The sequence below is a fragment of the Massilia sp. Root335 genome, from assembly GCF_001425685.1.
GTDB classification, from domain to species: Bacteria; Pseudomonadota; Gammaproteobacteria; order Burkholderiales; family Burkholderiaceae_D; genus Telluria; species Telluria luteola.
The window spans coordinates 541-57732 of the sequence record NZ_LMCY01000004.1 but is presented as its reverse complement, the minus strand read 5'-3'; the positions used below and the strand labels follow the sequence as shown (position 1 = coordinate 57732).

Here is a 57192-nt window from a genome sequence, read left to right as displayed (position 1 = left end):
CACGCCGGCCGCGGCATCGACCACGCCCGGCGCGACGGCCGCCAGCAGGCGGCCCGCGACCGGTACGCCGGCCACGACCGCGGCGGCATCGGTCGCCAGGTGGTGCAGCGGTGCGAACGCGTGGCCGATGATGCCGCCGCCGACCATGAACATGGCCACCGTGCCGATCACGGACAGCGCCTTCATCAGGCGCGGCGCCGCCGCCAGCAGCAGGTTGCCGATCGCGCGCGCGGCCGCGCTGGCGCGGCGGCTCAGGTACAGGCCGAGGTCGTCGATCTTGACGATGCCGGCCACGATGCCGTAGACGCCGATCGTCATGGCGACCGCCACCGCGACGAGCGCCGCCACCTGCGTGCCGAACGAGGCGCCCTGTTCGTTGACGACGCCCAGCGCGATCACGATGATCTCCGCCGACAGGATGAAATCGGTGCGGATCGCGCCCTTGATCTTGTCTTTCTCGACCGTGAGCATGTCGGCGTCGGTCGCCAGTGCCGTCGCCAGTTCTTCTTCGTGCGCGGCATCCTCGGCGGCGCTGTGCAGGAGTTTATGGGCGACCTTTTCGAAACCCTCGAAGCATAGATAGGCGCCGCCCAGCATCAGCATGGGCGTGATCGCCTGCGGCACGAAGGCGGAAATGGCGAGCGCGGCCGGCACGAGGATCGCCTTGTTGCGCAGCGAGCCCAGCGCCACCGCCCACACGACGGGCAGCTCGCGGTCGGCATGCACGCCCGTTACCTGCTGGGCATTGAGGGCGAGGTCGTCGCCCAGCACGCCGGCCGTCTTCTTGGCCGCTACCTTGCTCATCAGGGCCACGTCGTCGAGCACGCTGGCGATGTCGTCGATGAGTGCCAATAAACTTCCTGCAGCCATGTACCGCTCCTCAGTATCAATGTCGCCACATCTTAACCGAGCGGGCCATCTGTTCAGGATCGCGGTTCAGGCGCGTTTTCTGCATTTCAAACCCGAAAATCTGCATCTCGTCGCTTTCCCATACAGACGGCACCGGACGATACGTATAGTGACAACATTGGCTGCGGTGCAGCAGCCTTTCCGACCTGAAGGAGATGCCCATGAATCCGAATCTCGATCTGCCGACCGTTCCGCGCCGCCGTGCCCGCCCTCCCAAGCGCAAGACCCGCATCACCATCTATCTCGACGACGAAGTCCTGGACGAATTCCGCTTGCGCGCGGAGCGCACCGGCACCGGTTACCAGACGCTGATCAACGCCGCGCTGCGCCTGCGCCTGGCCAGCGGCGACGCCAATCCGGCGGCGGCTTGAGCGATTAAATCGCATAAACCCCGCCAATACAGGGTGTATGGCGTGTAAGAAGATTACACAGAGCAATTAATTATGCTAATCTTCCGGCTCTTTCAACCCGGAGGATTTATGAAAAAAGGCGAACTGATCGCTGAATTTGCGAAGCGTACCGAGATGTCGGGCGCCGCTGCGAACGATGCAGTGAACACCATCATCGACATCATCACCGAGCGTCTGAAAAAAGGCGACACGGTCGGCATCACCGGCTTCGGCACGTTCTCGGTCACCAAGCGCGCAGCCCGCAAGGGTCGCAACCCGGCAACCGGCGAAGTCATCAAGATCGCCGCATCGAAGACCCCGCGCTTCGCTGCCGGTGCGACCCTGAAGGCCGCCGTCAACCCGAAGAAGAAGTAAGCAGTACCCCGCGGCTGGCCGCGGCCGTCCGGCAATCGCCGGCGCCGTGTGCCATGCCCGCGTCCTTTCCCATTCCCTTCCGCTTTTCCCCATGAGCTTCGCCACCTGGATCGCCTTCGTCGTCGCGGGCACCCTGATCGCCATCTCTCCCGGCTCCGGTGCCATCCTGTCGATGTCGCATGGCCTTGCGTACGGCCTCAAAAAGGCCAGCGCCACCGTGCTGGGCCTGCAGCTGGGCCTCGTGCTCGTGCTGGCGATCGCCGGCGCCGGCGTCGGTTCGCTCTTGATCGCGTCGGAGATCGCGTTCACCGTCGTCAAGGTCGTCGGCGCGCTGTACCTGATCTGGCTCGGCATCGGCCAGTGGCGTTCGAAAGCCGTGGCGAGCGGCGTGCCGACGGCGGGCCTGGCCGCGCATCCGACGTTCGGCCGCCGCGTGCTGACCGGTTTCCTGACCAATGCGACCAACCCGAAAGGGATCATCTTCATGGTCGCCGTGCTGCCGCAATTCATCTCGCAGAATGCGCCGGTGCTGCCGCAGCTGGCGATCCTCGGCGCGACGATGGTCACCATCGACACCACCGTGATGCACGGCTATGCCCTGCTGGCGTCGACCATGCAGCGCTGGTTCCGCGATCCGCGCGCCGTCAGGATGCAGAACCGTTTCTTCGGCGGCGTGCTGGTCGCCGTCGGTGCCCTGCTGTTCTTCGTCAAGCCCGGCCACGGCTGACGTTCGTATCCGGCCGATACATTTCGCAACCATTTGTAATTCGTGTCGCCGTGTACGATGTCCGTGCGTTGTAATGCAGTAGACGCAGTGCGCCTGCGCCCATAACAAAAAATACCTTATCCCCCTGGAGACATCATGCCGAACCGCGTCGTGAAAACAGCCGTCCTCCTCGCATTCTCTACCCTGACGGCGCTGGCCGCGGCGGCCGATCCGCCCGCGCGCGTGGGGCGCGTCGCACTGGCCCAGGGCCAGGTCACCATCGGCAGCGACATCGGCGCCGAGATGATGGCGGCGCAGGTCAACTGGCCCGTCACCTCCGGCAACACGATCACGACGGCGGACGGCGCGCGCACGGAACTGCGCATCGGCTCGACGTCGATCCGCCTGGACGGCGATTCCTCGCTGGAAGTGCTGCAGCTGGACGACGACGCGCTGCACCTGCGCCTGCACTACGGCAGCGCCAGCGTGCGCGTGCTCAACGCCGATGTGCTGGCCGGCTTCGAGCTCGAGACCCCGCAGGCGCGCATCCGCCTGCAGCAGCCGGGCCGTGTGCGCATCGACGCCGAGCGCGTGCGCGACACCAGTGCCGTCACCGTGTTCGACGGCGTGGCGCTCGTCGAGGACAGCGATTCGCAGCTGACCCTGCGCGCCGGCCGGCGCGCCGAGGTGGGCGACGACGACGTGCGCACGTCGGCCGCCGTGCGCGACGCCTTCGACGAGTGGGCCCTCGTGCGCGACCGCTACGACGACAACGCCGCCTCGAGCCGCTACGTGACGAGCGAGATGACGGGCTACGAAGACCTCGACCGCTACGGCAGCTGGCGCGAGGACGCCGACTACGGCCCGCTGTGGACCCCGACCGTGGCGTCCACCTGGGTGCCGTACCGCGACGGCAGCTGGACGTGGCTCGACCCGTGGGGCTGGACCTGGGTCGACAACGCGCCGTGGGGCTATGCGCCGTTCCACTACGGCCGCTGGGTGCACGTGCACAACCGCTGGGCCTGGGCGCCCGGCCGCCGCCACGAGCACCTGGTCTGGGCGCCGGCGCTCGTCGGCTGGGTCGGCGGGGACGGCTGGAACCTCACCTTCCGCGACCGCCATCATCCGCTGCCCGCCACCGGCTGGTATCCGTTGACGCCGCACGACCGCTACGTCCCGACCTGGCACGCGCCGGACAATCACCTGCGCTGGCTGAACGAGCACGTGCGCGACAACCCGCACCGGCCGCGCGACTACCGTCCGCAGGGTCTCACGGTCGTGCCGCAGGACCGTTTCGGCCGGCCGGGCCGGATCAATGTGCCGCGCACGCCGATCGCGACGGTGCCGCCTGCGCTCGTGCGCAACGTCCCGACGGGCGCGCCGCCCGCCGCGCCGGCGCGGCCGAACTGGCCGAACCGCGACCATGATCGCGACCACGACCGCGACCACGACCGCGACCACGACCACGACCACGACCACGACCACGACCGCGACCGCGACCGCGACGCCAACCGTGGCCCGGTCGGCATCGCCCGCATGGACGGCCGCCACGTGGACCCGGGCCGCGAACGCCGCATCGAGACCGGGCGCAGCGAGCGCGACGGCTTCGTGCGCCAGCGCGCGCCGGGACAGGTGCTGACGGTGCCGCAGGCGGCGCCGGCGCAGGGGTTGCCGGTCACGAGTCCGACGCCGCACCTGCCGTCGCAGCCCTTGAGCACCGTGACGAGCCCGACGCCGCATCAAGCGCCGCAGCCGCTGTCGCCGGTCGGCCCGACGATCCAGCAACCGCAGGCAATGCCGCCCGCGGGCGTGCCCGGCGGCTGGCGCCGCGAACGCGACGAGCGTCGCGAACAGCTGGAAGAGATGCGCCGCAACCGGCAGCCGGTGCAATCGGCGCAGCCGCAGCCGCAGCCGCAACCGCAGCCGCAGCCGCAGCCGCAGCCGGTGATGGCACCGGTCGCACCGGCCCCGCAGCCGCGCTTCGAACGCCCGCAGCCGCGCTTCGAACGGCCGGAGCCGAGGATCGAACGCCCGCAGCCGCGCTTCGAACGGCAGGAGCCGAGGATCGAACGCACGGAGGCACGCGTCGAGCGGCCGGCACCGCCCGTCGAGCGCCCGGCGCCGCCGCCCATGCCGATGGCCCCGCGGCCGGCACCCGCCGCGGCACCGGCACCGGCACCCGCGCCCGCCCCGGCGCCGGCAAAGGCCGAGGCGCACCACCAGCACGTCGACGAGCGCGGGCGGAACCAGAGGGAGCGCTGATCGGGCGAAGTCGGACCGGTTTGGCTACAATGCTGTTTTAGAATAGGAGTGGCCATGGACCCGAAAGATTCCCTCATCGAATACCCGAGCGATTTCCCGATCAAGGTCATGGGCCCGACGCACGACGATTTCGCCACCGCCATCGTCGAAGTGGTCACCATCCACGATCCGACTTTCCATGCCGGCAAGATGGAAGTGCGGCCGTCGGCCAAGGGCGCCTATACGGGCCTGACCGTGATCGTGCGCGCCACCAGCCGCGAGATGCTCGACAACCTGTACCGCGAGCTCTCGTCGCACCCGATGGTGAAAATCGTCCTGTAAAACCTGTTGCGTCCAGCCCCGCGTCCCGGGCGGGGTTTGCAGCGCCCGCCATCAGGCTGGCTTATAATGACGGGGTATCCCTTCAAAGATCCTATCCATGCAAGCGAACCGTCCGGTCGTTCGCGACCCGGTCATCCGTGAGCTTGGCCGCGCCGACTACGAACCCGTATTTGCCGCGATGCGCGCCTTCACGGATGCGCGCACGTCCGACACGCCCGACGAGTTGTGGATCGTCGAGCATCCGCCCGTGTTCACGCTCGGGCTGGGCGCCGACCGCGGCCACCTCCTGAGCACCCTGGAGCACGACGTCCCCGTGGTGCAGACGGACCGCGGCGGCGAAGTCACGTACCACGGCCCCGGCCAGGTCGTGATCTACCTGCTGATGGACCTGCGCCGCAACAAGCCGGGCGGCAAGCTGTATGCGCGCCAGTTCGTCAACAAGATCGAGCAGGCGGTCATCGATGTGCTGGCGGCGTATAATCTGGCGGGAGAACGCGTCGAAGGCGCGCCCGGCATCTATATCGCCGACGGTCCGCGCCGCGGCGCCAAGATCGCCGCGCTGGGCCTGAAGGTGCGCGGCAACGGCTGCACCTACCACGGCGTGTCGCTGAACGTGGCGATGGACCTGGCGCCGTTCACCTGGATCAATCCGTGCGGCTATTCCGGCCTGGCCACGGTGGACATGAAGACGATGGGCATCGACGCGCCGCTGGCCGACGTGCAGCAGGCCCTCGCCAGCGCCCTCGTGCAGCATCTGTCCACGGCACCCTCTTCAACCGCAGCGGTCGCGCAGGCCGCCACGATCAACTGAAAGCCCGACCAGGGCATTTACGCACATGACTTCCGAAATCGACAACGGCACCGCAGCAGCAGCTTCCTACAACGCCAGCGAAAAGCAGAAAGGCGCGAGCAAGACGTCGCGCATCCCGATCAAGATCGTGCCGCTCGAACAACATGAGCGCCTGAAAAAGCCGGACTGGATCCGCGTGAAGGCGGCCAGCCCGTCGACGCGCTTCTACGAGATCAAGGACATCCTGCGCGCCAACAACCTCGTCACCGTGTGCGAGGAAGCCAGCTGCCCGAACATCGGCGAATGCTTCGGCAAGGGCACCGCGACCTTCATGATCATGGGCGACAAGTGCACGCGCCGCTGCCCGTTCTGCGACGTCGGCCACGGCCGCCCGGACCCGCTCGACGTCAACGAGCCGGGTAACCTCGCCAAGACCATCGCCGACCTGCGCCTGTCGTACGTCGTGATCACCTCCGTCGACCGCGACGACCTGCGCGACGGCGGCGCCGGCCACTTCGTCGAATGCATCCAGAAGACGCGCGCGCTGTCGCCGAACACCAAGATCGAAGTCCTCGTGCCGGACTTCCGCGGCCGCCTGGAAAAAGCGCTGAACATCTTCGCCGACGGCCTGCCGGACGTGATGAACCACAACCTGGAAACCGTGCCGCGCCTGTACAAGGAAGCGCGTCCGGGCGCCGACTACCAGCACTCGCTGGTGCTGCTGCGCGACTTCAAGGCCAAGTACCCGAGCGCCGTGACGAAATCCGGCCTGATGGTGGGCCTGGGCGAGACCGACGAGGAAATCCTGGAAGTGATGCGCGACATGCGCGCGCACGATATCGACATGCTGACCATCGGCCAGTACCTGGCCCCGTCGAACTCGCACCTGCCGGTGCGCCGCTACGTGCATCCGGACACCTTCAAAATGTTCGAAGAGAAGGCGTACGAGATGGGCTTCGTGCACGCGGCCGTGGGCGCGATGGTGCGCTCGTCGTATCACGCGGATCAGCAGGCGCATGAGGCGGGCGTGGCGGCTTAAGCCAAAGTCCGCGTCGTTTCATCGCCGTCCACGCACAGCGGTCCTGACCCGTCGTCCACGTACGGACGGAGGTCCTGACCCGTCGTCCCCATACGGACGGCGGTGCTGACCCGTCGTCCCCGCCTGCGCGGGGACGACGTTTTATGCTACCGATTTTTTCATTGCACGTGGCTTGCCGAACGGTGTCCCCGCGTCACCGACGTTATATTGATCCCATCGATCAGCCCGTGCATCCAGGAACATGAGCGAACACCACTCCCGTTTTCCCCCCGCCGCCGACGACACCCAGGACGACGACGCCTTCCTCGAACGTGAACTGAACCTGTCCGCGCGCGGCGTGGAACTGGTCAAGATGGAAGGCCGCGTCTTCCTGCGCTTTGCCGGCGCCGTGCGCGTGGAGGGGCTGCACGTCGACTACCGCCTCGTGCCGGCGCGCGGCGTGCTGGCCAAGCCGAGCAAGTGGCGCAAGATGGAGGTGACGGCGCGGCGTGCGCTCGTCGAGGAACGCGCCACGCGCGACGCCGTCGACGACCTGAACCAGGAGGTCGAGGAATTCGTGCGCGAGATCGCCGACCAGGCCGACGAATTCGGCGTCGACCCGATGCTGTTCCTGCACGTGCTGGCAGAGCTGGAGACGTCCGAGCCGGCCGAATTCGTGTTCGACCGCATCCGCCAGCGCCTGCTGCACGCCATCGAGCGCGAGCAGGAAGAACGCCACGCCGCGCGCACCAAGGAAAGCATCAACCTGGCCGAATACCCGGCGTCGTTCGACGTGGCCCGCAAGATGGCGCGCCGTTTCGTCGCGCTGCTGGGGCCGACCAATTCCGGCAAGACGCACCGCGCGATGGAACACCTGGCGCAGGCCGACAGCGGCGTCTACCTGGCCCCGCTGCGCCTGCTGGCGCTGGAAAACTACGAGCGCCTGCAAAACGCGGTGCGCGCCGACGGCGGCAAGGTCAAGGTCAGCCTGATCACGGGCGAGGAACGCCGCCTGGCCGAAGGCGCGACGCACGTGGCCAGCACCGTCGAGATGCTGGACACGAAGACGCCCGTGCAAGTGGCGGTGATCGACGAGATCCAGATGCTGGCCGACCGCGACCGCGGCGCCGCGTGGACGGCGGCCGTGTGCGGCGCGCCGGCGTCGACCGTGTATCTCGTCGGGGCGCCGGAAGCGCGCCGCGCGATCGAGGCGCTGGCCGAGCGCCTGGAATGCCCGCTCGAAGTGCACGTGTTAAAACGCAAGGCGCCGCTGTCGATGGAACCGGGCGCCGTGCGCAAGCTGCGGAATCTGAAGCGCGGCGACGCCGTCATCGCGTTCTCGCGGCGCGAGGTGCTGATGTGGCGCGACATGATCACGGAAATGGGTTTGTCGGTCGCCACCGTCTACGGCAATCTGTCTCCGGAAGTGCGGCGCGCCCAGGCCGAGCGGTTCCGCGAGGGCCAGGCCGACATCGTCGTCGGCACGGACGCCCTCGCGATGGGCCTGAACATGCCGATCCAGCGCATCGTCATGACGACGGCCGTCAAGTACAACGGTGTCGAGGAAGAAGAAATCTCGGCCGCGCTCGCCAAGCAGATCGCCGGCCGCGCCGGGCGCTACGGCGTGCACGAGGAAGGTTTCGTCGCCGGCTACGACGACGACACGCACGACGTCATGCGTTCCTTGATGAAGGAAAAGATCCCGCCCGTACCGGCCAGCGGTTTTGCCGTGGCGCCGTCGCTGGAGCAATTGCACCGCATCTCGTCGGTGACGGGCGAGACGTCGCTGGTAAAACTCTTGAAACGGTTCGTGCACAACATCGACGTGCCGGACGGCTTTTTTTATCCGCGCATCACGGAAGAACAGAACGGGCGCGCCGAATGGCTCGATACGCTCGACCTGAGCGTTGCGGAAAAATTCACGATGTCGCTCGTGCCGATTTCGACCAAGGTGCCGACGCTGGAAAGCGCGTGGACGCACTGGGCGCAGTCGCTGGCGAAACGAAAGGTGTGCAAGCTCCAACCCCATCCGCAAGAATTGTTCTGGCAAAACCTGCAGGAAGTCGAGGACACGTGCCGCATGTACTCGGCCTATGCCTGGCTCGGCTACCGCATGCCGGAATTCTTCCCCAGCATCGAGGAAGCGCAGACCCTGGCGCGCGAAGCGTCCGAGCGCGTCGATGCGCTGTTGCAGCAGCAGAACGCGGCGACGCGCAAGCGCCAGTCGAAGAGGGAAAGAGGGCGCTGGTAACGCCGGCGCGGCCGTTTCAGTCGGGCTTGTGCGTGCGCGCCTTCTCGACGGCTTCCATCCACTCGTCCCACAGGGCCGGATCGCTCGTCCGGCCGGCGCCATCGAGCCGGTAGCCGGCCAGCAGGTCGGCCAGGTCGCTGCATTCCGTCAACTCGACTTCGCGCGCGAGGAAGGCCAGCATGGCACGGTAGGCCTGCTCGACCGTCAATGTTTCGGTGGTGGTGTTCATGATCGCCTCCGTGTCGATGGCGTCAGCTTACGCCACTGCGCGCGGCGTCAGCGCATGCGCCGGTCGGGGCGGATCTTCGCGTCGACCTTTAATACGCCCGGGATCGCGCGCAGGCGGTCGAGCAGTGCGGTGAATTCCGATTCGGACATGCGCGAAAAGGCGATGATCACGTCGTCCGTCGGCGTCCCTTCTTCGTTTTGCTGGACGATGAATGTGCCGATGCGATTGGTCACCGGGCCCAGTTCCTTTTCCAGCACGTGCAGCGTGAGCCGGCCGTGTTCGGCCGACAGCACCAGCTCGCGTCGTTGCCGGGACGAGAAATAGCGTTGTTCCAGCGGCTTCATGGCGGCCAGGATGAACAGCATGATGGCCGTGCCCGCCGCGGCCGCCACATACATCCCGCCGCCCACTGCCAGGCCGACGGCCGCCACCGACCACAGGCTGGCCGCCGTCGTGAGGCCGCGCACGACGTCGCCGCGCAGCAGGATCGACCCCGCGCCAAGGAAGCCGATGCCGGACACGACCTGGGCCGCCACGCGCGACGGGTCGAGCGAAACGTGGTCGTGGGCCAGCACGTCGTTGAAGCCATAGGCCGAGACGATCATGATCAGGCAGGCACTGACGCAGACGAGCATGTGGGTTCGCAGCCCGGCCGCCCAGGACAGGCGTTCGCGTTCGAACCCGATCGCCCCGCCCAGCAGGGCCGCCAGGCACAGGCGCGCGACAACTTCGGCATCTGGCAGCATGGTGATTGTCTTGATGAGCCCAAAGGGCCATGTTAGCACCGGGCCCGGCGGGGCGGCGCACCGTCACGGCCGGCAGTGCGCGGCGACGCCTGATCCATGCGGGCCGGCGGAGGTGACGTCGGCGGGCGAATAATCGTTGCCCAGCGCCAGCGTCTGGCCGCCTTCGTAGCGCAAGCTCAATTGGTCGCCGGAATAGTCGGGCAGCGCGCGCGGGATGTAGATGGCGAAGCGGTAATCCAGGTGCCCGTAATAGCCGTGCCGGAAGACCTGGCTGGAGGGACCGCGCTGGATCTCGGCCGCGATCGCATCGGCGAGGGCCGGCGTGTCGAAGCGGCTGTTGATGTCGGCCGTATCGTCCAGCCGCAGCGTGTACGGCCGCAGCGGTCCGTAGCGGCGGTCGCCGTACTGGACGCGCATACGGTCGACGTCGAAATAAAAGCTCGGGATGCTGGCGCCCGTGACGTCCAGGGCGCACAGCACGAACACGGCCCAGAAGCCGTGCGAATCCAGCGGCAGCAAGGCCTCCACGGGCGCGCGGTTCGGCAGCGCGACGGGGTTCGTAAAATCGATCCGGTGGACGTTGGCAACATGCTGGTAATGCAACACCACGGTGTTGCGCAGACCGGTATCGACAGTGCTGCAGCCTGCCGCCGCCAGCAGGCCCGGGATGAGGGCGTACGTGATCAGCTTGCGCATCCTTGCCTCCTTTGCCGGCGTCAAGCTTGGGCCGAACAGCGGATCAAGGTTTGCGGGAGGTCAGCGGTGCGCGCGAACCAAAAGCGGTAGGGTGGGCACCCCGTGCCCACGCGTATGTATGCAGTACGCGAACGTAGGCGGAGGGCCGCCCACCCTACGATTTCAACGATTTCTGCAGCAACGCGTGCAGCGATGCAAAATCCGGCTCGCCCAGATACCGCTTGAGAATCTTGCCATCCTTGCCGATGACAAAGGTGGTGGGCGTCATGTTGACGTCGCCGAACTGCTTGGCCAGGTCGCCGCCGGAATCGAGGGCCACCTTGAACGGCAGCTTGCGCGTCTCGGTGTAGTTCAGGACATAGTTCGGCGGATCGTAGCTCATCGCCACGGCGACGAATTCCAGGCCGTCCTTCTTGAACTTGTTGTACGTCTCGACCATCTGCGGCATTTCCTTCACGCACGTGGCGCAGGACGTGGCCCAGAAATTGACCATCACGACCTTGCCGCGCAGATCGTGTGAGCTGATCTTCTGGCCGTCGATGGAAATGAACGTGACGTCCGGCGCCTGCTGCTGCTGGCTGAACGTGGCGAAGCCGATGCCGGCGATCGCCAGCACGGCCGCGCCGATGGCGGCCGGCTTGATCCAGGCGCGTTTCGTGGCGCCGGTCCCGGCGTCGGCGATCGTGGAAGAGGAAGCGGTCATGGTTAGCTCATCCTGCAATGCCCATCAGGCGACGTCACGATTATAAGCCTGCGCCTTACGACGTGCCGCGGGGCTCGGGTTGTTGCTGTTGCGGCGGTTGCATCGAGCGCAGGTCTTCTTCGCTGATGTATTCGAACATTTTCACCACGCGCATGACGCCGGACACGCCCTGGGCCACGTCGGCGGCGATATTGCCTTCGCGCTGGGTCACGAGGCCCATCAGGTAGACGGTGCCGCTCTCGGTCACGACCTGGAACGAGGTGGCCGAGACGGTCTTCTTGTCCGCCAGGCTGAGCTTGACCTTGCTGGTGATGAGGGCGTCGCTGGCGCGCGACGTATAGCTCGACGGGCCGGCGATCTGCAGTTCGTTGATCACGGAGTCGACATTGGTGATGCCGCGGACCTCGTTCTCGACCGCGCGCTTCATCGCCTCGTCGCGCACTTCGCCGGTCAGCAGCACCTTGCGGTTGTAGCTGTTGACGTTGACGTGGCCGGCGTCGCCGACGATGTCGCCCATATGGGTCGCGGCTTTCAGTTCGATGCCCTTGTCCTCGGTCTGCGCGCCCAGCGTGCGGCGGTCGGCCGTCGCGACGGCGCCGCTGACGGCGGCACCGGCCACGAGCGCGACGCAGCCTTGCAGGGACGACAGCAGGGCCACGCACAGCACGGCCTTCGACATGGGACGCAGCAGGGCGCCGGCATTAATTTGCATCTTCTTCTCCGAACAGGGCGACGTCGAGGCCGTCGCAGATACTGTGGATCGCGACCAGATGCACTTCCTGGATGCGGGCGGTGCGCGCGTGCGGCACGTTGATGTGGACGTCGGCGTCGGTCAGCATCTTCCCCAGCTGGCCGCCATCCTTGCCGGTCATGGCGACGACGCGCATTTCGCGTTCCAGCGCGGCTTCGACGGCGGCCAGCACGTTGGCCGAATTGCCGGACGTGGAAATCGCCAGCAGGATGTCGCCGGCCTGGCCGAACGCCTGCACCTGCTTGCTGAAGATTTCCTTGAAACTGTAGTCGTTGCCGACGGCCGTGATGATCGACGTGTCGGTGGTCAGCGCGATGCCCGGCAGCGGGAAGCGCTCGCGCTCGAAGCGGCCGACCAGTTCGGCGGCGAAGTGCTGGGCATCGCCGGCCGAGCCGCCGTTGCCGCAGGCGAGAACCTTGTTGCCGTTGGAAAGCGCATTGAACATCAGCTCAATCGCTTGGGAAATCGGTTGTGCGAGGAGGGCCGCCGACTTCATCTTGAGTTCGGCGCTTTCCTGGAAGTGGGCGAGGATGCGTTGAGTATTCATGGTCGAAGATTATAGTGCAGTGGCAATGCCCGGCGATCAAGGCCAGCAAAAAATGCTTACACTTCAATGGCGTTCCTTATCCATTCGATACGTTCTCCATCGATGGCGACGACATCGATGCGGCAAGGCGGCAAGCGGTCGAAACGCTGTAAATAGACCTGGGCGGCGCGGATGATGCGGCGGATCTTCGCCGGGCCGATGCTGGCCGCCGCGCTGACCTGGGCGTCGGCCGCGCGCTGGCGTACTTCGACGAACACGAGCGTGGTGCCGTCGCGCAGGATCAGGTCGATTTCTCCCGGCTTGCAGCGGAAATTCGCTTCCACCAGGACGAGACCGTGGCGCCCAAGATACGCCAGCGCCACATCTTCCCATTGCCGCCCCTGTTCCTGCGTGCGCGACAGGCGGGTCGGCCACATGTCAGCGCTCCCTGTCCACGGGCGCGAACGCGCCGTCGCGGACGACCACGGCCGCCTCGACCCGGCGCAACTGGAGCTGGCCGCCGGGGCCAGGCATGACGTCGAGCCGGCCGGTGACGCCGTCGATGCCGAACGGCGCGCCGCCGCGCAGCGCCAGCTCGCGCGCCACGCGGAAGGCGTCGATGCCGAGCGCGTACAGACGGTCCATGTCGGGCGCCTGTTCCGTATGCAGCGGGCGCGGATAGACCATCACGACCGGGTGGTCCGGCAGCACGATCCACGGCAGGTCGAGGATACGCACGCCGTCGAGGCCGGACAGGCCGGACGAGCCGGACAGGTCGTCTTGCGCCGGCCGCCCCGGATTGGCCGCGCCGCCGCCGTAGCAGGGGATCGCGGCGCCGGCCAGGGCGCGTACGGGACGCAGTCCGGCGCCGTCGAGCGCGGCGAACAGCAGGTCGGGCGGGTCGATCTCCAGTTTCTGCCTGAGTTCGTCGAGGGCGGCCTTGCCGCCTTCCCCGGACGGCACGGCGAAGCGCTGGTTCGTGTGCCCCAGCCGGGTCCAGCGCGCCTCGAACGCGCCGGCCGCCCGCTGCGCCCAGGCCGCGCCGCCCGTCAGGACCAGGGCGCGGCCATGCGGATGCTCGCGCGCGGCCCATTCCGCCACCTGGCGCGCCTCGTCCTCGACCGACAGGCCGGCCACGAGCATCAGCCGCGGCACCGCCGGCCGTCCTTCCGGCACGCTCAGCACGACGGTCGGCCGCGTGACGGCATCGCTGTCGGCCAGCGCGGCGACGGCGGCGCGCGCCAGCGGCCCGACGATGACGTCGCTGGCCACCGCCGCGCGCGCGTAGGCGTCGAGCACGTCGCGCGGCGCGTCGCCCGTCGGGACGACCTCGGCCTTGAATCCGGTGCCGTCGCGTTCCATGCCGGCCATGAAGCCGGCGCGCACGGCCTCCGCGGCCGGTGCGAGGGTACTGGACCGCAGCGGCAGCAGCAGCGCGATGCGGATGGGTGTGTCGGATGGCGGGGGCGGCGGGGACGGCTCGTTCGTCTGCGGCTTAAGCGGCCGCGGCTGGATGGCGGGATCGTCCAGCATGGCGAGCAAGGGGGCGTGCGCCCTTGTGTTTGTGTCCACGGACGCGCACAATCGCTGCGGCCCGGCGCACGGCGCGCCGGCCTGGGCATGGCCGCCCACGCTCATCAACACGAGCAGCCAGGCCAGCCGGGCGACCAGCGCCTCGAGAATGTTCATCCGCATCCGATTCCCCAACATGACAGAAACCCAGTCCAGTCAGATCGCCCAACTGCCCGTCATGGGCGAGGCCGCCCAGCAGTCCTATCCTAGCGCAACGCTTTACGTGGTGGCCACACCCATCGGCAACGTCACCGACATCACGCTGCGCGCGCTGCACGTGCTGCTGCTGGCCGACGTCGTCGCCTGCGAGGACACGCGCAAGACGGGCGCCCTGCTGACGCGTTTCGGCCTGAACAAACAGATGATCGCCGCGCACCAGCACAACGAACGCGAGGTCGCCGAAAAACTCGTCACGCGCCTGCGCGCGGGCGAGCGCGTGGCGCTCGTGTCGGATGCCGGCACGCCGGCCGTGTCCGACCCGGGCGCGCGCATCGTCGACGCCGTGCGCGCCGCCGGCCTGAACGTCGTGCCGGTGCCCGGTTCGTCGGCCGCCGTCGCGGCGCTGTCCGCGAGCGGCCTGGTGAACGACCGTTTCTATTTTGTCGGCTTCCTGCCCGCGAAGGCGAAGCAGCGCGAAGCGGAACTGGCCGCGCTCAAGGCCGTGCCGGCGACGCTCGTGTTGTATGAGGCGCCGCATCGCATCACGGACTGTGTGGAATCCCTGGTTGCTGCCTTCGAGCCGGCGCGCCAGGTGGTCTTTGCCCGCGAACTCACGAAATTGTTCGAGGAAATCCACCGCTGCCCGCTGAGCGATGCGCTGGCGTGGGTCAAGGCCGACGCCAACCGCGAGCGCGGCGAATTCGTCGTGCTGGTCGAAGGCGCGCGGACGGACGACGACGAGGGCGACGTGGAGACCGAGCGCGTGCTGCGCATCCTGCTGGAAGAATGTTCGGTGAAGCAGGCGGCGGCGCTGGCGGCGCAGATCACGGGGAAGAAAAAGAACGCCTTGTATGAAAGGGCGTTGCAGATCAAGGGCGAGGAATAACTCGCAACGGAAAACACCGTCGTTACCGCGAAGGCGGGAACCTAATTTACGCCAGCGTACCGCAAACTACTTGGATTCCCGCCTGCGCGGGAACGACGTGGTTGGATGTTCGGGTGCGCTTGCCATATTGACGCTGGCCGCTACCACTTGCACCCGCTGTCCTTCTTGTCCAGCGCCAGGAAGATCGGCGCCAGCAGGCCGCCGGGCACGCCATCCTTGCAATCCGCCCGCTTGGCGCCCTTGATCGCCCGTTCGAACTTGTTTTCCGTTTGCAGCGCCGGCTTGGGCAGGCGTTCGAGCGCCGTGCCCACCTTGTCCGGATCGGGTTCGTTGGCCAGCTTCGTCGCCATGCCGCGCGCCATGCTGCGGGCGGCGTCGAGGTCGAAGTGCCGCGCCGTCGTCGCGGGCGCGGCCGGCGGCGCGGGCGTAGCCGGCGCGGGCTCGACGGCATAGGTTTCCCCGGTCGACTGGCGCTGTTCCGGCGCCACGGCGATCACGGGACGGGTTTTCCTGGCGCGACGCGGCGCACGCGGCACCGGCGGCGCCTCGACCGGCTTCACGTCGGCGGGCGGCGGCGCGGCCTGCAGGCGGATCGTCAGGCGTTCCGGCGGCGATGCAGGCAGCGTCGTCGCGGGCTGGCGGTAGACCGCGAGCAGCAGCGCGTGGGCGGCCAGCGACAGCGCGATGCCGGCCGCGATGCGGGTCGATTGCCTGCGGTCGGGAAGGGCGGGACGGAAGCCGCCGTGGTCGAAAGAGTCGAGTGCAAACGTCACGTCTTCACCTGCTGGCCTGTGAGAAAACCACGGACACCCGCGCTTTCCTTGACCGGAAGGGCACCGGGACGGTATGATGGCTGTCTTCGGAGTGTAGCGCAGCCCGGTAGCGCATCTGGTTTGGGACCAGAGGGTCCAAGGTTCGAATCCTTGTACTCCGACCAGTATATCAAGAAGGCCGACGAGAAATCGTCGGCCTTTTTCATTTCCGCCCACCAAGCGCATGCGGTGCGCAAACGTCGTGGTGGGCACGTTTCATTTGAGGCCCCCGGCCTCAAATGCCCACCCACGCGTCAATGTGCCCGTTTCGCCAGCAACGCGTTGCCGGCCCGGCTCGCGCCCTTGCGTCCCAGCTGCTGCGAGATGAACTGCCCCGCATCCACGACCAGATCCAGGTCGATACCCGTCTCGATTCCCAGGCCGTTCAGCATGTAGACCACGTCCTCGGTCGCCACATTGCCCGTCGCGCCCTTCGCGTACGGACAGCCGCCCAGGCCCGACACGGACGAGTGGAAGATCGCGACGCCCACTTCCAGGCTGGCGTAGATGTTGGCGAGCGCCTGTCCGTAGGTGTCGTGGAAGTGGCCGGAGATGCGCTCCAGCGCGAAGGCGCGCGCCGCCGTTTCCATCACGGCCTGCGTCTTGTGCGGGGTCGATACGCCGATCGTGTCGGCGATGTCGATCTCGTCGCAACCCAGGTCGCGCATGCGGCCCACGACGTCGGCGACGGCGTCCAGCGGCACGTCGCCCTGGTACGGGCAGCCGAACGCGCAACTGATGCTGCCGCGCAGGCGCAGGCCGTGCGCCTTGGCCGCCTGCGCGACGGACTCGAAGCGCGCGATGGATTCCGCGATCGAGCAGTTGATGTTCCGCTGCGAGAACGCTTCCGATGCGGAGCCGAAGATCACGACTTCGTCGGCCTTGGCCGCCAGCGCGGCCTCGAAGCCCTGCATGTTCGGCGTCAGCGCGGAATACAGAGTGCCGGGGCGGCGTGCGATGCCGGCCATGACCTCGCGGCTGGTCGCCATCTGCGGCACCCATTTCGGCGACACGAACGACGCCGCCTCGATGTTGCGGAAGCCTGCGCGCGACAGGCGGTCGACCAGTTCGATCTTGACCGCGGAGGACACCGCTTCCTTTTCATTTTGCAGCCCGTCGCGCGGGCCGACTTCGACGATCTTGACTTGTTGCGGTAGTTGGCTTTGCATGATGGATTCCTAGTAGCCGAGGGTGCGGTCGACGATGTCGTCGATGGTCTCGCCCCGTTCCAGCTTCCCGATCTTGGCGGCGATCTGGTGCACCGCTTCCGCGCGCAGGGTGAGGGCCGAGATGTGCGGCGTGATGGTAATGCGCGGCTCGTTCCAGAACGGATGCGGGGCCGGCAGCGGTTCGTTGCGGAACACGTCCAGCGTGGCGCCCGCGATGTGGCCCGAGCGGATCAGCGCCATCAGGTCCGGCTCGGCCACCTGGGCGCCGCGCGCCACGTTGATCAGGTAAGCGCCTTGCGGCAGCTGCGACAGGCGTGCGCGGTCGAGCAGGTTCGTCGTCTCGGGCGTGAGCGGCAGCATGCAGACGAGGACCTGCGTGCCGGACAGGAAGTCGTCGAGCGACGCCATGCCCGCGTAGCACGCGACGCCGGGCAGGTCGCGCTCCGAGCGGCTCCAGCCGCGCACGGGAAACCCGAGCTGGCGCATCGTGCGCAGCACGGGCATCCCGAGCCTGCCGAGACCCAGCACGCCAACCGTGAAATCGGCCTTGCGGCGGCGTGTTTCGAGCGGGTTCCAGATGCCCTGGCGCGCCTGCTGCTCGTAGTCGTCGAAGCGGCGGAAGTAGCGCAAGGTCGCATACGCCACGTACTCCGCCATCTGCTCGGCCATGCCCGCATCGCCCAGGCGGACGATCGGGACCGGCGGCAGCGCGTCGCCGAATTTCAGCAGCGCGTCGACGCCGGCGCCCATCAGGAGGATGGCCTTCACGTGGGCAAGCTGGTCGAGCAGGCGCGGCGTCGGCGCCCACACCACGGCGTAATCGCAAGGCGACTGCGACGCCAGCGACATGTTCTCGTGCCACACGACGATGTCGGCGTGCGGCAGTGCATCGGAAAAATCACGGACCCACGGCTCGATGACGCCGTCGCCCCGGTACAGCAGTATCCGCATAGTCGTCTCCTGATATTTTTTATGGATTGCGTTTGCTGTCTCGTTGGTTGTTTGATGCGGCGGGTTCGGTCACGTGTGGTGGGCGGAGGCCGCCCACCCTACGGCATCACGCCGGGCCCACGAATGCCACAACACCACGTAGGGTGGGCACCCCGTGCCCACGCGTGCCCGCCATTACGCCGCGGCCTTGAACGCCAGCAGCGGCGCCCCATCCGCGACCTGATCGCCGACCTGGTACAAGACTTCCTCGACCAGGCCGTCGCTCGGCGCGGCAATCGTGTGTTCCATCTTCATCGCTTCCATGATCACGAGCGGCTCGCCCTTCCTGACGTGCTGTCCGCTCGCTGCGATCACCGCCACCACCTTGCCCGGCATCGGCGCCGTCAGGCGGCCGTCCGCCGTTTCGTGCTCGCCCGCATGCGCGAGCGGGTCGTTCCAGGCAAGCACGTGGTGCAGGCCGCCCGTGAAGACGTGCAGCGCCTCGCCGTCGCGCCGCACCGTGCCCTGGATCGCCTGGCCGTCCAGGCGGATGGCGTAGTGGCCGTCGTGCCGCGCCACGAGCGCCAGCGGGTGCGGCTTGCCGTCCGCGTCGAGCGTCCAACCGTGCGGATGATAGGTCATGTCGATTGCATAGACCTTGGCCTGGGTCGTGGCCGCGTACTCGTCGCCGAACGCCAGGCGGCGGCGATACGTGCCGTTCATGCGCCAGCCGTGCGTGCCGGTCCACGGGTCGGCCGGGTTGGCGCTCGCCGGCGTTTCCGCGGAGACGAGGGCGACGGCCGCCAGCGCCAGCGCGGCCAGCGGCGCCGGGCCCGCCGGCGGGAACAGGGTCGCGGTGTTCCGCTCGATCAGGCCCGTGTCCAGGTCCGCGTGCGCAAAGGCATCGCCCTCGACGAGGCGTTTCAGGAACGCGATATTGGTCGCGAGGCCGACGATGTGGAATTCGGACAGCGCCTGCGCCATGCGCGCCAGCGCCTGCGCGCGGTCCGCGCCCCACACGATCAGCTTGGCGATCATCGGATCGTAGAACGGCGAAATCGCATCGCCCGCGCGCACGCCGGAATCGATGCGCACGCCGGCAGGAATGCCACCAATGCCACCAATGCCGCCCAGTTCGAACGCGACGTGGCTCGGGGTGTCCATGCAGCGCAGGGTGCCGATCGACGGCAGGAAACCCTTCTCCGGATTCTCCGCATAGACGCGCGCTTCGATGGCGTGGCCGTGGATCGCGAGTTCGTGCTGCTGCTTCGGCAGCGGCTGGCCGGCCGCCACGCGCAGCTGCCACTCGACGAGGTCCGTGCCCGTGATCATCTCGGTGACCGGGTGTTCCACCTGCAGCCGGGTATTCATCTCCATGAAGTAGAACGTGCCGTCCTGGTTGGCGATGAATTCGACCGTGCCCGCGCCGACATAGCCGACGGCGCGCGCGGCCGCCACGGCCGCCTCGCCCATCGCGGCGCGGCGATCGGGCGGCATGCCCGGCGCCGGTGCTTCTTCCAGCACCTTTTGATGGCGGCGCTGCACGGAGCAGTCGCGCTCGTGCAGGTAGACGCAGTTGCCGAGCGAATCCGCGAACACCTGGATCTCGATGTGGCGCGGCCGCGTGAGGTATTTTTCGACGAGCACCTTGTCGTCACCGAACGACGACATGGCTTCGCGCTTGCACGACGCGAGCGCGGCCTGGAAATCCTCGGAGCGCTCGACGACGCGCATGCCCTTGCCGCCGCCGCCGGCGCTGGCCTTCAACAGCACCGGATAGCCGATGCGGTTCGCTTCCGCCTGCAGCAGCTCGGGGTCCTGCGCATCGCCGTGGTAGCCCGGCACGAGCGGCACGCCGGCGCCTTCCATCAGCTGCTTGGCGGCGGATTTCGATCCCATCGCGCGCATCGACGATCCCGGCGGGCCGATGAACACGAGACCCGCGGCCGCGCAGGCCTCCGCGAATTCCGCGTTCTCGGACAGGAAGCCGTAGCCCGGGTGGATCGCCTGCGCGCCGGTGGCTTTCGCCGCGGCGATGATCTTGTCGCCGCGCAGATAGCTGTCCTTGGCGGCGGCGGGGCCGAGCAGGATCGCTTCATCGCAGACCGCCACGTGCCTGGCGCCGGCGTCGGCTTCCGAATAGACGGCAACGGTCTTGACGCCCAGGCGGCGCGCGGTGGTGGCGACCCGGCAGGCGATTTCGCCACGGTTGGCGATGAGGATCTTGGTGAACATGGGTGTCTCGTCTGTTTTAGGTTTTGTGAACGTTAGCTTCAATCCGTCGTCCCCGCGGAGGCGGGGATCCAATTTTGCTGGCTGGTCGGCTGCTCTTTACTTGGGCCCCCGCCTTCGCGGGGGCGACGTTGTTGTGCGGTGACGATGTTGGTTGAGCGGCGTAGGGTGGGCATTTGAGGCCGGGGGCCTCAAATGAAACGTGCCCACGCGTGACGTATGCGGTCCGTTTATCTCAGCAGCCGCAGCTTTCCTTCTGCACCGACTCCAGCATGGCCGAGCGGGTTTTCAGACCCAGCTTTTCCAGCAGCTTGCGGTCGTCGTCCGCTTCCGGGTTGTCGGTGGTGAGCAGCTTGTCGCCGTAGAAGATCGAGTTGGCGCCGGCCATGAAGCACATCGCCTGCACGGCCTCGCCCAGCTCGCGGCGGCCGGCCGACAGGCGCACGCGTGCCTTAGGCATCGTGATGCGGGCGACGGCGATCGTGCGCACGAATTCGATCGGGTCCAGCGGCGGCAGGCCGTGCATCGGCGTGCCCTCGACCTGCACGAGATGGTTGATGGGCACCGATTCCGGATACGGATTCATGTTCGCCAGCTGGGCGATCAGGCCCGCGCGCTGCGCCCGCGTCTCGCCCATGCCGACGATGCCGCCGCAGCAGATTTTCAGGCCGGCCGTGCGCACGCGGCCCAGCGTGTCCAGGCGGTCGCGGTATTCGCGCGTGGAGATCACGTCGCCGTAGAAATCGGGCGAGGTGTCGATGTTGTGGTTGTAGTAGTCCAGGCCCGCCTGCTTCAGTTGCTCGGCCTGGCCTTCTTCCAGCATGCCGAGGGTGGCGCACGTTTCCATGCCCAGCGCCTTCACGCCGCGCACCATGGCTTCCACTTTTTCCATGTCGCGCTCTTTCGGGCTGCGCCAGGCGGCGCCCATGCAGAAGCGCGTCGCGCCCTTGGCCTTCGCTTCGCGCGCGGCGTCCAGCACCGTGTCGAGGTCGAGGATTTTCTTGGCCTCGACGCCCGTGTCGTAGCGCGCCGCCTGCGGGCAGTAGCCGCAGTCTTCCTCGCAGCCGCCGGTCTTGATCGACAGGAGGGTCGCGAGTTCGACGTCGCCGTCGGGGAAGTTGGCGCGCTGCGCCTGCTGTGCGCGGAACATCAGTTCCGGCAGCGGCAGCTCGAACAGCGCCAGCACGTCGGCCAGCGGCCACGTGGCGTCTTGCGGCAGGGAGGCCGGCGTGACCGGCGGGTGAAGGGTGACGACTTGGGTCATTTCGGATTCCTTGTTTTGGTGAGGCGTGTTTTCGCTTTAATTCTTCACGGCCGGCCATCCCGGCAGGCCAGCGAGGTCGATGTGGGCGGCGGCAACGGCGGCCGACGGTTCGGCCAGACGGGGCACGCGGCCGAGCAGCGGCGCGGGCAGGCGGCGTTCGAGCTCCGCGACGTTTTCGTCGGCGAAGCGCATGTCCGGGTCGACCTGGTTGGCGACCCAGCCCGCCAGCACGAGGCCGCGCGCGACGACGGCCTCCGCAGTGAGCAGTGCGTGATTGATGCAGCCCAGGCGCATGCCGACGACGAGGACGACGGGCAGGCCGAATTGTACGGCGAGATCGGCGCTGTCGAAATCGTCGGAGAACGGTACGCAGAAACCGCCCACGCCTTCGACGACGGTCGCGTCGGAGGCGCCGAGGATCTCGGCATACGCCGTCAGGATCGGCACCGGTTCGATGGTCACGCCTTCCAGCGCGGCCGCGATGTGCGGAGCGCACGGTTCGCGCAGCATGTACGGCGTCGTGATCCGCTGTGGCAGCTGCACGTTGCCGGCCGCGCGCAGCATCGCCGCGTCGTCGTTGTGCAGCTCGCCGTCGCGTTCCTCGGCGCCGGCCGCGATGGGCTTCATGCCGCAGGCGCGCACGCCCTGCCGCACGAGTTTATGGAGGATGGCGCTGGAGATCAGTGTCTTGCCGATCTCGGTGTCCGTGCCCGTCACGAAGCAGGCGAAGCGGGTCGGTACGCCTTCCGCGGCGAGCGGTGCGGGGACGGCGACGGGAGCAGCATGCACGGCCGGTGCGGGTATCGCCGTGCCGATGGATGCGTCGCCGGGTTGTTCGGGATCGTTCAGGCTCATGCCCACGTCCTTTCGAGCTGGTTGAGCGCAGCCGTCAGCTGCGCGACGTCTTGTTCGGTATGCGCGGCGGACAAGGTCACGCGCAGGCGCGCCGTGCCCACCGCCACGGTCGGCGGCCGGATCGCCGGCACCCACAGGCCCTGCCCGTGCAGGCGCGCCGCCGCCGCCATCGCCTCGTCGTTGGCGCCGATGATGATGGGCTGGATCGCCGTCGTCGACGCCGGGCGCTGCCAGCGCTCCAGGCGCAGGCCGTCGTCCAGTTGCGCGATCAGCGCGCGCAGATGGGCGCGGCGCTGCTCGCCCTCGTCGCTTTCGATGATGTCCACGCTCGCCAGCAGCGCATGCGCGAGCGCGGGCGCGGCGGCCGTCGTGTAGATGTAGGGCCGCGCGCGCTGGATCATCAGTTCGATCACGTCCTCGTGCGCGGCGATGAATGCGCCGCCCACGCCGGCCGCCTTGCCCAGCGTGCCGATGTAGACCAGGTTCGGTGAGCGCAGACCGAAATGTTCGAGCGCGCCGCGTCCCCGTTGTCCCAGCACGCCGAAGCCGTGCGCATCGTCGACCACGAGCCAGGCGCCATGCCGTTCGCACAGCGCGAGCAGGGCGGGCAGCGGGGCGAGGTCGCCGTCCATGCTGAACACGCTGTCCGTGGCGACGATTTTTACCGGCGCGGCGCTCGCGGCCAGCTGCGCGTCCAGCGCGGCCACGTCCCCGTGCGGGTACACGGTCACGCCCGCGCGCGCGAGGCGGGCGCCGTCGATCAGGGATGCGTGGTTCAGCGCTTCCGAAAAGATCATCGCATCCGGTGCGCTGCCCAGCCCCGTCAGCACGGCGAGGTTCGCCATGTAGCCGGTGCAGAAATACAGCGCGCGGGCGGATTCGAGATGCGGCGCTTCGAACGCGGCGAGTCTCTCTTCCAGCTGCGCGTGGGCGCGGCTGTGGCCCGACACGAGGTGCGACGCGCCGCTGCCGGCGCCATACAACGCGGCGCCTTCCCGCAGCGCTTCCACGACGCGCGGATGCGCCGCCAGGCCCAGGTAGTCGTTGCTGCAGAACGCGAGCAGGTCGCGGCCGTCGACGACCTGGCGCGGCGCGCAGGGCGTGTCCGCCGTGCGCCGCTGCCGGGTCAGGCTGCGGCTTTCCAGTTCGTCCAGCTGGGCGCGGACCTTGTCGATCAAATCCATGTTCACTCCGCGATCACCGTCTCGAACACCTTGCGCGTGCGTGCGGCCAGGCCCACGAGTTCTTCCTCGTCCAGCACGTACGGCGGCATCAGGTACACCGTGCGGCCGATGGGGCGCAGCAGCAGTTCGTTTTCCACCGCGCTGGTAAAGAAGCGCCGTGCGAACGTCGACGCGCGCGCAGCATCCGGTTCGACCGCGTCGAACGCGAGGATCATGCCGCGCTGGCGGAAGTTCGTCACGCGCCGGTGGTCCAGCAGCGGGGCCAGTTCCGTCATCAGGCGCGTGGCGGTCTCGCGATTCTTGTTCAGCACATCGTCTTCCCGGAAGATCTGCAAGGTGGCGAGCGCCGCGCGGCAGGCCAGCGCATTGCCCGTGTACGAGTGCGAGTGCAGGAAGCCGCGCGTGATGTCTTCGCTGTAGAACGCCTCGTAGACCTTGTCGGTGGTGAGCACCAGCGACAGCGGCAGGTAGCCGCCGCTGATGCCCTTCGACAGGCACATGAAGTCGGGCCAGATGGCAGCCTGCTCGCAGGCGAAGAACGTCCCGGTGCGCCCGCACCCGACCGCGATCTCGTCGGCGATCAGGTGCACGTGGTACTTGTCGCACAGCTCGCGCAGGCGCTGCAGGTACAGCGGGTCGTGCATCGCCATGCCCGTCGCGCACTGCACCAGCGGCTCGACGATGATGGCGGCGATCTTGTCGCCCCGTTCCGCGAACAGCGTCTCGACATCTTGCGCGGCGCGCAGCGCGACGTCCTGCGCGGACTCGCCGTCGACGGCGTTGCGCGCATCCGGCGACGTGACGGTGCGCGCGGCGCGCAGCAGCGGGCCGTAGGCATCCTTGAACAGCGCGACGTCGGTGACGCCCAGGGCGCCGACGGTCTCGCCGTGGTAGGAACCCTGCAGGCAGACGAATTCCTGCTTGTCCGCGAAGCCGGCGTTGCGCCAGTAATGGAAACTCATTTTCAGCGCGATCTCGACGGCCGATGCGCCGTCGGATGCATAGAACGCATGGCCCAGCTGCTGGCCTGTCAGGGCGGCGAGCTGCTCGGACAACTCGATCACCGGTTCATGCGTAAAACCGGCGAGCATCGCGTGTTCGAGCTTGTCCAGCTGGTCCTTCAATGCCGCGTTGATGCGCGGGTTGGCGTGGCCGAACAGATTCACCCACCACGAACTGATGCCGTCCAGGTAGCGCCGGCCTTCATGGTCGTACAACCACGGCCCCTTGGCGTGGCTGACGGCGATCAGCGGCACCTCTTCGTGGTGCTGCATTTGCGTGCATGGATGCCAGACGCTGCGCAGGCTGCGCGCGATCCAGTCGTTGGAGGTGGTCTGCTTCAATGTCGATTCCTATCGGGTCGTGCTATTCCAGCCACGAAGGCCGGCGTTTTTCGAGGAAGGACGCGACCCCTTCGCGTCCTTCGAGCGATGCGCGGATGCCGGCGATGCGATTCGCCGTGTCTTCCAGCAGCGCTTCGGTCACGCTCTGGCCGACGATCTCGCGCACGAGTTGTTTTGCTTCGCGCACCGCGTTCGGGCTGTTGTTGGCCAGCGCCTGCACGATGGCCGCGACCTGCGTGTCCAGTTCTTCCGCCGGCACGGTCTCGTGCACGAAGCCGATGCGCCGGGCTTCGTTCGCATCGAAGCGTTCGGCGGTAATGAAGTAGCGGCGCGCGGCCTGTTCTCCCATCGCCTTGATCACATACGGCGAGATCGTCGCGGGGATCAGGCCCAGCTTCACTTCGGACAGGCAGAAGTTCGCCGTGTCGACGGCCACGACGACGTCGCACGCGGCCACGAGGCCCATGCCGCCGGCGTAGCAATCGCCCTGCACCTTCGCCACGACGGGCTTCGGGCAGACATAAATCGTGCGCAGCATGTCGGCGAGGCGCATGGCGTCGGCGCGGTTTTCGCTGTCCGAATAACCCGCCATCTTTTTCATCCAGTTCAGGTCCGCGCCGGCGCAGAACGCGGGGCCGTTCGCGGCCAGCACGATGGCGCGTACGAGTTCGTTGCGTCCCAGCTCGTCGAAGGCGAGGGCCAGTTCGGCGATGCTTTGTTCGTTGAACGCGTTGCGCACGTCCGGGCGGTCGAGCGTGACCTGGCCGATGCGGTCCGTGATCGTGACGGTGAGAGTCTGATAGTCCATATTCATTCTCCTCACATGCGGAACACGCCGAACTTCGTGTCCTCGATCGGCGCGTTCAGCGCGGCCGAGAGTCCCAGGCCCAGCACCATGCGCGTGTCGGCCGGATCGATGACGCCGTCGTCCCACAGGCGCGCGGTGGCGTAGTACGGGTGGCCCTGGTGTTCGTACTGGTCCTTGATCGGCTGTTTAAAGGCGGCTTCTTCGTCCGCGCTCCACTGGCCGCCGCGGGCTTCGATGCCGTCGCGCTTGACGGTCGCCAGCACCGATGCCGCCTGGTCGCCGCCCATCACGGAGATGCGCGCATTTGGCCACATCCACAGGAAGCGCGGGGAAAACGCGCGGCCGCACATGCCGTAGTTGCCGGCGCCGAAGCTGCCGCCGATGATCACCGTGAATTTCGGGACCGCTGCCGTCGCGACGGCGGTGACCATCTTGGCGCCGTTGCGGGCGATGCCCTCGTTCTCGTACTTGCGGCCGACCATGAAGCCGGTGATGTTCTGCAGGAAGACGAGCGGGATCTTGCGTTGGCAGCACAGCTCGATGAAGTGCGTGCCCTTCAGTGCCGATTCCGAGAACAGGATGCCGTTGTTGGCGATGATCCCGACCTTCATGCCGTAGATGTGGGCGAAGCCGCAGACGAGCGTCGTGCCGTACCTGGCCTTGAATTCGTCGAAGACGCTGCCGTCGACGATGCGGGCGATGACTTCGCGCACGTCGAACGGCTTGCGGGTATCGACCGGGATGACGCCGTACAGCTCTTCGGCTGCATATTTCGGTTCTTGCGATTCGCGCAACGCGCCCTGTTGCGGCTTGGTGCGGTTCAGGTTCGACACGATCGTGCGCGCCAGCGCCAGCGCGTGCGTGTCGTCCTGCGCGAGGTGGTCCGCGACGCCGGACAATCGCGTGTGCACGTCGCCGCCGCCCAGATCTTCCGCCGTGACGACTTCGCCCGTCGCCGCCTTCACGAGCGGCGGGCCGCCCAGGAAGATCGTGCCCTGTTCCTTGACGATGATGGATTCGTCGCTCATCGCCGGCACGTACGCGCCGCCCGCGGTGCAGGAGCCCATCACGACGGCGATCTGCGGGATGCCCTTGCTCGACAAATTCGCCTGGTTATAAAAGATGCGTCCAAAATGGTCGCGGTCGGGGAACACGTCGTCCTGGTTCGGCAGATTGGCGCCACCCGAGTCGACGAGGTAGAGGCAAGGGAGGTTGTTCTGCTCGGCGATCTCCTGCGCGCGCAGGTGTTTTTTCACCGTGATCGGGTAATACGTGCCGCCTTTGACGGTGGCGTCGTTACAGACGATCACGCACTCCTGGCCCGCCACGCGGCCGATGCCCGTGATGATGCCGGCGGCCGGCGCCGCGTCGTCATACATCGCGTACGCGGCCATCTGGGAAAACTCGAGGAATGGGGTGCCCGGATCGAGCAGCATCTGCACGCGCTCGCGCGGCAGCAGTTTTCCGCGCGCGACGTGCTTCGCGCACGCGGCCTCGCCACCACCTTTGGCGACCTGCGCCACCTTGGCGCGCAGGTCGTCGACGAGGGTTTGCATGGCGGCGGCGTTGGCTTTGAAGTCTTCGCTGCGCGGGTTGAGTTTCGTGTCGATCTGGGGCATCGGATCCTGTCTCCTGCTGGTCGCGGCTTGTGGCGCGGTTTTATTCAGGGAAGCTGCCGTCCACATAGAACCATCGCATCTTGCCGCCCACGGCCGGGTCCGGCTCGCGCACGAAGCGGCTGACTTCATGCAACCGGTGGGCGCGGCCGTGGACGCGGAAGCGGGCGACGAATTCGACGGTGTCCTCGTTGGGATTGTCCGGCAGGTCTGCTTTACGTTGACGTAAACGTAAAGCAGATTTTATCTCAAGTCCGAGCCACTGAACCTTTTGATTTTGGTCGATGATCGGTTCCGTCGGCCGCGTGCTCGAATGCCACGTGGCGCGCAGGTAAGCCTCGTCCCGCATCACGAACGCCGTGTAGCGGGATCGCATCAGTACTTCGGCCGTCGGCGGCAGTTCCGCGCCGGCGATGAAGGGGCCGCAGCAGCGCATGATCGACGGGCCGCCGCAAGGACAGGGAAGAGGCTTCGCAGGAGTAGACATGGCGGCAATTATCCGCCATTTCCAGCGCCAGGGTGAGCGGGACTGCAATGCGGGATAGCGGAAGATGCGTGACAATTAATGCATCTGTGCAGATCTTTTGCCGAAAATAAATGAACTGCCCATTAAATGGGCGGAGAAAATTTTTGTATCGTCGTGCTAGGGATGGCTGTTCTACAACTATTCCGTGTTCTTGCGCCGGAAACTGATGCAAGAATGGCACAAACCGGTTATTTATTATATAAAATGCAATATATCGATTACTGAAGGAGCTCGCCATGACCACGTGCCGCAGGATTGTCCTCGTCGCCGCGCTGTTGAACGCGGCAGTCACGGCCGTAGCGGCCGAAGTCACGGTCGAGAAAGACCCGCCCGAGCACGCGCAGCCGCGCTTTTTCGAGCGCGTGCAGGCGGGAGATTTGGCCGACGCCATCGCACGACGCGGCCAGCCGGTGGATGTCAAGCCGGGCCAATACCACTTGCGCGTGCCGTGTGACAGCATGAAGCCGGGCAGCTTTGTCGATATCACGGTCACTGTTGACGAGCACAGCAAGACGCGAGTGCGGCTGGAGGAGTGTGGGGTGCAGGTGGATAGCCGCTAAAGTCGTACACGCCCTGCAGAGCTAGCAGGGATTTCCACAGTTGCAGCTGGGCCGCGAATAAGAGCTACGTCAAGATGTTGCCGAGGCAATGGATTTACATTTGCACGGCTCATCGTTACTGCGCGGCACGTATTTCCGATGAGTTCTGAACTTTTTGCAAGGCATCCTTGTCGACGATATGTCGATGCATTGAGTTGAACAGGAGTCGGATCAGATGGGTGAATCGACGCAAGTTGTGGGCAGATTGTTTGGAAAAATCGGTCAGGAAAAGCGGCTGCTGAAGCTCGACACTCCGCTCGGACCCGATACCTTGTTGCCGCGACGGGCTCATGGGTTCGACCGCATCAGCGAAGGATCTGACTACACTGTCGACCTGCTGTCGCTCGACGACGATATCGAACTCAAGCAGTTGATCGCCGGGGAAGTCACGCTTTGGATACTACAGACTGATGCCGGCTATCTACCGGTTCATGGATATGTACACACGGCCAAAAAGCTAGGCAGTGACGGGGAGCTGACGGCGTATCAGATCGGGTTTGCGAGCTGCCTCCACTTCCTCAAGTTTCGCAAAGACGCGCGCATCTGGCAGGATAAAAATGCCGAGCAAATCATCGCCGCCGTTCTGGACGGCCATCCTCAATGCCGAGGCCGATTTAGATTCGAACTGAACCGGCCGGTGCGGTCCCGTTCTTATTGCACACAATATGAAACCGACTGGCACTTCGTCATGCGCATGATGGAGAGCGAAGGCTGGTACGGATATATCCGGCAGGAGCCGGACGGCCGCGGCCACGAGTGGATCATCACGGATTCCGTGCGCAGTCTGATGCCGCTCCAGCCCGTCGAGATCGCGTTCCATCGCGCTGGCATCACCGACGAGATCAATAAGATTGTCCAATGGGGTGCTGCACGCAGACTGTTGAACAGCCAGCTTTCAACGAAGACGTTCGACTACAAAGCGCCGCGCAACATTAACGAGAACGGCATGCAGATTTTTCCAGACCACGGCCGTATTCCGTCGCAGCTGGAGGTCTACGAATATACCGGTGCCTACACAAACTCGGGTCTTACACATAGCACCGAACAGTCGCGCGTACGTGTGGAGGAGTGGGAGTCTCGCGCCAAACGGTTTTTCGGTACGTCGGGCGTGCGTTATTTGCCAGTGGGCAGTTGGTTCACGCTCATCAACCATCCGGACCATAATGAGGTCGTCGATGAAGCCCGCGAGTTCGTGGTTTTAAATGTTGAATGGTCCATCGAAAATAACCTGCCACTGTCAAGGACGCAGAAGGAGTTTTCGGGCAGCCTGAAAGGTCGGCTGCTCAAATTTTCAGCAGAAGCCGGACTGGCCGGCCTCGATAGCGCGGACTCGACTGTAGAGAATAGCCGCACCGGACACTGTTTCAACCGTTTCGAAGTGCAGCGCCGCATCGTGGAATACCGCAGCCCGTTCACCCACGCCAAGCCGTCCATGCATGCGCAGACTGCGATCGTGGTGGGACCTGCTAGTGAGGAAATCTATACCGATCACTTGAACCGGGTGAAGGTGCGCTTTCACTGGGACCGGCTCAATTCCGGCAACGAAAAGGCGTCTTGCTGGGTACGTGTCAGCTATCCAAATGCGGGCGAAGGGTGGGGCGCAGTCCATGTTCCCCGCATTGGCCAGGAAGTGATTATCACCTTCCTTGACGGAGACCCTGACCGTCCGATCATTACGGGGCGCATTTACAACGGAGAGCAGGCACCGCATTGGCATAGCAACGGCCGCCTGTCCGGCTACAAGTCAAAAGAATACAAAGGCGCCGGATTTAATCAGCTTGTGATGGATGACACCTCCGAGCAAAACCGGGTACAACTGTTCAGTAGTCATACCAACGCACAGCTCAGTCTTGGTTATCTGATTGGCCAACACGGAAACAACCGTTCGGGCTTTTACGGTTCCGGTTTTGCGCTCAATTCGGATGCCTACGGCGCTATTACGACACAAAAGGGACTGTACATCGGTACCTACGGCCGCCCTGGGCCGAAAGGTACGCAGCTGGACGTCCGCGAGGCGCGCGACCAGCTCAAGGAGGCGCAGGAGCTCACTAAAAACCTGTCGGAAGTCGCCGAGAGGTCCAATGCCGCGGCGCTGCCAGGACAGGAAGCACTCCAGAAATTCATCGATGCTACCCAGGCGCAGTACAGCGGGACGGACCAAGACCAAGAGCAGGCCAACCGTTTTACCGATCCCATACTGCTGATCGCCTCGCCCGCCGGCATCGGGCTGAGTACGCCCCAAAGCACCCATATCCACAGCAGCGATCAGGTGACGATGTCCTCCGGCGCCGATACCAACTTGGCCGTTGGCAAGAGTCTGATAGCGAGCATTAAGGAAAAAATCAGCTTGTTCGCCTACAGCGCCGGTATCAAGCTGTTTGCTGGGAAAGGAAAAGTCGAAATTCAAGCCCAAAGTGGGGACATCGACATCATTGCGGAGAAGGTGTTGCGGCTTTTATCGACCACCGACCGGATCGAAATCTTCGCAAAAAAAGAGATCGTGATCGGCGCCGACGGCTCTGCGATCAAGATCAATGGCTCAGGGATTACCGACATGACGAGCGGCAAGCGTATCAGTCACACTTCCGATTTTTCCGTGCCGGGCCCGAAGACCATGGCTTACCCACTTCCAACGCTTCCTAAAGAAATTTGTCTGGAATGCCTGAAAAAACGTGCGAAGCAGCGCAGCGCCTTCGTCAATAAAGGAGCGCAGCAATGAAGATCGCTCCATTGGAAGTGGCTACTTTTGAGTCGAATTTGGCGACCGTTTTTGATAACCCGGACCTTACTTGTTACGCGGTCATCGACAAGGCCCAGGACAGTAGGTTGCTGGAAAAATTCGAAAAACACGATATCGCTGTGCGTAGTAAATGCTTGCTGCCGGCAGCGTTGGATTCCGACATAGAAGATTACGCGCCGCATTTGCTGGAGCTTTCGCCGCTTGCGGCCGACGCCGGCATTTGGCCGACCATCCTCCGTGGCGGGACCCAGCATCCAGCCACTTTTACGTTGCTTGCCAGCCGGCTATCCTTCGATGCCCTATGGGACCATCTGTCCGCGTTTACCGAGATCCTTCTGCCCGACGATACGGACATGGTCTTCGCATTTTGGGATCCTGCCGTTCTTGGGGCTTTGACCGGGCAAGCAAGTGATCTCACCTTGCACGTCCCGGCGCCCGTACTAAGCGAGCGCCAGCGCTCGCGTCTGCTGAAGGGAATCTCCGCGTGGTGGTATTGGGACCGCGACGGCAATCCACAACAAATCCTGCCGAGGGATAACGCCGAGGCTGCAGCGGCAGATTTGGTCAGCTTGCCACTCAAGCTTACGCAGGTGCAGGTAGACATGTTGGTTGAAGCCGGCGTTCCTGATCAGCTGTTGTCAATGGTGATGGAAAACCAGCCGCAACTGCTTTGGGATATTCCGGCGTCGCAGCACTACAAGACGATCGAAAAACATCTCCTTGATGCGCGGAAACTGAAATTGTTCGGCATGCGCGATATTTTAAACTATATCTGCGCGGCGTTAATTTATGGCGATGAACTCCAGAAGGATTCCAACATTGTCGCATTGTTGGATCAGGTCAAGGTAGGTGCGATCAGTTTTGATATTGCGATGGAACAGTTTCCGCAAACAGAATAGACAAATCTGGCGTAATACCGTCTGAACGATTCCGAATCGGTCATTACACGCATGGACGCGCAGAGTTCAAGTTGGTCTAGATAGCGTAAAGGCATATTTATGAGCGACCAGAAAGAAGAAACTATTACCGGCAATATTGAATGGCGCCTGTCTCGTAGGCGAGCCGCATTTGGACTGCTTGGGTTTGGACTTTTAATGCCATTAGCGGCATGCGGTCAAGGAGGGAAGAAAGTGGGGAGTTATATCGTACTAGACGTCGAGATGTTTTCGTATGTTGACCGGGCCATTCACGACATCATGTTCAATGGAACAGACCTCGGAGTCATGAATAGATATGGCGGCACTGGGACCATCACGGGAGTGCGCATCCCTTATGGGGTCCAGACGCTCACTTGGGTTTTAGGCGGGCCGAAAGGCACTCCCCGAAATGGCGAGCACATGAAAATTAAAAATAAATTGATAATTTCACCCGAGCAGATTCCAGCGGGAACTGGGTATCTAGGATTGCATCTCTATCCGGATGACACTGCCGAGGTTGCATTCTCGGAATCTATGCCCGAGCGAAGTGCCCGTGGAAAAATATAAAGGCATCGAGGGAATAAAATGACAAAATGTGACAAATTGGCCGTCGAGTGTAGTTCAAACCGTGATATGTCGGTCCATAGAGCTGCAGGGCAATCGAAAAGCACCTCCTCAGTGCGCGAAACTAAGCTATTCGGCATGCGCGGAACTTTGAACGATACCTACGCGGCGCTAATTTATGGGGTGCGATTCAGACGCTCCTGCCATCACCAGCCCTGCTGGAACAAATTAAGGCTGACGCGATCATTTTTGATGTTGCGATGGAACAGTTCCCATAAACGGATTAGGCAACCTTGGCACAGCACTATATGAGCGATTCCGAATCAGCTACGACATATACGGGTACGCATCGTCCAAATTGGGCAGGCAGCGTAAAGGAATATTTATGAGCGACCAGAAGGAAAAATCTGTGACTAGCGAGATTGAGTCGGTGCTGGTTCGTAGGAGAGGCGCATTCAGGCTGCTGGGTTTAGGGCTTTTGATTCCATTGGCGGCATGCGGTCAAGGAGATAAAAAATTGCAAAACTATACTGTATTGGACGTGGAAATGTTCTCATATATTGATCGGGCAATTGGCGATATAGTATTCAACGGCACGGACCTTGGAGTCATGAATAAGTATGGCGGTACTGGATTAATTACAGGCGTGCGCATTCCTTTCGGGGCCCAAACGTTAACTTGGATGCTTGATGGTCCAAAAGGCACTCCTCGCAATGGCGAAATCGCGAAAAGCAGAAACACCCTAGTGATTTTGCCCGAACAGGTTCCGCTAGGAACTCAATACGTAGGGCTTCATCTCTACCCAGATGACAATGTCGAGGTTACATTTTCCGAGTCTATGCCGGAGCGAACCGTTCGTGGTCGGAAAATACTGGCGACTAGGAAATAGAATGGAAAAAAGCGAAAAATTGACCGCGGCGCGAAGCTCCAACCGCGACATGATTGGGGCGAAGCCAAGCCCCAAACAAACATGTTCTGACGTAATTAATATTAGCGTGTTTTTCGATGGCACAGGAAACAACAAGGACGTTGACGAACCGTTGTTTAGTTGGAGTAATCCTGCCCGTCTATGGCGCGCGGCGCAGTATCTTGTCGATAGTGATGCTTCGAACTATGCCATCTACGTTTCAGGTGTGGGTACACCTTTTAACGGTACGGCAACAGACTGGATGGACCAGAAATTGATGTCGCTCCAAGACAGCGTGGTATTAGGTCTTGGTTCAGGCGCAGGCGGAACCCGCAGGATGGATCATGGTGAAGTAAGAGTTAACGCACGTCTGCGGACAGTACTATCCCGGAGTGCTGCAAAATTGAACCTTTCATTATCACCCTACATTGAGAAAGGAAAGCCTGCAAATCTCAAAGGACTTGCCAAGGCTCTAGAGGCGCACGGTCTCATCACCATTATTAATATTTCAATTTTTGGTTTTTCGCGCGGCGCTGCGCTAGCTCGCGCTTTCAGTAACGAAATGGTGAGGCAAACTACGCGCGGATCGGATGGTGTGCTTCGTTATAATGGTGTTCCTATTCGTTTTAATTTTATGGGATTGTTCGATACGGTCGCATCTTTTGGGGTGGCAGCAAAAAATGTTGATATGCCGTTCGACGAGAAGGACCTGGTAGTCTCGCCTTCGGTAGAGCACTGTGTACATTATATTGCAGCTCATGAATTACGCTTTTCGTTTCCAGTAGATCTTATTCGCAAAGATGGCAAGCTAATGCCGAATTGGGTCGAAACAGTTTATCCCGGCGCGCACTCCGACGTCGGCGGAGGCTATGAGCCCGTCTGTCAAGGGATTTCGAACAGCTATGCGCGAATTCCTATGCGCGACATGATGCGCGAAGCCGTGAAAAGCGGAGTCCGGCTTCTTGACTATGAAAATATCGAAAAAAAATTTGAGAGAATTTTTACAGAGCGTTTTGAGATTAATTCCGCTACCCTTGCCACTTATAAGAAATATATGGAGTCAATTGGCTCACACGAAACCGTCGAGCAAGCAGTCACCGCTCATATGAAGGCCCTATATGCTGCCTGGGGTACGATGACTCGGCGCAAAATAAAAACGCCCGACCTTATTGAGGCGGAGGGCAGAAGTGGCGCTGGTAAGATTTTCGGTCATCCGGGCATTGCCAGGGAAGCCGAAGTTTTTCTGTCGACGGAACGGTTCGACGAAACAGTTCGAAGTAAAGAACTACTGGATCTTCCTCCGCGCGCGATGAACGTAGAAAGCAGAACGTTGAATGGTTTCCTTGTCCTTCCTGCGAAATGGCGGCTAGACGCTTGGCAAGCGACGGCGTCGGACTCAGTGCTTCATTTTATACAGCACCACGTACACGATTCCAAGGCTGGGTTTCTGCATGACCTCGAACCGTTCAGTTATTTCACGGCGCGCGGTACGGCTGAATCGTCTCGGAACGTATTAGCGCGCGGGCTGGACTGGATGGATGACGTCGCCATCGTTATCAAACGCGGCGTCATCAAGGTTTACCACCGTGCAGAGGGTGTCGTCGTCGAGACCTGGGAGGACGGCAAGCTGATCGCAACGCACACTTATCGGGTCGGTGAAAAGTTTGTAGTCGACACCGTTCACGCCGGTATTAAGTACACGGTCGAGGTTTATCAGAGCGGCAAAGAGGTGCTGATTTCAACGGTCAAGAGGGGCGAACAAATGGTCGTTACGTCGATTGACATGGCCAAGAAGCGGGCGAGGGCTACTGCCGACGCAACCCAGAAAAAGGCTGGCGAAGTCGCCAGCCAGATATACGACGGCGCGTCGGAAGTTGCGAGAGGTGTTGGCCAAGCCGTGGATACCGGCATGCAGACGGTGGAAGGCGGCTGGCATTCCGTGCGCTCGGCGATCGGCATCTAAAATGGCACTCGCAATCGTCCGGCTCGGAGATAAGACGACGCATGGCGGTACTGTAATCACTGCGTCACCGGTCCATACGCTGCGTGGCATTGGTATCGCACGCATGGGCGATAAGGTCACATGCCCGTTACCGGGACACGGCACCAACGAGATCGTCGAAGGCTGCCCAATATTAAGCGTCGGTGGGCGCAGCGTGGCGTTGCATGGGCACAAAACCGCATGCGGCTGTTCGCTCATCGCCAGTGTTATGGATGCTACCCACGGATAGCGCATTCGTATCGGCTAACCCAGCGTCAACCCATCCACCCCAAACGGCAACGCCTTCCCCCGCATCAGATCCGCCAGCAGGCTCGCCGTCCCGCACGCAAACGTGAACCCAAGCGGCCCATGCCCCACGTTCAGCCAAAGATTGGAATACGGCGTCGCTCCGATGATCGGCGCGCTGTTCGGCGTCGCCGGCCGCAGGCCCGCCCACGGCGTGATCTGCGTGTAGTCCGCAGCACGCGGCATCGTCTCACGAACCTGGCGCGTCAGGCTGTCCAGGCGCGTCGGGTTCAGGCTCAGGTCTTCGCCGACCATGTCGACCATCGCCGCCACCCGTAGTTTGTCGCCGATGCGCGCATATAACACCTTGCGTTCGAAGTCGGTGACGCTGATCTCGGGCGCGACATCGTCCTGGCGGATCGGCGCCGTCAGGCTGTAGCCTTTCAACGGATAGATCGGCAGGGCGATGCCGGCCGTTTCTCCCAGCGCGCGGCTCTGCATGCCGGCGGCCAGCACGTAGGCGTCGGCGCCGAGTATGCCGGCCGACGTTTGCACGCCCGTCACCCTGCCGCCGGATGTGATGAAGCGCTGCGCCTCGCCGTGGATAAAACCGTCGAAGCGCGGATGCGCGGCGAGGCGTTCGGCCAGCGCCACGCAGAAGGCGTAGCAGTCGGCCACGGCTTCGCCGCCGTTGTAGATGCCGCCCGCGAGTTTATCCTCCATCGCGGCCAGCGCCGGTTCGCGCGCGACGCATTGAGCTGCGTTCCACACCGCGCCCGCATCCGACTTCGCGGTGGCCGCATCGAAGGCAGCGCGTGTGCGGTAGACGATGAGCTTGCCCGCATCGCGCCATGCGAATGCCTCCAGCGGCACGACGGGTTCCAGCGCGGCCATCGCGCGGCGCGACAGTTCGCCCAGTTCCAGCAATTTATTCGTTGTCTTGCGATTCAGGTCGGCCCGGCAGTTGGCGAGGAAGGCGGCCAGCCAGCGCCACTGGTGGGCGTCGAATTGCGGCTTGACGCGCAACGGGCCATGTTCCTGGAACAGCCATTTCAACGCCTTCAATGGGACGCCCGCGTCCGCCAGGGGCGACACGTAGCGATAGCTCAGCTGCCCGCCATTGCGGTAGCTCGTCCCGGTGCCGACGCCCGGTGCACGTTCCACCAGCGTGACCCGGTAGCCGGCCTCGAGCAGCCACCAGGCCGATGTCAGCCCGACTACGCCGCCGCCGATGACGATTACTTGTTGCATCCGTGCACGCTATTGAACATTGACATGCGAAGAAGCTTAGGGGCTGGCCCCGAGCTCGGCTAATGAATGTAGAGCGTGCGGGCATAACCGGGGTTCATGTTATGACGCCCCGGTACAGCGCCGTCAGGATGCGTTCCTGGAACCGCGCCAGCGACGAATATTTGCCTTTGTTGGCGGGCTCGAACGGATCCGTCGACGTACCGCCCACCAGCACGATCATGCCGTTTCGACGTGCCGGATCGAACACGAACACGGACATCAGCCCATACGCATCGCCCAGGTGCCCGACGGCCGGGAAGCCGCCGCCATCGACGACGCGCGTGCCCGGCGCGTCCGGGAATTGCTCGTTGCCGAGGCCCCAGCAATGGAACAGGCCATCCGCCGTGTCGCCGTTGCGGCCGTCATAGGTCCACTGGCGGCTGAACATCAGGTCCAGGGTCGCTGGTTTCAACAGGCGCGGGCCGCCGCCCATCAGCATGCGCATCACGATCCCGAGGTCGCGCGCGCCGATGCGCAGGCCGCCCGTCGGGCTGAACGGTGTGGCGTTGGTGCCGATCACGTAACGGTCGATGGCGGGCGGCGGTTTGATGCTGTAGTCGTCGGCCTGGGCGATCCACGGGCCGTCCGGGTCCCAGACTTCCGTGTCGACGGTGCGCTTGCGGTACAGCGTGGCCAGGTTGTCCAGTGCCGCGGGCGGCAGTTCCGCCGAAAGGTAGCCGGCCTGCAGGCCGAGCGGATCGATCAGCAGGCGCCGCATCAGGCGGTCGAAGCGTTCGCCCGTGATTCTCTCCATCACGGTGCCGATGATGCCCCAGCCAAGGTTGCAGTACGTAAAATATGCGCCCGGGCCGGCGTTCGCCGCGAACGTCCGGCCGTCGCCGGGAACGAGCACGTCCTTCAGCGCGACCTCTGCTCCCCAGGAATAGCCGGCCTCGTCGCGCAGCGAAGACGTGTGCGTGAGCAGGTGGCGCAGCGTGATGGCCCGGTCGGGGAAATGCGGATTGCGCAAAGTAAAACCGAGATAGCCGGAGACGTCGGCGTCGAGGTTGACCTTGCCGTCTTCATATAACCGCAGCAGGCCGAGCGTCGTCATCATCTTGGAAATGGACGCGATCCGGAACAGCGTATCGGGCCCGACCGGTTTATCCGGCAAGCCGTCGTGACCGATGAAGCGCCGGCCGGACTGGTAGCTGTAGCTGACCTCGCCCGCGCGGATCGCCAGCACGGACAGGCTCGCCAGCTCGCAGGTCGGGTCCGCGGCGATCGCGGCGAGTTCCGCGTCCAGTGCGGCGGCCTGCCGGCGCGGCGGCGCGGCCAGCAGCGGCCCGGTGGCGCCCAGCAACGCCACGCCCAGCAGATTGCGTCTGCTTCGATTCATCGTCGTCTCCATGTCACGGCAATGCGGTCGAGAATACGGACTCGGCCCGCGCCCGGCAAATGCATCGATGTCAATCCCGCATAACTTTTCGGAATGACAACGGCCGATCCTTTCATGACAGACCCGGCGTCATCGGTATTACACTGGTCATGTCCACACATCCGGCCGCACCCCACACAGCGATGCTGAACACCGAAACCCCCGCTCCACAACACGCGTCCCTCGATCAATATCCCACCGCCGAGCTAGTGAACGTGCTCGTCGACGACCAGTTCAAGGCCGTTGAGGCCGTCCGCGCCGCCGCGCCGCGCATCGCCGCGGCCGTCACCGCCGCGCTGCCGCGGATGAAGCAGGGCGGACGGCTCGTGTACGTGGGCGCCGGGACGTCGGGCCGGCTGGGTGTGCTGGACAGCGTCGAGCTGTATCCGACGTTTTCCTGGCCGCACGAGCGCGCCGTGGCGCTGCTGGCGGGCGGGACGGCGGCGATGTTCGTCGCCGTCGAGGGCGCCGAGGACGACGTGGCGCAAGGCGCGGCCGACGTCGAGGGCGTGAACGTGGGCCCGGACGACGTCGTGCTGGCCATCGCCGCCTCGGGCGCGACGCCGTACGTGCTGGGCGCCCTGCGCGCCGCGCGCGCGGCCGGGGCGCTGACGATCGGCTTCGCCAACAATCCGGGCGCGCCCGTCGCGGGCGAGGCCGAGATCGGCATCACGCTGGACACCGGCCCGGAAGCCATCTCCGGCAGTACGCGATTAAAGGCCGGCACGTCGCAAAAAATCGCGTTGAACACGTTTTCGAGCGCACTGATGGTGCGTTTGAACAAGGTTTATGGCAACCTGATGGTAGACTTGAAGGCGACCAACGCCAAGCTGGTCCGCCGCGCCATCCGCCTGACGTCGTTCGCGACCGGCGCCGGCGAGGACGCGGCCGAGGCGGTGCTGGCGCAGTGCGACTTCCACGTCAAGGTCGCGATCGTGGCCTTGTCCAAGAACATCCCTGTCGAGCAGGCGCGCGCCCTGCTGGAGAGCGCGCGCGGCAGCGTGCGCGCCGCCCTGGCCGGCTGACGCGGCGCGGGCCCTCCGGCAGCGCCGCCCGGCCCGACGACGAAAGAGTATGCAGACTACGCAATCCAAGAACCCGTGGCTGTGGGTGCCCTCGTTGTATTTCGGCCAGGCCATTCCCTACATCGTCGCCAACAGCCTGTCCGTCATCATGTACAAGGACATGGGGCTGTCCAACACCGACATCGCCTTTTATACGAGCCTGCTGTACCTGCCGTGGGTGATCAAGCCGCTGTGGTCGCCCGTGGTGGACCTGTTCGGCACCAAGCGCGGCTGGACGGTCTCGCTGCAGCTGGTGCTGGCCGCCGCGCTCGGCGCCGTCGGCGCGACATTGCACTTGCCGTCGTTCTTCATGATCAGCCTGGGCGTCATGTGGATCATGGCGTTCGCCTCCGCCACGCACGACATTTCCGCCGACGGCTTTTATATGCTGGGCCTGCGCCAGCAACAGCAGGCCGCGTTCGTCGGCGTGCGCTCGACCTTTTACCGGCTGGCGACCCTGGCCGCGCAGGGGCCGCTCGTGATCCTGGCCGGCCACCTCGCCAGGTCGCTGGGCGACGTGCACCAGGCGTGGGCCATCGTGTTCTTCGTGCTGTGCGGGCTGTTCTTCGCCTTCTGCGCGTGGCACCAGGCCGTGCTGCCGCGGCCGGACGCCGACCACAAGGCCGCGGAGGGGACCAATCCGCTGGCCAGCTTCTTCGCCACCTTCGCCAGCTTCTTCCGCAAGCGCGACATCTGGCTGATCCTCGGTTTCATTTTGACGTTCCGCCTGGGCGAGGCGCAGTTGCTGAAACTCGTCGCGCCGTTCTTGAAAGACCCCGTCAGCGCGGGCGGCCTGGGCCTCACGACCGAGCAGTACGGCACGGCCTACGGCACCATCGGCATCGTCGCCCTGACCATCGGCGGCCTGTTCGGCGGCTGGCTGATCTCGCGCCTCGGATTGAAGCGCTGCCTGTGGCTGATGGTCGTCGCCGTGCACTTGCCCGACCTCGTGTTCGTGTATCTGTCGTCGGTGCAACCGCAGAATCTCGGCGTCATTGCCGGCTTCCTCGCGATCGAGCAGTTCGGCTACGGCTTCGGCTTCACGGCCATGATGATGTACATGATCATGGTGTCGGACGGCCCGTACAAGACGGCGCATTACGCGATCTGCACGGGCCTGATGGCGCTCGGCATGATGGTGCCGGGCATGTGGAGCGGCAAGCTGCAGGAGATGATCGGCTATCAACACTTCTTCGTCTGGACGTGCCTCGCGACCATCCCCGCGTTCGCGATGGCGGCGCTGGTTGGAATCGATCCGGAATTCGGGAAAAAATGAGCGACGCGCAGAAATTGGGCCCCCGCCTGCGCGGGGGCGACGGTTAGCGCTAACGAATAAAAAGAGACCACATGCCCGCTACCTCCAGCCGTCTTGTTTCGCTCGACGCCTTTCGCGGCTTCACGATCGCCGCGATGGTGCTGGTGAATAATCCGGGCGACTGGCACCATCTGTACGGGCCGCTGGAACACGCGACGTGGAACGGCTGGACGTTCACCGACTGCATCTTTCCGTTCTTCCTGTTCATCGGCGGCGTGGCGATGGCCCTGTCGCTGGGGCGCCTGGCCGCGGCCGGCGCCGACCGGCCGCGGCTGCTCGCCAAGCTGGCGAAGCGCGCGCTGCTGATCTTCCTGATCGGCCTCCTGCTGAACTTCATGCCATATTTTCATATCGACAAAGTGCGCATTCCTGGTGTGCTGCAGCGGATCGCGCTGTGCACCCTGCTGGCCGCGCCCATCGTCGTGTATTGCGGCTGGCGGCTGCAGCTGGCCGTCATCGCCGGCCTGCTGGCGCTGTACAGCGTGCTGATGCTGTATGTGCCCGTGCCGGGCATCGGCGCCGGCGTCCTGGCCCCCGGGCAGGATTTCGGCGCGTGGGTCGACCGCACGCTGTTGGGCAAACATCTGTGGGTGCAATCGAAGACGTGGGACCCGGAAGGCCTCGTCTCGACCTTGCCCGCGCTGTGCAGCCAACTGTTCGGTGTGCTGGCCGGGCGCTGGCTCGCGTCCGGCGTGGAGCGCCGTCGGCAGGTCGCGGGACTGGTGGCGGCCGGCATCGCGTGCGTCGCGATTGGGATGTTTCTCGATATCATCCTCATGCCGATCAACAAAAGCCTGTGGACGCCGTCGTACTGCCTGTTGATGACGGGCCTGGCGTGTCTCGCGTTCGCCGCGTTCTACTGGCCGCTCGACGTCAGTCCGTCTGCGCGCGTACGTACGTTTGCGGCGCGCTGGACACGTCCGTTCGTCATCTACGGCATGAACGCACTGTTCATCTTTGCGTTTTCCGGATTTATCGCGAAAATGCTGGGCTATGTAAAATTCGCGCAGCCGGACGGCAGCCTGCGCACGCTGGGCCAGGCGCTGTATGCGCCGATCGCAGCAATGCCCATCGGTGCCGTCAATACGTCGCTGCTGCATGCCGTGCTGTTCGATGCGTGCATGTTCCTGGTCGCGTGGGGCATGTGGCGCAAACGGTGGTTCGTAAAAGTCTAGGAGTTGGTTTGCAACCTGATCAGAAACGACGCGCATTCGCGTTCGCGGGAGTCGCCGGTGCGCTGGCGGTGGGTGGCCTCATGGCGGGCTGCAGTACGACGCCGCCGGTGACGGCCGGCGTGCCCGTGGGGGACCAGCCGCCGCCGGCCCCGCGCGAATTCCGCGCCGCGTGGGTCTCGACCGTCGCCAACATCGACTGGCCCAGCAAGCCCAACCTCTCCGCGGAAAAACAGCAGGCCGAAGCCATCGCGATCCTCGACCGCGCCAAGGCGCTGAACCTGAACGCCATCGTGCTGCAGGTGCGCCCGGCCGCGGACGCCATCTACCCGTCGAAGCTGGAACCGTGGTCGGAATACCTGACGGGCCTGCAGGGCCAGCCGCCGCAGCCGTGGTACGACCCGCTGAAATTCTGGGTCACGCAGGCGCACGCGCGCGGGATCGAGCTGCACGCCTGGTTCAATCCCTACCGCGCGCGCCACAACGGCGCCCGTTCTCCGGCCGCCGCGAACCACATCACGCGCACCAATCCGGCGGCCGTCAAAACCTACGGCAAATACCTGTGGATGGACCCGGGCGAGGACGCCGCCGTCAAGCAGACGCTGGACGTCGTGCTGGACGTCGTGCGCCGCTACGACATCGACGGCGTGCACATCGACGATTATTTTTATCCTTACCCGATCGAAGCGCCGGTGATGACCGGCGCGGAAGGCGCGGCGCTGGAAGGCCGGACCGCGAAGGCCGAGCTGGACTTTCCGGACGAACCGTCGTGGCAGCGCTATGTGGCCGGCGGCGGCAAGCTCGATCGCGCGTCGTGGCGGCGCCAGAACGTCAACCGCCTGATCGAGGCGCTGTACGAGGGCATCCACCGCGAAAAGAGCTGGGTGCGCTTCGGCATCAGCCCGTTCGGCCTGGGCCGTCCGGACCGCCGCCCGCCCGGCATCGTCGGCTTTTCGCAGTACGACAAGCTGTACGCGGACGCCGAGACGTGGCTGCAAAACGGCTGGCTCGATTATTTTTCGCCGCAGCTGTACTGGGCCATCCACCAGCCGGGCCAGGCCTACGACGTCCTGCTCGATTACTGGATCGGCCAGAACACGAAGGGCCGCCACGTCTGGCCGGGCCTGTTCACGAGCCGCATCGGCGCGCCCACCAAACAGTATCCGCCGCAGGAAATCGTGGACCAGATCGACCTCACGCGCACGCGGTCGCGCGCGGGCGGGCACGTCCATTTCAGCATGGCCCCGCTGATGGAAAACCGCAAGGGCATCAGCGACCAGCTGCGCACCGCCGCCTATGCCGCGCCCGCACTCGTGCCCGCCACGCCGTGGCTCGGCAACGAATGGCCCGGCGCGCCGTCCGTCGCCGCCGTGCGCAAGGGCCCGTCCGTCTACCTGAAGCTGGCGGCGGGCAAGGCGAACGCGATGTACGCGATCTGGTCGCGCTTCGGCAACCAGTGGCGCTTCGCCGTGGCGCCGGCGTCGCGCGTGGACTGGGCCGTGCCGGACGATGCGAAGCTGGGCGTGGCGGACGCCATCGTCGTCAGCGCCGTCGACCGCCTGGGCAACGAAAGCGCGCGCGTCGAAGCCTGGCGTAAAGCATAACCTCGGCTCATGCATTACATTTCAGCATTCATTCGCGTCCGGCCGGCCTGACGGCGTACACTGGCGGATGATCATGATCGATTCGCAACCCGAACCTACACTGCCGAGTCCGGCATCCGGCCTCGGACTCGGCATCGACGCCGGCGGCACCGAGACGCGCTGGGCTCTCGCCGCGCCCGGCGGCGCCATCGTCGCCGAAGGCCGCGTCGCCGGCCTGTCCGCCCTGCAGATGGGCACGCCGCAAGGACGCGACGCCGTCCGCGCCACCTTCGCGCAACTGGCGATGGATGCCCTCGTGCATGGCGTACCGAACCGCGTCGAGGCTGGCCTGACGGGCTTCGGCGGCGACAGCGAACTGCTGCAGCGCTGGCTCGCCGAAGAACTGCATCTCGACCCGCAAGCCATCCACTTCTGCAGCGACATGGAGATCGCCTACCGCGCCAGCTTCGCGCCGGGCGAAGGCTATCTCGTGTACGCGGGCACCGGCTCGATGGGCGCGTTCGTCGATGCGGACGGCCAGTTCCATCGCGCGGGCGGACGCGGCGTCGTGCTGGACGATGGCGGCGGCGGCTTCTGGATCGCCAAGGAGGCGTTGCGCCACATCTGGCGCCTGGAAGACGAGCGGCCCGGCCGCTGGGCTCAATCGCCGCTGGCGCAGGCCGTGTTCGACTACGTCGGCGGCGCCGACTGGGCCTGTTCGCGCCAGTTCATCTACGGCCAGGAACGGGGCGCCGTCGGCAAGCTGGCGCTCGCGGTGGCCGCGTGCGCCGGGCGCGATCCGGTTGCCGCCGATATCCTGCGCGCGGCCGGCCGCGAACTCGCGCGGCTGGCGCTGGCGCTGACGGGGCGCTTCGGGCCGCGTCCCGTGGCCGTGTCCGGACGGGCGGCCGAGCTGCACCCGCTCATCGTCGACACGATGCGGGCAAGCCTGCCCGGCATCGCCCTGACGCAAGCGCCCGGCCACGCCCATCACGCGGCGGCGCGCATGGCGCTCGCATCCGACCCACTCAACCCAATGACACCGTCATGAAGATCCTCGTCGCACCCCTCCTTCTCGCGCTGCTGGCCGGCTGCGCCACGCCGCCCCCGACCGGACCGCAATACGACCACACGTACACGGCGCGGGGCCAGAGCAGCCGCGTGCGCTTCCTCGTGCTGCACTACACCGTCAGCAACCGCGCGGATTCGATCAAGATCCTGACCCAGCAGGAAGTCAGCGCGCACTACCTCGTCACGGACGACCCCGTCCCCGTCATCTACAACCTCGTCGACGAGAAGAACGCGGCCTGGCATGCCGGCAATTCGAGCTGGAAGAATTTCACGCAATTGAACAACAGCTCGATCGGCATCGAGATCGTCAACCCGGGCTGGAAAGACACCCCCAATGGCCGCGTCTACGCGCCGTTCCCGCAGTCGCAGATCGACGCGCTGATCCCGCTCGTGCGCGACATCGTCACGCGCCACCACATCGCGCCCGAAAACGTGCTGGGCCACTCCGACATCGCCCCGCTGCGCAAGCAGGACCCTGGCCCGATGTTCCCGTGGCGCCAACTGGCCGCCGCCGGCCTCGTCGCGTGGCCGGATGCGAATCGCGTCGCCATGCTCGTGCCGATCTTCCAGGTCCAGCTGCCGGACATCGCGTGGTATCAGAAGAAGCTGGCGGCGTGGGGCTATGGCCTCGTCCAGTCCGGCAACCTGGACGAGCAGACGCGCACCGTGCTGTCCGCGTTCCAGATGAAATACCGTCCGGCGAACATCGACGGCGTGCCGGACGTCGAGACGGCCGCCCTGCTCGAAGCGCTGACGAACCCGACCGGCCCGCTGCCGCAGCCGCTGCCGGCGCCCGTGACGACGTCGCCCGTCATCATTCCCGGCGTGACGCCGATGCCGATGCCGCCGGTGCCGGCGCAGCCGCAAGTGCCGCCGACCGAGCCCCTGCCGCCGACCGAGCCCGTACCGCCCGCGTCGCCCGTGCTGCCGCAGGCCCCGGTTCCGCCGGTCCCGCCCGCTTCGGATGTCGTTCCCGCAACACCGGCGCTGCCTGTCCAGCAGTGATGCTACGCCGCGGCGCCGGTTTTCCGATATCCTTGATGGCACCGCGCCCATGAGGCGCGGAAATTATTTACACGCCGGGGATTGAAGATGCGTCTGCGCCATATCGAAGTATTCCACGCCATCATGCAGGTCGGCACCATCAGCGGCGCCGCCCAGGTCCTGCACATCTCGCAGCCTGCCGTGACGAAAGTCCTGCAGCACGCCGAGCTCCAGCTCGGCATGCCGTTGTTCGAGCGCGTGCGCGGCAAGCTGTATCCGAAGCCGGAAGCGCACCGCCTGTTCGCGGAGACGGAAAAACTGAACCGCGACCTGCAGGGCATCCGCCGCCTCGCCGCCAGCCTCAAGAATCGCGCCGAAGAAACCGTGCGGCTGGTCTCCACGCCCACCATCGCCGTCTCCGTCCTGCCCGCCGCCCTGACCGTATGGCGGCGCGACTTCGTCCAGACCCGCTGCGAGCTCGCCACGTTCCACACGAGCGAGATCGTGAACGCGCTGCGCCTCGGCGAGGCCGATCTCGCCTTGTCGCTGCAGGACCCGCGCCATCCCGGCATCGAAGCGGAGGCGATCGCCCAGGGCGCGCTGACCGTGATGGCGCCGGCCGGCACGTGGTCCGAGCAGGAGTGCCGCCAACCCATCACGCCGGCCGGCCTCAGCGGAGAGTTGATCGGCCTGGCCGACCGCGATCCGCTCGGCGAAATGGTCGTGGCCGCGTGCGAAGCGCAGGACGTGCATCCGGTCTTCCACACCGTCGTGCAGACGTACCAGATCGCCAGGTCACTGGTCGAGGCGGGTGCCGGCACGGCCGTGCTCGATCCATTCACGGCCGCGTCCGCCGCGCCGGGCAAGGTGCAGTGCCGCCCGTGGGCGCCGGCGATCCCCGTCCAGCTGTACCTGCTGACGGCCAGCCACGCGCCGCTGTCGCACGGGGCGCGCGAACTGGCCAATTGCATCGGCGCCACTGCACGCAGTCTTTTAGACAAGGGATGTTCATGAATACCATCGCCAGCGAGGACATCGCCGGCCACCCCGAGTTCCGTCACCTCTCCACGATCGCCGGCATCGCCGTCGACCTGCGCTACGCGACCCCGCACAACTTCGTCGGCCGCGACCTGTATTCCCCGTACGACTGCGCCTGGCTGCACCGCGACGCGGCCGGCGCGCTGGAGTGCGTCGTCACCTGGCTGCACGAACGACGTCCCGGCTGCACGCCGCTCGTGCTGGACGCCTTGCGCCCGCAGCGCGTGCAGCAGCAGCTGTGGGACGCGCTGGCCGGCACCGGTCTGCAGATGTACCTCGCGAATCCCGAGCGCGGTTCGATCCACTCGTTCGGGATGGCGGTGGACATCACGATCCTGGACGAACAGGGCCGCGAACTCGACATGGGCACCGGCTTCGATGACATGACGGCGTTGTCGCATCCCGCGCTGGAAGACCGTTTCGTCGCGAGCGGCGAACTCACGGCCGTCCAGGTCGCCAACCGCCAACTGCTGCGCGGCGCCATGTTCCAGGCCGGCTTCGTCGGCATCAACACCGAGTGGTGGCACTTCGATTGCGGCGACCGCAACGTCGTGCGCGCGACTTTCCGCCGCGTGCTCTGAACCCGTCGCACGGTGCTGTCGCGCCACGCTGACGGCCCCCGTGCACGCTTGAGCAAGCTCAGTCTCCTGTATTCGCCTGCCGGGACAATCGCTCCACTGACCCACGCCCAAGCGAAGGAGATAAGAAATGAAGAGCTCGTTGTTGTCCTGTTTTGCGCTGTGTACGATGGCCGTGCTGGCCGGCTGCAGCACCGATAGCGGCAGCCGGTTTGCGTCGCGCGACACCACGGTCGAGTACTACCGCGTATTCGACATCAAGACCGACGCCGCGGCCCAGGCCGTGGCCCGCGCCGCCACCGACGGCATCGGCCGCAACGTGAAGGACGTCTCCATCGCGACGCCGGCCGTCGAAGTGACCGACCTGCCCGGCCACTTCAGGATGGCCGATCCCGCGAGCGCCGCGCCGGGCACCGCCGTCGACAAGAGCCCCAGCTGCGAAGGAGCGGCCTGGACCGCCAAGGCCGCCCCGCACGTGCGCGGCGGCGACAACATGAACATGGTCGCCTGCCTGTTCCCGTACAAGAACGGCTACCACCTCGACATGTACGCCGTCTTCACGAAGCCGGACGGCGGCTGGCTGTCCTGGCCGCGCCGGGTGGGCGGCATGATGTTCGGCACGCCGGAAAAATTCACGGAAAACACGATGCTGGACATCGTGCGCGCGATCCGCACGAATACCAGGGCGCAGGTGTCGCTCGTGGAAGCAAAACCGAACCTGCCGGGTACGCCGTGGATGGAAGGGGGCGATGTACCGCTTGCCGCGGCGCAGACGGGAACGGTGGGCGCGGGAGCCGGCGAGCCCAGCAAACCGTGAGTTACGGCGTGCCGTCCAGGCGCGCCACCCAATCGACGAGCGCGTCGAGCACGGCCCGTCCACGCCCGTTGCCGACCCGGTCACTGTTGACGTAGGCGACGAGCACGCATTGCCTGCCGTCCGCATCCTGCACATAGCCGGCCAGCGCCACGACGTTCGACAGCGTGCCCGTCTTCAGGCGGGCGTGGCTGGCGGCCGGGCTGTCATGCAGGCGCCGGCGCATCGTGCCGTCCACGCCCGCGATGGGAATGCTGGCCAGGAATTCCGGCGCCCAGTTGCTGCGCAGGCCGGCCTGCAGGAGGCCTGCCATCTGGATGGGTGTGATGCGCTCGGTGCGCGACAGGCCTGCGCCGTTTTCCAGCACGAGACCGGTGTCGTCGATGCCGTGCGCACGCATCCAGGTGCGCACAGTCGCCTCGCTGCGCACGAGCGTCGGCGCCGTCGCGGCGGTGTCCGGTTGCGGACGGCTGCCCAGCACGGGGTCAGGCTCGAGCGCGCCCAGGCTCAGGAAGAGCAGGCGCGCCAGGGTGTTGTCGGAGGGCTTGTTGGTGTCGCGGACGATTTCCGGCAGCGCGCGCGAGACGTGCTCGGCCAGCAGGCGCGCATCGGGCGGCGTGGCGCCTTCGACGGCGGTGCCGGCGAGGGTGCCGCCCAGCGTCTTCCAGATGCGGCGCACGAGGCGGGCGACGTATTCCTGGCGGTCGATCACGTTGATCGACTCGCTGGCCACGCAGTTTTTCGGAAAGGTCCCGTGCAGCACGACCTTGACGCCGCCGCCCGCGCGCGGCACGGCTTCCGGCGTCTGCCAGCCGTCTTCCCACGCCTGGCAGGCGCTGTCGACGAGCTTCAAGTCCGATTCGACGGTCACGCCGTCGAGTTCGGGCTGCATCGCCACGCGCACGCGCGTCGCGGCCCGGCCATCGGTGCGCGGCGTCGAGCGCAGGTCCAGTTGCAGCATGTTGCGGTTGGCGAAGACGGCATCGGGCGCGACGTTGTAATACGCTTCCGGCGATTCGTCGAACGGCGGCACGCCGAGGTCGAGGCGGGCCGGATTGAACAGCTGGCGGTCGACGACGAGGTTGCCGGCGATGGTACGGATGCCCTGGTAGCGCAGGCTGCGCAGCATGGTCGTCAACGTTTCGGTCGTGAGGTCGGCATCGGCGCCGCCGCGCAGCACGAGGTCGCCTTTCAGCACGTCGCCCTTGAGCTCGCCCGTCGTGCGCATCTCCGTGCGGCCGCGGAACGCGGGGCCCAGCTGCTCGAGGCTGACCAGCGTCGTGACGAGTTTGATGGTCGACGCCGGCTGCATGGGACGGTCGGCCAGGTGGGCCAGCACCGTCTTGTCGCCGCGCAGGACGAGTACGCTCACGGCGTCTTCGGGAATCGCGGCCGTGCGCAGCGCGTCCATGACGGGCAGCGGCAACGGTGTCGTCATCGACGACGGCGGCGATGGTGACGGCGGCGGTTGCAACTGGGCCGCGGCCGGATTGCCGATGGCCAGCAGCGCGGCGGAAAGGAGAGTAAGCGCGTGACGACGAAGCATGCCTGTCCTTGAAATAAACGTTAGCCGAAGAACACGTAGGCCACCGCGATCGCCGCGACGATGCCGGCCAGGTCGGCGATCAGCCCGCAGGAAATCGCATAGCGGGTCTTGCGCACGCCGACCGAGCCGAAGTACAGCGCGACGATGTAGAACGTGGTGTCGGCCGAGCCCTGGAAGATGCAGGCCAGCCGGCCGACGAAGGAATCCACGCCATACGTCTTCATGGCGTCGATCATCAGCGCGCGCGATCCGCTGCCGGACAGCGGCTTCATCAGCGCGGTGGGCAGGGCGGGCGTGAACGCGGTGTCGAGGCCCGCCAGCCGGATGAGCCATTCGAGGCCCTGCACGACGTAGCCGAGCACGCCGGAATTGCGGATCACGGAAATGGCGACGAGCATGCCGACGAGGTAGGGGATGATCGTGAGGGAGGTCTGGATGCCGCCCTTGGCGCCTTCGATGAACGCCTCGTACACATTGACGCCCTTGCGCAGGGCGGCGACGATGAACACGACGATGATGCAAAACAGGATCAGGTTGCTGGCGACCTTGGACACCGTTTCGATTTCCGGTTTCGTGAGGTAGTGCGTGAAGTACCAGATCAGCGCGGCGATCGCGGCCGTCATGCCGCCCAGCCAGCCGAGCACGACGCCGTGCAGCAGGTTGATGCGCTGGCGGATGGACACGGCGATGATGCCGGCGACCGTGGCGACATAGGTCGCGATCATGCACGGAATAAAAATATCGGACGGGTCTTTCGCGCCGAGGATGGCGCGCTGGGCCATGATCGCGAGCGGGATCAACGTCAGGCCCGATGTGTGCAGCACGAGGAACATGATCTGGGCGTTGCTGGCCGTGTCCTTGTTCGGATTCAGCGTCTGCAGGCTCTCCATCGCCTTCAGGCCGAACGGCGTCGCGGCATTGTCCAGGCCCAGCAGATTGGCGGAAAAATTCATCACCATGTGGCCGGTGGCGGGGTGGTCCTTGGGCACGTCCGGGAAGATGCGCGAAAAGAACGGAGAAATGAGCTTCGCCAGCCAGCCGACGACGCCGGCCTTTTCGCCGATGTTCATGATGCCCAGCCACAAGGTCATCACGCCGGCCAGCGGCAGGGCGATGTCCATCACGCCCATCTTGGCGGCGTCGAAGGTGCCGTCGATGATGCGCTTGAAAATCTCGGTATCCCCGAGAAAGATCCATTGGGCCAAGGCCGCAACGAAGCCGACGAGGAAGAAGCCGGTCCAGATGTAATTTAAAGCCATGATGTCGTTGGTTCAGGCGGGCCGGGTCCGGCCTCGGGCCTGAGCTCGATTGTGCAGCGGAGAGTATAGGCGCAGAGCAAGCTGCGCTGATGAAAGAATGCCGTGCGGCTATGTAAAAAAGTTATGTGTGGAGGCGCCGGCTGCTCTGCCGTCGGCGCCGCCGCACCGTTGCACGGCCGCCGCGCGTATTGCCTGCGTCCAAGGGCTGGGCCTATGATACGCAACGCTTCCAGGACCCCCGCCATGCCGACACGCCGTTCCCTCCTCGCTTCGCTACTGCTCGCCGTTCTCGCGCCGCTCGCCGCCGCCCAGGGCACGGGCACGGCACCCAAGGTCCTGCACATGTTCCTGTCGACGAGCGAAACGGGCCTCGACCCGGCCGTCGCCTCCGACATCGCGACCTTGTCCCTGCTGGAAAACCTGTTCGATCCGCTGTTGCGCTACGACTATCTCGCGCGGCCCGTGAAGCTGCAGGGCGACGGCGCGCAGGCTCTGCCGGAGGTATCCGCCGACGGCCTCACGTACACATTCCACATCCGCCGGGGCATGCACTTCACGCCCGATCCGGCGTTCAAGGGACCGCCGCGCGAGGTGACGGCGGCGGACTACGTCTACAGCATCAAGCGCCTGTACGACCCGAGCCTGAAATCGCCGTGGTCGTTCATGTTCGAAGACAAACTGCTGGGCGACGCGGCGCTGAAAGCCGCATTCAGTTACGCGACCGATATCCCCGGTCTGCAGGCCATCGATAAATACACGCTGCGCATCCGCCTCGCCGCGCCGGACAATAACTTCCTGTTTTATCTCGCCACGCCGGCCACGGGCGTCGTCGCGCGCGAGGTGATCGAGGCGTATCCGGGCCAGGCCGGCAACCATCCCGTCGGCACGGGGCCGTTCATGCTGGGGGACTGGAAGCGCAGCGACCGCATCGTCCTCGTCGCCAATCCGGCCTCGACGTCCGTGTTCCACTCCAGCGTGACGGTGGACACGGCCACGGACCCGGCCGACCGCGCCATCGCGCGCGCGCTCGAAGGACAAAAGCTGCCGCGCGTGGACCGCGTCGAGGTCAAGATCGCGGAAGAATTCCAGGGCCGCATGCTGGGCTTCCTGAACGGCGAATACGATTACCTGGAGCAGGTGCCGGAGTCGATGACGGATATGGTCATTACCCACGGCAAGCTGAGACCGGACCTGGCCGCGCGCGGCATGCAGTTATATCGCTTCCCCGTGCTGCAGACCTATTACATGTGGATGAACATGGACGATCCGGTGCTGGGCGGCTATTCGAACGAGAAGGTGGCGCTGCGCCGGGCCATCTCGCTCAGCTACAACAGCGCCGAGGACATCGCCCTGCTGAAACAGGGATTCGCGATCAAGGCCGAGTCGCCATTGCCGCCGGGCGTGCTCGGCTACGACCCGAACTACCGCAGTCCCGTTCCCTACGACCCGGCCCTCGCGAACGCGTTATTGGACCGCTTCGGCTACGGCAAGCGCGACCCGGATGGGTTTCGCCGCATGCCCATGCCGGGCGGCGGCACGGTACCGTTGACCTTGCAGATGAGCAGCGAAGCGACGGTCGGCGGCCGCCTGCGCGACGAGTTGTGGCGCAAATGCCTGAACGCCGTCGGCCTGCGCGTCGTGTTCAAGTCCGATAAAAAGACGGAAATCATCAAGGCATCGCGCCTCGGCAAGGTGCAGATGTTCGAGAGCAACTGGATCGCCGACTTCCCCGACGGTGACAATTTTTATCAGCTGCTGTACGGCCCGAACGCGGGCCGCGCCAACTATGCGCGCTTCAACCTGCCGGCCTATAACGAACGCTACGAGCAGGCGCACAAGCTCAAGGATGGTCCCGAGCGGCAGAAGCTGTATTTCGAGATGAACCAGCTGATCCACGCCTACAACCCGTGGGTGCCGTTGACGCATGTGTTGTCGGCCGATATCCGGCAACCGTGGCTCAAAAACTACAAACGTCACCCCGTCGAATTCACGCAATGGCGCTATCTGGACGTCGATGTTGCGGAAAGAGCACGTGCGGCAAGAGGGAAGTGATAGTTTTTGCTAGATTAACCTAGTGAAACATTCCCTGTAGTTATACTCAACTCTGGAATTTTCATTGGCTGGGTGCGCGCCAGTGCGCTTACCTTTGAAGACGACATAACGTAATGCAAAGACATTACGCATCGACATAGCGCACCAAGGAGAGGCACGTGAGATTAAAAAAGTTAGCGTACATGATCGCCCTGATCGGCGCCGCCGCACCGGCTGTCGCGCAGCAGGTGCAGTCCGATAAACCGATCGCACGTGTCGAAATCACGGGTTCCAGCATCAAGCGCATCGCCACCGAAGGCGCGCTGCCGGTGCAGACGATCACGCTCGACCAGCTGGACAAGCAGGGCGTCACCAACGCCGAACAACTGATGCGCCTGATCTCGGCGAACGGCACGGGCGCCGACAATATGACTTCAGGTAATAACGTGTTCGGCGCGGATGCCGACCGTGTCAGCGGCGGCGGTTCGTTCGCGTCGCTGCGCGGCCTCGGCCCGACTGGCACGCTGGTGCTGATCAACGGCCGCCGCATTTCCGGCTACGGCCTGTCCGGCAAGGCGGTCGACCTGAACACGGTCCCGCTGGCGGCCGTCGCGCGCGTCGAGATCCTCAAGGATGGCGCGTCCGCGATCTACGGCACCGATGCCGTCGGCGGCGTGATCAACTTCATCCTGAAAACCGACTTCGAAGGCGTGCAGGCGAATGCCAGCGGCAACTGGACCCAGCATGGCGGCGGCGCCACCCGCCGCCTGCAGATCGTGGCCGGCCACGGCAACCTGGACACCGACCGCTTCAACATCATGGCCGCCATCGGCTACGACCGCGACAACGAACTCGATTCGCACCAGCGTTCCTTCGCCAACGGCTTCCAGCCGGCGCGCGGCCTGTCGCCGGACACCACCGGCACCCCGGTCGCCAACCAGCTGGCGGGCGCCGGCACGGCGCTGGGTGCGAACTACCAGCTGCCGGGCGATCCGAACAAATACCTGCAGGCGGGCTTGCTGAGCCTGCAAGGCAAGTGCGACAGCGTGCCGGGCATGATGCAGTACGCGACGGCGCTGTGGAAAGACGTGACGTCGCCGCTGCGCTCGACGCATTCCTGCGCCTACGACTACGGCGGCGACTACGTGATGCAACTGCCGACGGAGCGCACCAACGGCGTCGCCCGCGCCACGTTCCAGATCGACCCGAACCACCGCGTGTTCGCCGAAGCCGTCGGCGCGCACACGACGTCGCTGGCGATCCTGACGCCGACGCAGATCTCCACGTCGCTCGCGAACGGCAATGCGTATCCGGCCGGCGGCCCGTACTACCAGGACCTGTCGCCGTACATCGCTTCGTTCGACAAGACGAAACCGATCATCTACAAATGGCGCGCCTGGCCGCTGGGTAACCGCACCCAGAACTACACGACCGACACCGTGCGCCTGATGACGGGCGCCGAGGGCACCTTTGCCGGCAAGTGGGACTACAAGATCGACCTGTCGCACAGCGAGAGCCACACCAAGACCGACCTCGTCGACGGCTACGCCTACACGAGCGCCCTGTACCAGGTGCTGGGCAGCGGCGTCGTGAACCCGTTCGCCGCGCCGTCGCAGGGCCAGAGCGCGGCCGCGATGCAGGCGCTGGAAGCGACCAAATTCTACGGCCGCCTGCAGCACGGCAAGACGACGCTGACGCAGTTCAACGCGTCGGTCTCGGGCGAAATCTGGCAGCTGCCGGCCGGTCCGCTGCAGGGCGCGATCGGCACCGACCTGCGCCGCGAGGGCTACGGCTTCGCGCAGGACGTCGACGCCACGAAGATCCTGCTGGCGCCGGGCAATGCGAACCAGGACACGGTCAACCGCAACATCAAGGCGATCTACACCGAGCTCGTGGTCCCGGTCATGAAGAACCTGGAACTGCAGCTCGCGCTGCGCCGCGACGACTACAGCCTGATCGGCGCGACGACGAACCCGAAGATCGCGTTCAGCTACCGTCCGACGAGCTGGTTGATGCTGCGCGGCTCGGCGAATAAAGGCTTCCTGGCGCCGAGCTTCGCCCAGCTGTATTCGGGCCGCCTGAGCCAGGAATTGCCGAACGGCGTGAACGACCCGGTCGGCTGCGCGGCCCACCCGGGCGACCCGCGCTTCTGCGCGATCGAGCGCCTGCCGTATTTCAGCGGCGGCAATCCGGGCCTGCGTCCGGAGACCTCGAAGCAGGGCACGCTGGGCTTCATCGTCGAGCCGAGCAAGAACTTCTCGGCGTCGGTCGACTACTGGGCGATCAACATCAAGGACCGCATCCTGAACCGCACGCCGCAAGTCGTGCTGGCCAACGAGGCGTCGCTGCCCGAGTACATCCACCGCAACCCGAGCGACGGCACCATCGCCTACGTCGACGCCGGCTGGATCAACGCGTCCGGCCTCAAGACGCGCGGCGCCGACGTCGGCCTGCGCGGCCGCGGCAACCTGCCGGACGGCTGGCGCTGGAACGCGACCCTCGACGGCACCTGGACCCAGAGCTATCAATTCGCCGAGTTCGAGGGCCAGCCTTACGTCGAATACGTCGGCAATTTTTATACGCGCGACCTGTACCTGCGCTGGAAGCACAACGCCACGTTCAGCGTGAACAAGGGCCCGTGGGGCTTCCTGTTGAGTAACTTGTACCGCGACGGCTACGCGGACGAGCTGCCGAACGGCGGCAAGGGCACGCCGCCGGCCGGCTTCAACCCGCGCGTGGCCAGCTACACGACGTGGGGCCTGTCGACGACGTACACCGGCATCAAGAACACGACGGTCACCGTCGGCATCCAGAACCTGTTCGACCGCGAGCCGCCGTTCACGGCGCACAACGTGGACGAGGTCGTGGGCGCCGGCTGGGACCCGCGCGTGGCCGATCCGCGCGGCCGCTCGCTCAGCTTCGACGTCAAGTACCGCTTCTTCTGACCTGTATCCGGATTGCCAGTATCCTTGGCGTACCGGCGGCCCGCGACCATGGAAGCCACAAGCTTCCGCGGCGCGGGCCGTTTAACTTTGAACCTCATCCCATGAACGGCAGGCGCAGATTCAACGCGACGATGGCGGCGGCGCTGCTGCTGCCCTTCGCCTCCGCGCGGTCCGCATCCACCATGACACCACTGATCAAACCACCGCGCCTCGTCCGCGGCGACGTCGTCGGCCTCGTCGCGCCGGGCGGCTACACGAGCGACGCCGCCATCGAGAAGGCGGTGCGGCACATCGAGGCGCTGGGCTTTCGCGCCAGGCCGGGCACGTACCTGCGCGACGTCTGGGGCAACTACGGCGGCACGGTCGCCGCGCGCATCGCCGACCTGCACGCGATGTTCCGCGATCCTGAAGTGAAAGCCATCTGGGCGATCCGCGGCGGCTCCGGCTGCATTTCCCTGCTGCGCCACCTGGACTATCGCCTGATCCGCACGCATCCGAAAGTCCTGCTGGGCTATTCGGACATCACGGCGCTGCATCTCGCCATCCACCGCCACGCGGGCCTCGTGACCTTCCACGGCCCGGTCGCATCGAGCACGCCGTCCGATTATGCGACCGAGCACCTGCTGGCCGTGCTGACGGCGCCGCGGGCGTCGTACACGATCCCGATGTCGCCCGATAACGACCGGCGCGCGCTGGACGAGCCGTGGTACGCCACGCGCACCGTGCACGAGGGCGTCGCCGAGGGGCCGCTCATCGGCGGCAACCTGTCGCTCGTGAGCGCGCTGGCCGGCACGCCGTACGCGGCCGATTTTACGAACAGCCTGCTGTTCCTCGAAGAGGTGAACGAGGAACCGTACCGCATCGACCGCTGGATGACGCAGCTCGATCTGGCGGTCGGTTTCGACAAGGCGGCCGCGGTCATGATCGGCATCTGCGAGAACTGCGGACCGCAGGGCGACGGGCCGTCGCTGACGCTGGACGAGACCCTCGACGTGCATTTGCAGCCGCTGCGGGTGCCGGCGGTGACCGGGTATTCGTTCGGGCATATCCGCAACCAGTTCACGATTCCCGTCGGCGTGCGGGGCAGGCTGGATACGGAATCGCGGACGGTGACGTTGCTGGAGCCCGGCGTCAGTTGAAAT

General features: G+C 65.2%; 53 protein-coding genes and 1 tRNA gene (1 of these 54 only partly in view). 29 read left to right on the top strand and 25 right to left on the bottom strand.

The annotated features are described in order from the left end of the window. On the bottom strand, nucleotides 1–870 hold the 5' portion of the coding sequence (locus ASC93_RS03520) for a DUF808 domain-containing protein (protein WP_056437148.1). The gene continues 66 nt to the left of window position 1, outside the view; 870 of the gene's 936 nt are visible here — the first part of the coding sequence; its start codon is at nucleotides 868–870; the stop codon falls past the left edge of the window. Between the two features lie 16 nt (nucleotides 871–886). Further along, entirely contained in the window at nucleotides 887–1072 is a 186-nt protein-coding gene (locus tag ASC93_RS03515; protein ID WP_056437142.1) for a hypothetical protein, read from the bottom strand. Between ASC93_RS03515 and ASC93_RS03510 the strand changes: the two genes are divergently transcribed. The 8 genes from ASC93_RS03510 to ASC93_RS03475 all read left to right on the top strand — a co-directional run bounded on the left by ASC93_RS03510 (nucleotide 1071) and on the right by ASC93_RS03475 (nucleotide 9021). Beyond that, entirely contained in the window at nucleotides 1071–1280 is a 210-nt protein-coding gene (locus tag ASC93_RS03510; RefSeq protein ID WP_056437139.1) for a BrnA antitoxin family protein, read from the top strand. The two genes, ASC93_RS03515 and ASC93_RS03510, sit on opposite strands and share 2 nt — an antisense overlap. A gap of 108 nt (nucleotides 1281–1388) precedes the next feature. Then, nucleotides 1389–1673 carry an HU family DNA-binding protein gene (locus tag ASC93_RS03505; protein ID WP_036239618.1) on the top strand — a complete coding sequence of 95 codons (285 nt, stop codon included), beginning with the start codon at nucleotides 1389–1391 and terminating at the stop codon, nucleotides 1671–1673. 91 nt (nucleotides 1674–1764) lie between these two features. Next, a complete protein-coding gene (locus ASC93_RS03500; RefSeq protein WP_056437135.1) occupies nucleotides 1765–2400 on the top strand; it encodes a LysE family transporter in 636 nt (211 codons plus the stop codon). A 135-nt stretch (nucleotides 2401–2535) separates the two neighbouring features. After that, entirely contained in the window at nucleotides 2536–4641 is a 2106-nt protein-coding gene (locus tag ASC93_RS03495) for a DUF6600 domain-containing protein (protein ID WP_056437131.1), read from the top strand. A 54-nt stretch (nucleotides 4642–4695) separates the two neighbouring features. Beyond that, complete coding sequence (locus ASC93_RS03490; RefSeq protein WP_056437128.1) at nucleotides 4696–4962, top strand: DUF493 family protein; 267 nt, start codon at nucleotides 4696–4698, stop codon at nucleotides 4960–4962. Nucleotides 4963–5059: 97 nt separating this feature from the next. Then, on the top strand, nucleotides 5060–5773 hold the full coding sequence (gene lipB / locus ASC93_RS03485) for a lipoyl(octanoyl) transferase LipB (RefSeq protein ID WP_056437125.1): 714 nt from the start codon (nucleotides 5060–5062) through the stop codon (nucleotides 5771–5773). Nucleotides 5774–5798: 25 nt separating this feature from the next. Next, a complete protein-coding gene (lipA, locus tag ASC93_RS03480; RefSeq protein ID WP_056437121.1) occupies nucleotides 5799–6791 on the top strand; it encodes a lipoyl synthase in 993 nt (330 codons plus the stop codon). 241 nt (nucleotides 6792–7032) lie between these two features. After that, entirely contained in the window at nucleotides 7033–9021 is a 1989-nt protein-coding gene (locus ASC93_RS03475) for a helicase-related protein (protein WP_056437118.1), read from the top strand. 16 nt (nucleotides 9022–9037) lie between these two features. Here the strand turns inward: ASC93_RS03475 and ASC93_RS03470 are convergent, their stop codons facing one another. The 8 genes from ASC93_RS03470 to ASC93_RS03435 all read right to left on the bottom strand — a co-directional run bounded on the left by ASC93_RS03470 (nucleotide 9038) and on the right by ASC93_RS03435 (nucleotide 14361). Beyond that, complete coding sequence (locus ASC93_RS03470; protein ID WP_056437115.1) at nucleotides 9038–9250, bottom strand: hypothetical protein; 213 nt, start codon at nucleotides 9248–9250, stop codon at nucleotides 9038–9040. 47 nt (nucleotides 9251–9297) lie between these two features. Beyond that, on the bottom strand, nucleotides 9298–9996 hold the full coding sequence (locus ASC93_RS03465) for an MgtC/SapB family protein (RefSeq protein WP_056437112.1): 699 nt from the start codon (nucleotides 9994–9996) through the stop codon (nucleotides 9298–9300). A gap of 63 nt (nucleotides 9997–10059) precedes the next feature. Beyond that, the gene (locus ASC93_RS03460) at nucleotides 10060–10692 is read right to left on the bottom strand and encodes a hypothetical protein (protein ID WP_056437110.1); all 633 of its coding nucleotides are present in this window, start codon (nucleotides 10690–10692) and stop codon (nucleotides 10060–10062) included. Between the two features lie 154 nt (nucleotides 10693–10846). Continuing rightward, the gene (locus ASC93_RS03455) at nucleotides 10847–11395 is read right to left on the bottom strand and encodes a peroxiredoxin (protein ID WP_056437106.1); all 549 of its coding nucleotides are present in this window, start codon (nucleotides 11393–11395) and stop codon (nucleotides 10847–10849) included. 55 nt (nucleotides 11396–11450) lie between these two features. Then, nucleotides 11451–12107 (bottom strand): BON domain-containing protein, encoded by a 657-nt coding sequence (locus tag ASC93_RS03450; RefSeq protein WP_056437103.1) that lies wholly within the window; start codon nucleotides 12105–12107, stop codon nucleotides 11451–11453. Continuing rightward, nucleotides 12097–12693 (bottom strand): phosphoheptose isomerase, encoded by a 597-nt coding sequence (locus tag ASC93_RS03445; RefSeq protein WP_056437099.1) that lies wholly within the window; start codon nucleotides 12691–12693, stop codon nucleotides 12097–12099. Before ASC93_RS03445 ends, ASC93_RS03450 begins: the two co-directional genes overlap by 11 nt. A gap of 56 nt (nucleotides 12694–12749) precedes the next feature. Next, the gene (locus ASC93_RS03440; RefSeq protein ID WP_056437096.1) at nucleotides 12750–13109 is read right to left on the bottom strand and encodes a YraN family protein; all 360 of its coding nucleotides are present in this window, start codon (nucleotides 13107–13109) and stop codon (nucleotides 12750–12752) included. Nucleotide 13110: 1 nt separating this feature from the next. Next, on the bottom strand, nucleotides 13111–14361 hold the full coding sequence (locus ASC93_RS03435) for a penicillin-binding protein activator (protein WP_056437093.1): 1251 nt from the start codon (nucleotides 14359–14361) through the stop codon (nucleotides 13111–13113). A gap of 19 nt (nucleotides 14362–14380) precedes the next feature. Here ASC93_RS03435 and rsmI point away from each other — a divergent pair, with 19 nt between their 5' ends. Further along, nucleotides 14381–15289 carry a 16S rRNA (cytidine(1402)-2'-O)-methyltransferase gene (gene rsmI, locus ASC93_RS03430; protein WP_056437547.1) on the top strand — a complete coding sequence of 303 codons (909 nt, stop codon included), beginning with the start codon at nucleotides 14381–14383 and terminating at the stop codon, nucleotides 15287–15289. 140 nt (nucleotides 15290–15429) lie between these two features. Here the strand turns inward: rsmI and ASC93_RS03425 are convergent, their stop codons facing one another. Then, a complete protein-coding gene (locus ASC93_RS03425) occupies nucleotides 15430–16062 on the bottom strand; it encodes a hypothetical protein (RefSeq protein WP_056437091.1) in 633 nt (210 codons plus the stop codon). Nucleotides 16063–16149: 87 nt separating this feature from the next. Between ASC93_RS03425 and ASC93_RS03420 the strand changes: the two genes are divergently transcribed. Continuing rightward, nucleotides 16150–16226: transfer RNA gene (locus ASC93_RS03420), tRNA-Pro, on the top strand. 129 nt (nucleotides 16227–16355) lie between these two features. Here the strand turns inward: ASC93_RS03420 and ASC93_RS03415 are convergent. The 10 genes from ASC93_RS03415 to ASC93_RS03370 form a co-directional block, all read right to left on the bottom strand. Next, nucleotides 16356–17270, bottom strand: coding sequence for a hydroxymethylglutaryl-CoA lyase (locus ASC93_RS03415; protein WP_056437088.1), 915 nt, complete (start codon nucleotides 17268–17270; stop codon nucleotides 16356–16358). Nucleotides 17271–17279: 9 nt separating this feature from the next. Beyond that, a complete protein-coding gene (locus ASC93_RS03410) occupies nucleotides 17280–18221 on the bottom strand; it encodes a glyoxylate/hydroxypyruvate reductase A (RefSeq protein ID WP_056437085.1) in 942 nt (313 codons plus the stop codon). 174 nt (nucleotides 18222–18395) lie between these two features. Then, the gene (locus ASC93_RS03405; protein ID WP_056437082.1) at nucleotides 18396–20435 is read right to left on the bottom strand and encodes an acetyl/propionyl/methylcrotonyl-CoA carboxylase subunit alpha; all 2040 of its coding nucleotides are present in this window, start codon (nucleotides 20433–20435) and stop codon (nucleotides 18396–18398) included. A 232-nt stretch (nucleotides 20436–20667) separates the two neighbouring features. Next, nucleotides 20668–21696, bottom strand: a complete 1029-nt coding sequence (gene bioB, locus ASC93_RS03400; protein WP_056437071.1) for a biotin synthase BioB — start codon at nucleotides 21694–21696, stop codon at nucleotides 20668–20670. Nucleotides 21697–21732: 36 nt separating this feature from the next. Continuing rightward, entirely contained in the window at nucleotides 21733–22551 is an 819-nt protein-coding gene (gene bioD / locus ASC93_RS03395) for a dethiobiotin synthase (protein ID WP_056437070.1), read from the bottom strand. After that, on the bottom strand, nucleotides 22548–23735 hold the full coding sequence (gene bioF, locus ASC93_RS03390; RefSeq protein WP_056437066.1) for an 8-amino-7-oxononanoate synthase: 1188 nt from the start codon (nucleotides 23733–23735) through the stop codon (nucleotides 22548–22550). The genes bioD and bioF overlap by 4 nt, the downstream gene beginning before the upstream one ends. A gap of 2 nt (nucleotides 23736–23737) precedes the next feature. Next, the gene (gene bioA / locus ASC93_RS03385) at nucleotides 23738–25078 is read right to left on the bottom strand and encodes an adenosylmethionine--8-amino-7-oxononanoate transaminase (RefSeq protein WP_056437058.1); all 1341 of its coding nucleotides are present in this window, start codon (nucleotides 25076–25078) and stop codon (nucleotides 23738–23740) included. A gap of 22 nt (nucleotides 25079–25100) precedes the next feature. Beyond that, nucleotides 25101–25886 carry an enoyl-CoA hydratase/isomerase family protein gene (locus tag ASC93_RS03380; protein ID WP_157201733.1) on the bottom strand — a complete coding sequence of 262 codons (786 nt, stop codon included), beginning with the start codon at nucleotides 25884–25886 and terminating at the stop codon, nucleotides 25101–25103. 11 nt (nucleotides 25887–25897) lie between these two features. Beyond that, entirely contained in the window at nucleotides 25898–27505 is a 1608-nt protein-coding gene (locus ASC93_RS03375) for a carboxyl transferase domain-containing protein (protein ID WP_056437043.1), read from the bottom strand. A gap of 40 nt (nucleotides 27506–27545) precedes the next feature. Continuing rightward, nucleotides 27546–27989, bottom strand: coding sequence for a YchJ family protein (locus ASC93_RS03370; protein ID WP_056437039.1), 444 nt, complete (start codon nucleotides 27987–27989; stop codon nucleotides 27546–27548). Nucleotides 27990–28264: 275 nt separating this feature from the next. Here ASC93_RS03370 and ASC93_RS03365 point away from each other — a divergent pair, with 275 nt between their 5' ends. The 7 genes from ASC93_RS03365 (at nucleotide 28265) to ASC93_RS29415 (ending at nucleotide 35986) form a co-directional block, all read left to right on the top strand. After that, nucleotides 28265–28588: a hypothetical protein gene (locus ASC93_RS03365; protein ID WP_056437035.1), complete on the top strand. Its 324-nt coding sequence runs from the start codon at nucleotides 28265–28267 to the stop codon at nucleotides 28586–28588. Between the two features lie 214 nt (nucleotides 28589–28802). After that, entirely contained in the window at nucleotides 28803–31346 is a 2544-nt protein-coding gene (locus ASC93_RS03360; protein ID WP_056437033.1) for a type VI secretion system Vgr family protein, read from the top strand. Continuing rightward, nucleotides 31343–32266, top strand: coding sequence for a DUF4123 domain-containing protein (locus ASC93_RS03355; protein ID WP_056437029.1), 924 nt, complete (start codon nucleotides 31343–31345; stop codon nucleotides 32264–32266). Before ASC93_RS03360 ends, ASC93_RS03355 begins: the two co-directional genes overlap by 4 nt. Nucleotides 32267–32365: 99 nt before the next feature. After that, entirely contained in the window at nucleotides 32366–32851 is a 486-nt protein-coding gene (locus tag ASC93_RS30335) for a hypothetical protein (protein WP_157201732.1), read from the top strand. 382 nt (nucleotides 32852–33233) lie between these two features. Beyond that, nucleotides 33234–33737, top strand: coding sequence for a hypothetical protein (locus tag ASC93_RS30330; RefSeq protein WP_157201731.1), 504 nt, complete (start codon nucleotides 33234–33236; stop codon nucleotides 33735–33737). A 1-nt stretch (nucleotide 33738) separates the two neighbouring features. Beyond that, nucleotides 33739–35718, top strand: coding sequence for a DUF2235 domain-containing protein (locus ASC93_RS29420; RefSeq protein ID WP_162251787.1), 1980 nt, complete (start codon nucleotides 33739–33741; stop codon nucleotides 35716–35718). A 1-nt stretch (nucleotide 35719) separates the two neighbouring features. Beyond that, nucleotides 35720–35986, top strand: coding sequence for a PAAR domain-containing protein (locus tag ASC93_RS29415; RefSeq protein WP_082547742.1), 267 nt, complete (start codon nucleotides 35720–35722; stop codon nucleotides 35984–35986). Between the two features lie 14 nt (nucleotides 35987–36000). Here the strand turns inward: ASC93_RS29415 and ASC93_RS03345 are convergent, their stop codons facing one another. Then, nucleotides 36001–37233: a D-amino acid dehydrogenase gene (locus tag ASC93_RS03345; protein ID WP_056437022.1), complete on the bottom strand. Its 1233-nt coding sequence runs from the start codon at nucleotides 37231–37233 to the stop codon at nucleotides 36001–36003. A 94-nt stretch (nucleotides 37234–37327) separates the two neighbouring features. Beyond that, complete coding sequence (locus ASC93_RS03340; RefSeq protein ID WP_056437544.1) at nucleotides 37328–38611, bottom strand: serine hydrolase; 1284 nt, start codon at nucleotides 38609–38611, stop codon at nucleotides 37328–37330. A gap of 182 nt (nucleotides 38612–38793) precedes the next feature. On the opposite strand from ASC93_RS03340, the gene murQ reads away from it, so the two are divergent. The 9 genes from murQ (at nucleotide 38794) to ASC93_RS03295 (ending at nucleotide 48272) form a co-directional block, all read left to right on the top strand. Continuing rightward, the gene (gene murQ, locus ASC93_RS03335) at nucleotides 38794–39675 is read left to right on the top strand and encodes an N-acetylmuramic acid 6-phosphate etherase (protein WP_056437019.1); all 882 of its coding nucleotides are present in this window, start codon (nucleotides 38794–38796) and stop codon (nucleotides 39673–39675) included. A gap of 49 nt (nucleotides 39676–39724) precedes the next feature. Further along, complete coding sequence (locus ASC93_RS03330; RefSeq protein ID WP_056437017.1) at nucleotides 39725–40990, top strand: MFS transporter; 1266 nt, start codon at nucleotides 39725–39727, stop codon at nucleotides 40988–40990. 71 nt (nucleotides 40991–41061) lie between these two features. After that, a complete protein-coding gene (locus ASC93_RS03325) occupies nucleotides 41062–42204 on the top strand; it encodes an acyltransferase family protein (RefSeq protein ID WP_056437013.1) in 1143 nt (380 codons plus the stop codon). A gap of 8 nt (nucleotides 42205–42212) precedes the next feature. Continuing rightward, nucleotides 42213–43805 (top strand): glycoside hydrolase family 10 protein, encoded by a 1593-nt coding sequence (locus tag ASC93_RS03320; RefSeq protein WP_056437011.1) that lies wholly within the window; start codon nucleotides 42213–42215, stop codon nucleotides 43803–43805. 73 nt (nucleotides 43806–43878) lie between these two features. Beyond that, nucleotides 43879–44835, top strand: coding sequence for an N-acetylglucosamine kinase (locus ASC93_RS03315; protein WP_056437540.1), 957 nt, complete (start codon nucleotides 43879–43881; stop codon nucleotides 44833–44835). Further along, nucleotides 44832–45860, top strand: coding sequence for an N-acetylmuramoyl-L-alanine amidase (locus ASC93_RS03310; protein ID WP_056437003.1), 1029 nt, complete (start codon nucleotides 44832–44834; stop codon nucleotides 45858–45860). Before ASC93_RS03315 ends, ASC93_RS03310 begins: the two co-directional genes overlap by 4 nt. An 87-nt stretch (nucleotides 45861–45947) precedes the next feature. Next, nucleotides 45948–46853, top strand: a complete 906-nt coding sequence (locus ASC93_RS03305; RefSeq protein ID WP_056436999.1) for a LysR family transcriptional regulator — start codon at nucleotides 45948–45950, stop codon at nucleotides 46851–46853. Continuing rightward, on the top strand, nucleotides 46850–47458 hold the full coding sequence (locus ASC93_RS03300) for a M15 family metallopeptidase (protein ID WP_056437538.1): 609 nt from the start codon (nucleotides 46850–46852) through the stop codon (nucleotides 47456–47458). Before ASC93_RS03305 ends, ASC93_RS03300 begins: the two co-directional genes overlap by 4 nt. Before the next feature lie 127 nt (nucleotides 47459–47585). Continuing rightward, on the top strand, nucleotides 47586–48272 hold the full coding sequence (locus ASC93_RS03295) for a hypothetical protein (protein ID WP_157201730.1): 687 nt from the start codon (nucleotides 47586–47588) through the stop codon (nucleotides 48270–48272). A gap of 1 nt (nucleotide 48273) precedes the next feature. Here the strand turns inward: ASC93_RS03295 and dacB are convergent, their stop codons facing one another. Both dacB and ASC93_RS03285 read right to left on the bottom strand, forming a co-directional pair. After that, nucleotides 48274–49815 (bottom strand): D-alanyl-D-alanine carboxypeptidase/D-alanyl-D-alanine-endopeptidase, encoded by a 1542-nt coding sequence (dacB, locus tag ASC93_RS03290; RefSeq protein ID WP_229412588.1) that lies wholly within the window; start codon nucleotides 49813–49815, stop codon nucleotides 48274–48276. Between the two features lie 20 nt (nucleotides 49816–49835). Then, nucleotides 49836–51074 (bottom strand): nucleoside recognition domain-containing protein, encoded by a 1239-nt coding sequence (locus ASC93_RS03285; RefSeq protein WP_056436989.1) that lies wholly within the window; start codon nucleotides 51072–51074, stop codon nucleotides 49836–49838. Between the two features lie 243 nt (nucleotides 51075–51317). On the opposite strand from ASC93_RS03285, the gene ASC93_RS03280 reads away from it, so the two are divergent. The 3 genes from ASC93_RS03280 (at nucleotide 51318) to ASC93_RS03270 (ending at nucleotide 57189) form a co-directional block, all read left to right on the top strand. Then, the gene (locus ASC93_RS03280; RefSeq protein WP_056436982.1) at nucleotides 51318–53126 is read left to right on the top strand and encodes an ABC transporter substrate-binding protein; all 1809 of its coding nucleotides are present in this window, start codon (nucleotides 51318–51320) and stop codon (nucleotides 53124–53126) included. A 158-nt stretch (nucleotides 53127–53284) separates the two neighbouring features. Continuing rightward, the gene (locus tag ASC93_RS03275; protein ID WP_229412587.1) at nucleotides 53285–56050 is read left to right on the top strand and encodes a TonB-dependent receptor; all 2766 of its coding nucleotides are present in this window, start codon (nucleotides 53285–53287) and stop codon (nucleotides 56048–56050) included. Between the two features lie 182 nt (nucleotides 56051–56232). Then, the gene (locus tag ASC93_RS03270; protein ID WP_229412586.1) at nucleotides 56233–57189 is read left to right on the top strand and encodes an LD-carboxypeptidase; all 957 of its coding nucleotides are present in this window, start codon (nucleotides 56233–56235) and stop codon (nucleotides 57187–57189) included. The last annotated feature ends 3 nt before the right edge of the window (nucleotides 57190–57192 follow it).

Coding starts and splice junctions, on each gene's coding strand:
- ASC93_RS03475 (WP_056437118.1), top strand. CDS start 7,033: ATGAGCGAACACCACTCCCGTTTTCCCCCCGCCGCCGACGACACCCAG.
- ASC93_RS03300 (WP_056437538.1), top strand. CDS start 46,850: ATGAATACCATCGCCAGCGAGGACATCGCCGGCCACCCCGAGTTCCGT.
- ASC93_RS03315 (WP_056437540.1), top strand. CDS start 43,879: ATGATCGATTCGCAACCCGAACCTACACTGCCGAGTCCGGCATCCGGC.
- lipA (WP_056437121.1), top strand. CDS start 5,799: ATGACTTCCGAAATCGACAACGGCACCGCAGCAGCAGCTTCCTACAAC.
- ASC93_RS03285 (WP_056436989.1), bottom strand. CDS start 51,074: ATGGCTTTAAATTACATCTGGACCGGCTTCTTCCTCGTCGGCTTCGTT.
- ASC93_RS03440 (WP_056437096.1), bottom strand. CDS start 13,109: ATGTGGCCGACCCGCCTGTCGCGCACGCAGGAACAGGGGCGGCAATGG.
- ASC93_RS03415 (WP_056437088.1), bottom strand. CDS start 17,270: ATGCAAAGCCAACTACCGCAACAAGTCAAGATCGTCGAAGTCGGCCCG.
- ASC93_RS03500 (WP_056437135.1), top strand. CDS start 1,765: ATGAGCTTCGCCACCTGGATCGCCTTCGTCGTCGCGGGCACCCTGATC.
- ASC93_RS03365 (WP_056437035.1), top strand. CDS start 28,265: ATGACCACGTGCCGCAGGATTGTCCTCGTCGCCGCGCTGTTGAACGCG.
- ASC93_RS03270 (WP_229412586.1), top strand. CDS start 56,233: ATGACACCACTGATCAAACCACCGCGCCTCGTCCGCGGCGACGTCGTC.
- bioD (WP_056437070.1), bottom strand. CDS start 22,551: ATGAGCCTGAACGATCCCGAACAACCCGGCGACGCATCCATCGGCACG.
- ASC93_RS03435 (WP_056437093.1), bottom strand. CDS start 14,361: ATGAACATTCTCGAGGCGCTGGTCGCCCGGCTGGCCTGGCTGCTCGTG.
- ASC93_RS03445 (WP_056437099.1), bottom strand. CDS start 12,693: ATGAATACTCAACGCATCCTCGCCCACTTCCAGGAAAGCGCCGAACTC.
- ASC93_RS30330 (WP_157201731.1), top strand. CDS start 33,234: ATGAGCGACCAGAAGGAAAAATCTGTGACTAGCGAGATTGAGTCGGTG.
- ASC93_RS03360 (WP_056437033.1), top strand. CDS start 28,803: ATGGGTGAATCGACGCAAGTTGTGGGCAGATTGTTTGGAAAAATCGGT.
- ASC93_RS03345 (WP_056437022.1), bottom strand. CDS start 37,233: ATGCAACAAGTAATCGTCATCGGCGGCGGCGTAGTCGGGCTGACATCG.
- ASC93_RS29415 (WP_082547742.1), top strand. CDS start 35,720: ATGGCACTCGCAATCGTCCGGCTCGGAGATAAGACGACGCATGGCGGT.
- ASC93_RS03375 (WP_056437043.1), bottom strand. CDS start 27,505: ATGCCCCAGATCGACACGAAACTCAACCCGCGCAGCGAAGACTTCAAA.
- ASC93_RS03450 (WP_056437103.1), bottom strand. CDS start 12,107: ATGCAAATTAATGCCGGCGCCCTGCTGCGTCCCATGTCGAAGGCCGTG.
- lipB (WP_056437125.1), top strand. CDS start 5,060: ATGCAAGCGAACCGTCCGGTCGTTCGCGACCCGGTCATCCGTGAGCTT.
- ASC93_RS03510 (WP_056437139.1), top strand. CDS start 1,071: ATGAATCCGAATCTCGATCTGCCGACCGTTCCGCGCCGCCGTGCCCGC.
- ASC93_RS03515 (WP_056437142.1), bottom strand. CDS start 1,072: ATGGGCATCTCCTTCAGGTCGGAAAGGCTGCTGCACCGCAGCCAATGT.
- ASC93_RS03280 (WP_056436982.1), top strand. CDS start 51,318: ATGCCGACACGCCGTTCCCTCCTCGCTTCGCTACTGCTCGCCGTTCTC.
- ASC93_RS29420 (WP_162251787.1), top strand. CDS start 33,739: ATGGAAAAAAGCGAAAAATTGACCGCGGCGCGAAGCTCCAACCGCGAC.
- rsmI (WP_056437547.1), top strand. CDS start 14,381: ATGACAGAAACCCAGTCCAGTCAGATCGCCCAACTGCCCGTCATGGGC.
- ASC93_RS30335 (WP_157201732.1), top strand. CDS start 32,366: ATGAGCGACCAGAAAGAAGAAACTATTACCGGCAATATTGAATGGCGC.
- ASC93_RS03465 (WP_056437112.1), bottom strand. CDS start 9,996: ATGCTGCCAGATGCCGAAGTTGTCGCGCGCCTGTGCCTGGCGGCCCTG.
- bioB (WP_056437071.1), bottom strand. CDS start 21,696: ATGACCCAAGTCGTCACCCTTCACCCGCCGGTCACGCCGGCCTCCCTG.
- ASC93_RS03330 (WP_056437017.1), top strand. CDS start 39,725: ATGCAGACTACGCAATCCAAGAACCCGTGGCTGTGGGTGCCCTCGTTG.
- murQ (WP_056437019.1), top strand. CDS start 38,794: ATGCTGAACACCGAAACCCCCGCTCCACAACACGCGTCCCTCGATCAA.
- ASC93_RS03295 (WP_157201730.1), top strand. CDS start 47,586: ATGAAGAGCTCGTTGTTGTCCTGTTTTGCGCTGTGTACGATGGCCGTG.
- ASC93_RS03490 (WP_056437128.1), top strand. CDS start 4,696: ATGGACCCGAAAGATTCCCTCATCGAATACCCGAGCGATTTCCCGATC.
- bioF (WP_056437066.1), bottom strand. CDS start 23,735: ATGGATTTGATCGACAAGGTCCGCGCCCAGCTGGACGAACTGGAAAGC.
- ASC93_RS03340 (WP_056437544.1), bottom strand. CDS start 38,611: ATGAATCGAAGCAGACGCAATCTGCTGGGCGTGGCGTTGCTGGGCGCC.
- ASC93_RS03405 (WP_056437082.1), bottom strand. CDS start 20,435: ATGTTCACCAAGATCCTCATCGCCAACCGTGGCGAAATCGCCTGCCGG.
- ASC93_RS03355 (WP_056437029.1), top strand. CDS start 31,343: ATGAAGATCGCTCCATTGGAAGTGGCTACTTTTGAGTCGAATTTGGCG.
- ASC93_RS03310 (WP_056437003.1), top strand. CDS start 44,832: ATGAAGATCCTCGTCGCACCCCTCCTTCTCGCGCTGCTGGCCGGCTGC.
- ASC93_RS03470 (WP_056437115.1), bottom strand. CDS start 9,250: ATGAACACCACCACCGAAACATTGACGGTCGAGCAGGCCTACCGTGCC.
- ASC93_RS03370 (WP_056437039.1), bottom strand. CDS start 27,989: ATGTCTACTCCTGCGAAGCCTCTTCCCTGTCCTTGCGGCGGCCCGTCG.
- ASC93_RS03455 (WP_056437106.1), bottom strand. CDS start 11,395: ATGACCGCTTCCTCTTCCACGATCGCCGACGCCGGGACCGGCGCCACG.
- ASC93_RS03410 (WP_056437085.1), bottom strand. CDS start 18,221: ATGCGGATACTGCTGTACCGGGGCGACGGCGTCATCGAGCCGTGGGTC.
- ASC93_RS03380 (WP_157201733.1), bottom strand. CDS start 25,886: ATGGACTATCAGACTCTCACCGTCACGATCACGGACCGCATCGGCCAG.
- ASC93_RS03505 (WP_036239618.1), top strand. CDS start 1,389: ATGAAAAAAGGCGAACTGATCGCTGAATTTGCGAAGCGTACCGAGATG.
- ASC93_RS03460 (WP_056437110.1), bottom strand. CDS start 10,692: ATGCGCAAGCTGATCACGTACGCCCTCATCCCGGGCCTGCTGGCGGCG.
- dacB (WP_229412588.1), bottom strand. CDS start 49,815: ATGCTTCGTCGTCACGCGCTTACTCTCCTTTCCGCCGCGCTGCTGGCC.
- ASC93_RS03495 (WP_056437131.1), top strand. CDS start 2,536: ATGCCGAACCGCGTCGTGAAAACAGCCGTCCTCCTCGCATTCTCTACC.
- ASC93_RS03305 (WP_056436999.1), top strand. CDS start 45,948: ATGCGTCTGCGCCATATCGAAGTATTCCACGCCATCATGCAGGTCGGC.
- ASC93_RS03325 (WP_056437013.1), top strand. CDS start 41,062: ATGCCCGCTACCTCCAGCCGTCTTGTTTCGCTCGACGCCTTTCGCGGC.